At 56.4% G+C, this 57,671-nt stretch carries 46 protein-coding genes and 2 tRNA genes (2 of these 48 cut by a window edge); 18 read left to right on the forward strand and 30 right to left on the reverse strand.

The window, feature by feature from the left end:
* Positions 1 to 8: the final stretch of a sulfur oxidation c-type cytochrome SoxX gene (gene soxX, locus OIM99_RS10355; RefSeq protein WP_311850259.1), read on the forward strand. It extends 622 nt beyond the left edge of the window; the window shows 8 of its 630 coding nt (coding positions 623-630); its start codon lies off the left edge, out of view; the stop codon is at positions 6 to 8.
* A 55-nt stretch (positions 9 to 63) separates the two neighbouring features.
* Here the strand turns inward: soxX and OIM99_RS10360 are convergent, their stop codons facing one another.
* Positions 64 to 777 carry a substrate-binding domain-containing protein gene (locus OIM99_RS10360; protein ID WP_311850260.1) on the reverse strand — a complete coding sequence of 238 codons (714 nt, stop codon included), beginning with the start codon at positions 775 to 777 and terminating at the stop codon, positions 64 to 66.
* 175 nt (positions 778 to 952) lie between these two features.
* Here OIM99_RS10360 and OIM99_RS10365 point away from each other — a divergent pair, with 175 nt between their 5' ends.
* The gene (locus OIM99_RS10365) at positions 953 to 1,513 is read left to right on the forward strand and encodes a hypothetical protein (RefSeq protein WP_311850261.1); all 561 of its coding nucleotides are present in this window, start codon (positions 953 to 955) and stop codon (positions 1,511 to 1,513) included.
* Between the two features lie 2 nt (positions 1,514 to 1,515).
* Here OIM99_RS10365 and OIM99_RS10370 read toward each other — a convergent pair whose 3' ends face one another.
* Positions 1,516 to 2,226: a phenylalanine--tRNA ligase beta subunit-related protein gene (locus tag OIM99_RS10370; protein WP_311850262.1), complete on the reverse strand. Its 711-nt coding sequence runs from the start codon at positions 2,224 to 2,226 to the stop codon at positions 1,516 to 1,518.
* Between the two features lie 171 nt (positions 2,227 to 2,397).
* Here OIM99_RS10370 and OIM99_RS10375 point away from each other — a divergent pair, with 171 nt between their 5' ends.
* Together OIM99_RS10375 and OIM99_RS10380 are read left to right on the forward strand one after the other, a co-directional pair.
* Entirely contained in the window at positions 2,398 to 3,330 is a 933-nt protein-coding gene (locus tag OIM99_RS10375; RefSeq protein ID WP_311850263.1) for a fumarylacetoacetate hydrolase family protein, read from the forward strand.
* Positions 3,331 to 3,361: 31 nt separating this feature from the next.
* Positions 3,362 to 4,129, forward strand: coding sequence for a sulfite exporter TauE/SafE family protein (locus tag OIM99_RS10380; protein ID WP_311850264.1), 768 nt, complete (start codon positions 3,362 to 3,364; stop codon positions 4,127 to 4,129).
* An 8-nt stretch (positions 4,130 to 4,137) separates the two neighbouring features.
* On the opposite strand, the gene OIM99_RS10385 is transcribed toward OIM99_RS10380, so the two are convergent.
* From OIM99_RS10385 to OIM99_RS10400, 4 genes are read right to left on the reverse strand one after another with little or no spacing between them, the layout of a single operon-like run.
* Complete coding sequence (locus OIM99_RS10385) at positions 4,138 to 4,866, reverse strand: GntR family transcriptional regulator (protein WP_311850265.1); 729 nt, start codon at positions 4,864 to 4,866, stop codon at positions 4,138 to 4,140.
* A complete protein-coding gene (locus OIM99_RS10390) occupies positions 4,863 to 6,083 on the reverse strand; it encodes an amidase (RefSeq protein ID WP_311850266.1) in 1,221 nt (406 codons plus the stop codon). Before OIM99_RS10390 ends, OIM99_RS10385 begins: the two co-directional genes overlap by 4 nt.
* On the reverse strand, positions 6,080 to 7,036 hold the full coding sequence (locus OIM99_RS10395; protein WP_409371493.1) for a polysaccharide deacetylase family protein: 957 nt from the start codon (positions 7,034 to 7,036) through the stop codon (positions 6,080 to 6,082). The genes OIM99_RS10390 and OIM99_RS10395 overlap by 4 nt, the downstream gene beginning before the upstream one ends.
* Positions 7,000 to 7,434, reverse strand: a complete 435-nt coding sequence (locus OIM99_RS10400) for a nuclear transport factor 2 family protein (protein ID WP_409371494.1) — start codon at positions 7,432 to 7,434, stop codon at positions 7,000 to 7,002. Before OIM99_RS10400 ends, OIM99_RS10395 begins: the two co-directional genes overlap by 37 nt.
* A 200-nt stretch (positions 7,435 to 7,634) precedes the next feature.
* On the opposite strand from OIM99_RS10400, the gene OIM99_RS10405 reads away from it, so the two are divergent.
* The 3 genes from OIM99_RS10405 to OIM99_RS10415 all read left to right on the forward strand — a co-directional run bounded on the left by OIM99_RS10405 (position 7,635) and on the right by OIM99_RS10415 (position 12,316).
* Positions 7,635 to 8,831 (forward strand): ABC transporter substrate-binding protein, encoded by a 1,197-nt coding sequence (locus tag OIM99_RS10405; RefSeq protein ID WP_311850267.1) that lies wholly within the window; start codon positions 7,635 to 7,637, stop codon positions 8,829 to 8,831.
* A gap of 63 nt (positions 8,832 to 8,894) precedes the next feature.
* A complete protein-coding gene (locus tag OIM99_RS10410; protein WP_311850268.1) occupies positions 8,895 to 9,773 on the forward strand; it encodes a branched-chain amino acid ABC transporter permease in 879 nt (292 codons plus the stop codon).
* Positions 9,770 to 12,316, forward strand: coding sequence for a branched-chain amino acid ABC transporter ATP-binding protein/permease (locus OIM99_RS10415; RefSeq protein WP_311850269.1), 2,547 nt, complete (start codon positions 9,770 to 9,772; stop codon positions 12,314 to 12,316). The genes OIM99_RS10410 and OIM99_RS10415 overlap by 4 nt, the downstream gene beginning before the upstream one ends.
* A 101-nt stretch (positions 12,317 to 12,417) precedes the next feature.
* Here the strand turns inward: OIM99_RS10415 and OIM99_RS10420 are convergent.
* Positions 12,418 to 12,494, reverse strand: a tRNA-Pro gene (locus OIM99_RS10420).
* A 238-nt stretch (positions 12,495 to 12,732) separates the two neighbouring features.
* Between OIM99_RS10420 and OIM99_RS10425 the strand changes: the two genes are divergently transcribed.
* A tRNA-Gln gene (locus OIM99_RS10425) sits at positions 12,733 to 12,807 on the forward strand.
* Positions 12,808 to 13,186: 379 nt separating this feature from the next.
* Here the strand turns inward: OIM99_RS10425 and OIM99_RS10430 are convergent.
* The 8 genes from OIM99_RS10430 to OIM99_RS10465 form a co-directional block, all read right to left on the reverse strand.
* Positions 13,187 to 13,789, reverse strand: a complete 603-nt coding sequence (locus OIM99_RS10430) for a hypothetical protein (protein ID WP_311850270.1) — start codon at positions 13,787 to 13,789, stop codon at positions 13,187 to 13,189.
* A gap of 74 nt (positions 13,790 to 13,863) precedes the next feature.
* Positions 13,864 to 15,417 (reverse strand): recombinase family protein, encoded by a 1,554-nt coding sequence (locus tag OIM99_RS10435; protein WP_311850271.1) that lies wholly within the window; start codon positions 15,415 to 15,417, stop codon positions 13,864 to 13,866.
* Complete coding sequence (locus OIM99_RS10440) at positions 15,414 to 15,911, reverse strand: DUF2924 domain-containing protein (RefSeq protein ID WP_311850272.1); 498 nt, start codon at positions 15,909 to 15,911, stop codon at positions 15,414 to 15,416. Before OIM99_RS10440 ends, OIM99_RS10435 begins: the two co-directional genes overlap by 4 nt.
* Positions 15,908 to 16,285, reverse strand: a complete 378-nt coding sequence (locus tag OIM99_RS10445) for a hypothetical protein (RefSeq protein ID WP_311850273.1) — start codon at positions 16,283 to 16,285, stop codon at positions 15,908 to 15,910. The genes OIM99_RS10440 and OIM99_RS10445 overlap by 4 nt, the downstream gene beginning before the upstream one ends.
* A 4-nt stretch (positions 16,286 to 16,289) precedes the next feature.
* On the reverse strand, positions 16,290 to 16,931 hold the full coding sequence (locus tag OIM99_RS10450) for a DUF3489 domain-containing protein (RefSeq protein ID WP_311850274.1): 642 nt from the start codon (positions 16,929 to 16,931) through the stop codon (positions 16,290 to 16,292).
* A gap of 349 nt (positions 16,932 to 17,280) precedes the next feature.
* The gene (locus OIM99_RS10455; protein ID WP_311850275.1) at positions 17,281 to 21,414 is read right to left on the reverse strand and encodes a HigA family addiction module antitoxin; all 4,134 of its coding nucleotides are present in this window, start codon (positions 21,412 to 21,414) and stop codon (positions 17,281 to 17,283) included.
* 767 nt (positions 21,415 to 22,181) lie between these two features.
* Complete coding sequence (locus tag OIM99_RS10460; RefSeq protein ID WP_311850276.1) at positions 22,182 to 23,642, reverse strand: HlyD family type I secretion periplasmic adaptor subunit; 1,461 nt, start codon at positions 23,640 to 23,642, stop codon at positions 22,182 to 22,184.
* Positions 23,639 to 25,789 carry a type I secretion system permease/ATPase gene (locus OIM99_RS10465; RefSeq protein WP_311850391.1) on the reverse strand — a complete coding sequence of 717 codons (2,151 nt, stop codon included), beginning with the start codon at positions 25,787 to 25,789 and terminating at the stop codon, positions 23,639 to 23,641. Before OIM99_RS10465 ends, OIM99_RS10460 begins: the two co-directional genes overlap by 4 nt.
* Before the next feature lie 397 nt (positions 25,790 to 26,186).
* On the opposite strand from OIM99_RS10465, the gene OIM99_RS10470 reads away from it, so the two are divergent.
* The 5 genes from OIM99_RS10470 (at position 26,187) to OIM99_RS10490 (ending at position 33,414) form a co-directional block, all read left to right on the forward strand.
* Positions 26,187 to 26,612 (forward strand): hypothetical protein, encoded by a 426-nt coding sequence (locus OIM99_RS10470; protein WP_311850277.1) that lies wholly within the window; start codon positions 26,187 to 26,189, stop codon positions 26,610 to 26,612.
* A 72-nt stretch (positions 26,613 to 26,684) separates the two neighbouring features.
* Positions 26,685 to 27,383, forward strand: coding sequence for a hypothetical protein (locus tag OIM99_RS10475; RefSeq protein ID WP_311850278.1), 699 nt, complete (start codon positions 26,685 to 26,687; stop codon positions 27,381 to 27,383).
* On the forward strand, positions 27,383 to 31,972 hold the full coding sequence (locus OIM99_RS10480; protein WP_311850279.1) for a calcium-binding protein: 4,590 nt from the start codon (positions 27,383 to 27,385) through the stop codon (positions 31,970 to 31,972). The genes OIM99_RS10475 and OIM99_RS10480 overlap by 1 nt, the downstream gene beginning before the upstream one ends.
* Before the next feature lie 376 nt (positions 31,973 to 32,348).
* Positions 32,349 to 32,744: a hypothetical protein gene (locus OIM99_RS10485; protein WP_311850280.1), complete on the forward strand. Its 396-nt coding sequence runs from the start codon at positions 32,349 to 32,351 to the stop codon at positions 32,742 to 32,744.
* A 22-nt stretch (positions 32,745 to 32,766) separates the two neighbouring features.
* Positions 32,767 to 33,414 (forward strand): hypothetical protein, encoded by a 648-nt coding sequence (locus tag OIM99_RS10490; protein ID WP_311850281.1) that lies wholly within the window; start codon positions 32,767 to 32,769, stop codon positions 33,412 to 33,414.
* 63 nt (positions 33,415 to 33,477) lie between these two features.
* Here the strand turns inward: OIM99_RS10490 and OIM99_RS10495 are convergent, their stop codons facing one another.
* From OIM99_RS10495 to OIM99_RS10530, 8 genes are all read right to left on the reverse strand, one after another.
* A complete protein-coding gene (locus OIM99_RS10495; protein ID WP_311850282.1) occupies positions 33,478 to 33,834 on the reverse strand; it encodes a hypothetical protein in 357 nt (118 codons plus the stop codon).
* A 353-nt stretch (positions 33,835 to 34,187) separates the two neighbouring features.
* Positions 34,188 to 37,931 (reverse strand): autotransporter outer membrane beta-barrel domain-containing protein, encoded by a 3,744-nt coding sequence (locus OIM99_RS10500; RefSeq protein WP_311850283.1) that lies wholly within the window; start codon positions 37,929 to 37,931, stop codon positions 34,188 to 34,190.
* Positions 37,932 to 38,124: 193 nt separating this feature from the next.
* Positions 38,125 to 38,559 (reverse strand): MucR family transcriptional regulator, encoded by a 435-nt coding sequence (locus OIM99_RS10505; RefSeq protein ID WP_311850284.1) that lies wholly within the window; start codon positions 38,557 to 38,559, stop codon positions 38,125 to 38,127.
* 91 nt (positions 38,560 to 38,650) lie between these two features.
* Positions 38,651 to 39,475 (reverse strand): DUF6065 family protein, encoded by an 825-nt coding sequence (locus OIM99_RS10510; protein ID WP_311850285.1) that lies wholly within the window; start codon positions 39,473 to 39,475, stop codon positions 38,651 to 38,653.
* Positions 39,462 to 40,232, reverse strand: a complete 771-nt coding sequence (locus tag OIM99_RS10515) for a DUF6065 family protein (RefSeq protein WP_311850286.1) — start codon at positions 40,230 to 40,232, stop codon at positions 39,462 to 39,464. Before OIM99_RS10515 ends, OIM99_RS10510 begins: the two co-directional genes overlap by 14 nt.
* Before the next feature lie 270 nt (positions 40,233 to 40,502).
* Entirely contained in the window at positions 40,503 to 42,008 is a 1,506-nt protein-coding gene (locus tag OIM99_RS10520; RefSeq protein ID WP_311850287.1) for a collagen-like protein, read from the reverse strand.
* 110 nt (positions 42,009 to 42,118) lie between these two features.
* Entirely contained in the window at positions 42,119 to 42,874 is a 756-nt protein-coding gene (locus OIM99_RS10525) for a L,D-transpeptidase (protein WP_311850288.1), read from the reverse strand.
* Between the two features lie 392 nt (positions 42,875 to 43,266).
* Entirely contained in the window at positions 43,267 to 43,974 is a 708-nt protein-coding gene (locus tag OIM99_RS10530) for a response regulator transcription factor (protein WP_311850289.1), read from the reverse strand.
* Positions 43,975 to 43,994: 20 nt separating this feature from the next.
* Here OIM99_RS10530 and OIM99_RS10535 point away from each other — a divergent pair, with 20 nt between their 5' ends.
* Positions 43,995 to 46,076: a sensor histidine kinase gene (locus tag OIM99_RS10535; RefSeq protein WP_311850290.1), complete on the forward strand. Its 2,082-nt coding sequence runs from the start codon at positions 43,995 to 43,997 to the stop codon at positions 46,074 to 46,076.
* Between the two features lie 1,429 nt (positions 46,077 to 47,505).
* Here OIM99_RS10535 and groL read toward each other — a convergent pair.
* Together groL and groES are read right to left on the reverse strand one after the other, a co-directional pair.
* Entirely contained in the window at positions 47,506 to 49,131 is a 1,626-nt protein-coding gene (gene groL, locus OIM99_RS10540) for a chaperonin GroEL (protein ID WP_311850291.1), read from the reverse strand.
* Between the two features lie 38 nt (positions 49,132 to 49,169).
* Positions 49,170 to 49,484 carry a co-chaperone GroES gene (groES, locus tag OIM99_RS10545; protein WP_311850292.1) on the reverse strand — a complete coding sequence of 105 codons (315 nt, stop codon included), beginning with the start codon at positions 49,482 to 49,484 and terminating at the stop codon, positions 49,170 to 49,172.
* 257 nt (positions 49,485 to 49,741) lie between these two features.
* Between groES and OIM99_RS10550 the strand changes: the two genes are divergently transcribed.
* Positions 49,742 to 50,011 (forward strand): aspartate-semialdehyde dehydrogenase, encoded by a 270-nt coding sequence (locus OIM99_RS10550; protein ID WP_311850293.1) that lies wholly within the window; start codon positions 49,742 to 49,744, stop codon positions 50,009 to 50,011.
* Positions 50,012 to 50,876: 865 nt separating this feature from the next.
* Here OIM99_RS10550 and OIM99_RS10555 read toward each other — a convergent pair.
* Positions 50,877 to 51,197, reverse strand: a complete 321-nt coding sequence (locus OIM99_RS10555) for a hypothetical protein (protein WP_311850294.1) — start codon at positions 51,195 to 51,197, stop codon at positions 50,877 to 50,879.
* A 154-nt stretch (positions 51,198 to 51,351) separates the two neighbouring features.
* On the opposite strand from OIM99_RS10555, the gene OIM99_RS10560 reads away from it, so the two are divergent.
* The 3 genes from OIM99_RS10560 to OIM99_RS10570 all read left to right on the forward strand — a co-directional run bounded on the left by OIM99_RS10560 (position 51,352) and on the right by OIM99_RS10570 (position 53,477).
* Positions 51,352 to 51,909, forward strand: coding sequence for an SOS response-associated peptidase (locus OIM99_RS10560; protein WP_311850296.1), 558 nt, complete (start codon positions 51,352 to 51,354; stop codon positions 51,907 to 51,909).
* Positions 51,857 to 52,279, forward strand: a complete 423-nt coding sequence (locus tag OIM99_RS10565; RefSeq protein ID WP_311850297.1) for a tripartite tricarboxylate transporter substrate-binding protein — start codon at positions 51,857 to 51,859, stop codon at positions 52,277 to 52,279. The genes OIM99_RS10560 and OIM99_RS10565 overlap by 53 nt, the downstream gene beginning before the upstream one ends.
* 898 nt (positions 52,280 to 53,177) lie before the next feature.
* Positions 53,178 to 53,477: a helix-turn-helix transcriptional regulator gene (locus OIM99_RS10570; RefSeq protein WP_311850298.1), complete on the forward strand. Its 300-nt coding sequence runs from the start codon at positions 53,178 to 53,180 to the stop codon at positions 53,475 to 53,477.
* Between the two features lie 23 nt (positions 53,478 to 53,500).
* On the opposite strand, the gene OIM99_RS10575 is transcribed toward OIM99_RS10570, so the two are convergent.
* From OIM99_RS10575 to OIM99_RS10590, 4 genes are all read right to left on the reverse strand, one after another.
* Positions 53,501 to 54,937 (reverse strand): DNA modification methylase, encoded by a 1,437-nt coding sequence (locus OIM99_RS10575; RefSeq protein WP_311850299.1) that lies wholly within the window; start codon positions 54,935 to 54,937, stop codon positions 53,501 to 53,503.
* Between the two features lie 23 nt (positions 54,938 to 54,960).
* The gene (terL, locus tag OIM99_RS10580) at positions 54,961 to 56,454 is read right to left on the reverse strand and encodes a phage terminase large subunit (RefSeq protein ID WP_311850300.1); all 1,494 of its coding nucleotides are present in this window, start codon (positions 56,452 to 56,454) and stop codon (positions 54,961 to 54,963) included.
* Positions 56,451 to 56,894: a DUF5681 domain-containing protein gene (locus OIM99_RS10585; protein ID WP_311850301.1), complete on the reverse strand. Its 444-nt coding sequence runs from the start codon at positions 56,892 to 56,894 to the stop codon at positions 56,451 to 56,453. Before OIM99_RS10585 ends, terL begins: the two co-directional genes overlap by 4 nt.
* A 111-nt stretch (positions 56,895 to 57,005) precedes the next feature.
* On the reverse strand, positions 57,006 to 57,671 hold the 3' portion of the coding sequence (locus OIM99_RS10590) for a hypothetical protein (RefSeq protein ID WP_311850302.1). It continues 219 nt past the right edge of the window; the window shows 666 of its 885 coding nt (coding positions 220-885); its start codon lies off the right edge, out of view; it ends in the stop codon at positions 57,006 to 57,008.

Below are 57,671 nucleotides of genomic sequence, written 5' to 3' on the forward strand. Positions count from 1 at the left end.
ACAAATAGCTCTCACGCTTCGCCTGATCATGGATCATCCGGCCCGGTTCTCCGGGCCGGATTTTTATTGGGCGACCGGAAAGAAGCCGGCGCGGCGAAAGATGTCGTCGGAGCTTCCATCGATCAGCGTTGTAAAGAAGGCGCCGGCTTTACCAGAAGGGGCCACCGCGTAAGTGGTGGTCATTTGCAGCTCTTCCGGCAGCCAGGCCGCGATGTGCACGCCGTCGACGGCGACGATTTCGGTCGATTGGGTGAGGCCGAAATCGGCGCGGTCTTCGGCCACTTCCTTCATCACATTGTAGCCGCCGACCTTCAGCAGCGTTTTGTCTCGTGTCGGTTCGAACAGGCCGACGCGCTCCAGGGCGCGATGCAGATGGTTGCCGGCGGTGCCGCCGCCGGCGGGATCGCCGCGGGCGATGTTCTTGGCTGCGAGCATGACGGCGCGAAATTTTTCCAGGGTCGAGATATCAGGGGCGGGCGCTCCATCCTTGATCCCTAGCGCGATGCGGGAGGCGCCAATGGCGGCGGGGGCGCCGAGATGGCGGGCGTCGTGCAAGCCTTGCAGGGCGGCGAGCGAGGCGGCGACCACATCGAAGGTCTCACCGGCGCCGATCCGCTGCTCGACCGCGCCCGAGGTACCAAATTGCAGGTGGAGGGTCGCTCCGGTGCGATCATGGAAAGCTTGCGCCGCAGCGGTCATCGCCTGCCGCACGGCGCTGGCGCTGAGAATGCGGATCGCCTGTGGGGCTTGCGTCCCGATGAGGATTTCATCCGCCATGCTGCTTCTCTCCCGTCCCGGCTGTTTAGGTTAACAAAGGAATAACGTTGCGTAATCAGCCGATCGGCGTTGTTTAGCAAGGCGGTATTGATCTTGTGGGACATTCGAGGCCTGAGAGGGCGCACATATGAAGACGTATTTTTTCCCGCTTCCGGTGTTCGTGGCGGCTGCCACAATGGCCAGCTCAGCTTGGGCGGGTGGCTGTGCCGGTGGCCAGTGCTATCAGCGCGTCACCACGCCGCCGGTTTACGACACGGTGCAAGAGCAAGTGATGGTTTCACCGCCGCGCGCCGTCGCCCGTGAAATTCCGGCCGAATATGGCGAAGTGACCGAGCAGGTCATGACCCGTGCGCCGCGCACTTATGCGCGCCAGGTTCCGCCCGTGACGCAGACCGTCGCCGAACAGGTGATGGTGCAGCCGGCCCGCAAGGTCTGGTCGGTGACGCGCGATGCTTATGGCCGCGAGGTCGGTTGCTGGGTGATGCAACCGGCGACCTACGCCACGCAATATCGTCAGGTGGTCGTGCAGCCGGGCGGTGTGACGTATGAAACGCAGCCGGCGGAATATGCGACGGTGACGCGTCCGGTGCAGGTGCGTCCGGCACGGACCTATTACGAGTCCATTCCGGCGACCTATGCGACGCAGTCGCGCCAGGTGATGGTGCAGCCCGGTTATGATGGATGGCAGCCGATTGGCGGTGGCCATCATCGTCCCCGCAAATATCTCAACTGGTAGGCTCACGCCAGTTCGATCAAGGGCGTCTCGCGATCGGCGATCGCGAGACGGCTTGTCATGTCAAGTTCGGTTTGCGCGAGGGTCATCAACGCTTGCGCTGCCGCTTCCACCGATCCCTCGCCATGCGATTGCAAAGTGAGCACGATGCGTCGTGTCTGCGGCGTGACGATCGAACGTGCATCCTGGCGCCAGTTCCAGCGCCGGCATAAAACGGTGGAGCCCGAAGCATAGACCACTTCGCCCGGCTTCGGTGGTTGTTCGGCCGGCAGGCCCTCCCCCGGCGCCATGTCGATGAATGTGTCGTCGTCGCGGGCGAAGCGGAAGGCGAGGTCGGGCGTGATTCGATCGAGATCGTCGGCGCCCAGGCATAGCACATGCGCCAAAGACACCGCATTGTAGAGATCGACGAAGCCGTTGATCGCAGGCACACTGTCGCCGGCGAGAACACGCTTCACCAACCGCTCGACGGATGAGCGATAGCTCGTGCTCTTGATACCGAAGCCCTTATAGGCGCGCCGCCACGCAGCGATGCCGGGAATGGCCGAAAGCTCCATACCAGCCCAGCGCGTGCGGCACGTCGCTTCCGCCTCGGCGATATAAGCGGCGAGACCGGGCGTGCGCTGCGTCGCGATGCCGTCGGTTTCGATCAGCAGAACAGCGGTGCGAAAATCGGGAAAGGTCGACAGAAGATCGGTGATTGAAAGACGGAGCATGGTTCTGGCGGGCGTTGACGGGGCGAACCGCTAAGCTCAATATGGCCGGAAAGCAAGCGTGGAGGAAACGCAACCGCTGCCACAATGGCAGTTCACCCTCATTGCCGACACGGGGCTGGCCGCAAGGCCAGGCGCCGCCATTTGCTGGCCTGATCTCATGCGGGAAACACCATGAAAATTCTGTTCTTCAACGATTGGCGTCTGGGTGTCCTCAAAGGGACCGATACGGTCGTGGATGTCGGTGCCTATGTGACGGGGCTCATCACATCGGGCCCGCATGATCTGATCAATCAGGTGATCGCCCACTTCGATGCGTTTCGGCCGCAGTTCGAAAAGGCACTGACCCAGGATGTCGGGTTCCCGCTGTCGTCGGTGACGTTGCTGCCACCGTTGCCGCGCCCCATCAATATCGATTGCATGGCCGTCAACTATATGGAGGACGGCACGCGGGCGGAGCCGGCGGCGATCAACGCTTTTCATAAATCGCCTTTCGCGATCATCGGGCCAGGCGAAACCATGGTGTTGCCGGACATTCCGGCAACCGTTTTCGAAGGCGAGGCGGAGATCGCTTTGGTCATCGGCAAACGCGCGACGAATGTCCCAGCTTCGGAAGCCATGTCCTACATCTTTGGCTATGTGAATTTCATCGACGGTTCGGCGCGTGGCGTGCAGGCGGCCAACCAGTCCTTCTATCAGATGAAATCTCGCGACACGTTCGCGCCGATCGGGCCGTGGATCGTCACCGCCGATGAAATCGCCGATCCGCAGAACCTACAGGTCAAACTGTGGAACAACGGCGTGTTGAAGCAGGACTACAACACCAATGACATGGCCCATAAGATTCCGCGCTGTATCGAATTCGTCAGCTCGATCCATACGTTGGAGCCCGGCGACATTCTGGCGCTCGGCACCAATCATCGCGGCCTGCATGCCTTCCAGGACAACGATCAAGTGGAAATGGAGGTCGAGGGGCTTGGCCGGCTCGCCATCGTCGTGAAGGACGATTTGAAGCGCACCTGGCCGCGCGAAACCCGCTTGCAGCGGCAGAACAACGGGCTCGATCCGATGGCGCCGCAGCTTTCCGGCAAACACGCCAAAGCTTGATCATAAAGGTTGGTCTCGGGGGTTTGATCGTATGGCTGATTTTCTCGGCGTGCCGGATACGGGCGCTTTATTGTTTTTTGGCTTGAGTTTTGCGTCTTTCGCCACCGCTTTCATCGGCGTTTTCACGGGCACGGCGGGCGGTTTGATCCTGCTGGCATTGATGGCGATGGTGATGCCACCGGCGGCGCTGGTGCCTGTTCACACGGTGGTGCAATTGGGCGCCGGCGTCACGCGAACGATGATCATGTGGCGCTGGGTGATGCGGGCGACGTTGCTGCCTTTCATCGTCGGCGCGGCTATTGGCGCTGGGCTCGGCGCGAAAGCCTTCGTCTCCATGCCGACCTCGGCCACCATGGGTATTCTCGGCATCTTCATTCTGATCGTCACCTGGCTGCCGAAGCTCGGGCGCATGGGCGCGCAGAGCAGCCGTTTCGCCGCCGTTGGTTTCGTTGCCACCTTCGTTGGCGTGTTCGTCAGCGCCACCGGCACTTTGGTGGCGCCCTTCGTCGCCAGCGCGGCGCCGGACCGGCGCAATCACGCGGCCACGCTCGGCGCCTTGATGAGCTTCGTGCATATTCTGAAAATGGCCGCTTTCGCCATGATCGGCTTCGCCATCACCGCCTATATTCCCTTGATGGCGGCGATGATCGTCACGGGCGCCGCCGGCAATTGGCTGGGCGAAGTGGCGCTCAACCACACCAGCGAACAGCGCTTTCGCCTGATCTTGCAGGTCGGCCTGACGGTGCTGGCACTGAAACTGCTTTATGACGCCATTCGACAGTCGGGTTGGCTTGGATAAGCTCGTTACTATTTAAGCCCCAGTTTGTCCTTCAGGCTTAGTTTGTCGTTGTCGCGGTTGAAGGAAATGTGGCTCTCGAGTTCAAGCAGATGCTGTTCCATCAGTTCGATGGCGCGGCCGACTTCGCCTGATTCCATGCAGTTGGCGATGCTGGCGTGCTCGTCATGTTCGCAGGAGGCGTTGCCCCACGGCTGATACACCGCCACGATGAGGGAACAGCGCGAGACGATTTCCTGGAGATAGGTCTCCAGGATCGGATTCTTGGCTAAGGCCGCTACTTTCAGATGGAAGGCACTAGCGAGACGGGCCCAAGAGGGTTGGTCGAAGCGGTGCATCGCCTCATGTTCGTCGTGAAGCTGTTGGCGCAGTCTTGCATAGTCGTCGGCCGTGGCATTGCGCGCGGCGAGCTTCACCAGCGCGGCTTCAAGCGCGCGGCGTGCTTCGAAAATCTGCCGGGTTTCTTCCGGCGAAGGTGTTGCGACGATAGCACCGCGATTGGGGCGCAGTTCGACGATGTGATCATGGGCCAATTTCTGCAGGACGCGGCGCACGAGCGACCGGCTGGCGCCGAAAGCTTCGCAGAGTTCGTTTTCCGGCAGTTTCGTTCCCGGCGTCAGGCGCTGGTTCATGACGCTGTCGAAAATGGCTTTATAGATCGGCGTTTCATCCGCCGGCATGGCCCGCCGTATTCCAGGCCCCAGGGTGAACGGCTTGGTGTCCTCCGCTGCGGATGTCATGAAAGCTGCCCCGCGGTCATCAATTGGCATTCGAAAATTTCCTTCGCCATGCGAACGAGCGCGAGGTCCGATCCGGCCGGCCCCATAATGGATACACCGAGCGGTATGCCTTCGGAAGAACGGAAGGGTATGCTGATCTGCGGCAGGCCGGAGAGGCCGCCGATACAGGTGATGGCCATGGTGCGCAGGCGAATGGCATCCACGGCGGCAGGATCGGCGTTGCGCAGGGGCGCGAAGCTCGCGGCCGAGGGAAGGACCAGAAGATTGTCCTGGCCGAGCAGGCTCCGCACCTTGGCGCGAATCTCGGCTGCCTGCCGGCGGGCCTCTGCCGCCGCTTCCGCTGTCACCTTGCTGGCGGCCTGCCAGCGGCCGGCGATGGCGGGCGCGAATGTCGGGTTGTGGCCATTGATCCAGTCGCCATGAATCTGCCACCCTTCATAAGCGCCTGACGTCATGTAGATGCCGCGCCATGCGGCGAGCGTTTGCTCGCTCGCGACCGGTACGGGCTGTGCCGCCGTTTTCAGCATCGTCTCCAGCGTGGCGACCACCGCATTGATTGGTCGCGTGAAAATATCGTCGGCTAAAGCGCGGGCATCAGCGGCGATCAGCACACGCGAAGCGTGGAAATCGCTTTCCGGCAACAGCGTTTCGGCGACTTTCAAAAAGGTTGTTTGATCGTGAGCGAAGAAGGTCGGCGTATCGTAGCTTGGGTGCAGCGGTACCAGGCCGTCGGCCGAGAGCAAACCATGGGTGGGGCGCAGGCCGAAGAGCCCGCAATAGCTCGCTGGTACGCGGGTCGATCCGCCCGTGTCCGTGCCAAGGGCGAAGTCGACCAGTTTCGCCGCCACCACGGCGGCCGAGCCGCTCGACGAGCCACCCGTCACGCGATCGGGCGCGTTGGCGTTGAGGGGCGTGCCGTAGTGAATGTTGTCGCCGTGCAGGCTGTAGGCCAGTTCGTCGGTGATGGTTTTGCCGGCGCACGTGGCGCCAGCCGCCAGCAGCGCCGTGACCAAGGGGCTGCTGGTCGTCGGCACCGCATGGGTTGCAAGCCAGGTGGGATTTCCGGCGCTCGTTGGATGGCCGGCGACGTCGAAGAGGTCCTTCACCGCGAAACGCAATCCCGCCAGCGGGCCGGTCGGAGCGCCGGCCAGATTGAATTGTCCGTCGGGCATCCATCCGGCAACGGCATCGGCGGGCATTTCGGTCTTATCGGTCATAGGTCTATTCCAAGGCTTTCGTGGGTCATGTTCGAGACCTCGGCGCAAATGGCGCCGGGTGTGGTCATCCAGATGTCGCCGGCATCGCGCGCCTGCGCGATATGCTGGAGCGCGCGGCGCAGGTGCCGCAAGCGGTGCGGCTGCCCGACGATATAGGGATGGAGGGCAATCCCCATGACGAGCGGTTGTCGCCGCGCCTGTTCCAGCATTTCATCAAAATTGTCGACGATCATTCGGGCGAAGGCATCGCCTGTCATCAAGCGTCCGACTACCATTGGAATATCGTTGAGTTCCTGCGGGTAGGGGATCGACCACAGACCTTTGCCATCGCGCGTGCGCATCAATACGGGCTGATCGTCGTGGCACCAATTGAGTGTGTAGCGATAGCCTGTTTCGGCGAGCAGATCCGGGGTGACATGGCTTTCGGAAATCCATGGCGACAACCAGCCCGTGGGTGCGACGCCGCTGTGGCGCGTGATCTCCTGATGGCAATGGATCAGCAAAGCCCGTTCGTTGGCTTCGCTATAATCGGATTGCCGTTCGGCATTGGTGTGGCCATGGCCGACGATCTCATCGCCCCGGGCGACGCAAGCCGCGACCAGTTCGGGGCAATGCTGATAGAGCGCGGTGTTGATAAGGGCAGCGCTGGGAAGCGACAGATCGTCGAACACTTCGAGACAGCGCCAGGCGCCAACCCGATTGCCATATTCACGCCAGGCGAAATTGAGGACGTCGGGGTGTGGCGATGACGGGCCGATATTGGCGCCCAGGCCTTCGCCGAAAGCAAAGTGCTCGATATTGAAGCCGATATAGACGGCCAAGCCTGCGCCATTCGGCCAGCGATAGGCCTGCCGATCGGTGATCGGCCGATAGTCAAAGCGTTCATGGGTCCGCAAACTGTCGAAACGGGGCATGGTCAGGCCGTCTTTTCCAGGTTCTGCGTCAGCAGCCATTCGGCGCTGTCGTTCCAGACGTCCATTTCAACGATGAGGCCGTCGCGGAGCACATAGCGATCGACGTAGCGATTGCCTTCGAAGAGCCGCCCATCCGGCCACGCGCCGTACAATGTGCCTAAACTGTAGACAATCTGCTCATCCGATTGTCCATTATCGACAGTCTCGGTCTTTTCAATCCGCTTCTTCACCCAGGCGTATCTTTGTGCATTAAAGGCCGCGCATTCCGCCGGATCGCTCATTTGACGGCCGCCGGTGAAGCGAATCCGTAAATCCGACGACGTGTAGCGGCGGGCTGTGACAGGGTCCGGAATCATTAGCATCCGGAGGTATTCGTCAACGATTTCAGCGGCTGATAGCGTGTCCTGGTGGCTCTCTCGCGGCGATTGAGCGGTCATTTTCGCATCTCCGGTCCTCTTGTGCTTCGTGCGACGCCTTCAAGAGGCACCAGCAAGCTGCGTGCCACAATTGTAGACAATATTTTTCAAGATTGTTGCTTTTAAAATCCAAGATTGCTGACACTGGCACAGGGATTGCCAGGAAGGCTCCGCGCTGTTCATCGCGGCAGGCCTGCGCCTGCCGCTAGCCGGAGTGTCCCATGGCAAACAAGTTGTTGCGTCTTTCCCGACGGCATTTCGTTGGAGGTGTCGTGAGCACCGTTGCGGTTTTGGCCGCGACGGCTGGCTTCGCGGCCGAACCGATCAAGATCGGCCTCGTGACCGCTTTGTCCGGTCAATCGGCCCTGGCCGGAGAGGCCATTAGCCGTGGTCTCACCATTGCCATCGACGAGATCAATGCCAAGGGCGGTCTCTTGGGCGGCCGCATGATCGAACTGGTACGCCGGGATGACGAAGGCAATCCGGCCAAGGGCGTCACCGCCGCGCGCGAACTGATCTTCCGTGAGAAGGTCGCCGTTCTCTTCGGTGGTCTCGATACGCCGGTGTCCATGGCGATCGTGCCGATCATCAATCAGGAAAAGACGCCGTTCATGGGGCCTTGGGCCGCCGGCACCGGTATCACCAAGAATGGCGCCGATCCGAATTTCGCCTTCCGTGTTTCGGCGGTCGACGAGATCGTAGATGTCGGCATGCTCGATTATGCGCAGAAGACCTTTCAGGCGGCGAAGCCGGGCATGATCCTCGTCAACAATCCCTGGGGCGAATCCAACGAAGTCGGTCTCAAGGCGGCGCTCGATGCCAAGGGGATGAAAGCGGTCGGCGTCGAAAAATTCCAGGAGAATGATGTCGATCTCGTGCCGCAACTGACGCGGTTGAAATCGGCCGGTGCCGATGTCCTCTTCATGGTCGGTAATGTTGGTCCTTCCGCGCAGGTGGTGAAATCGCTCGATCGGATGGGCTGGAAAGTGCCGGTCGTTTCGCATTGGGGGCCCGCCGGCGGCCGCTTTACGGAACTCGCCGGACCCAATGGCAAGGACGTGCATTTTGTCCAGACCTACAGCTTCTATGGCAAGCAATCGCCTGTCGGCGAACGGTTGATTGCCGCGCTGAAAGCTAAATATCCGGCGATCAAATCGGTGGCCGACATCACGCCCGCCGTTGGCGTGGCCAATGCTTATGACGGCATGCATCTGGCGGCGCTTGCCATTGCGGCGGCTGGTTCGACCGATGGCGATGCGGTTCGTCAGGGGTTCTACAAGATCGGCAGCTATGAAGGGCTGATCAAAACCTACAAGGCGCCTTTCGCGCCCGGCCGCCATGATGCGATTCAGGCGAACGATTATGTCTGGGCGCAATTCATCGACAACCGCATCGTGCCGGTTGGTCTCAAGGATTGAACGTAACCGAGGATACGCGGCTGCGACGCCGCGTATCCCTCTCATGGAATCGGGAAAAGGATGATGCTCGTCACGTCGGCACTCATCAGCGGCATCGGGCTGGGGAGCATGTATGGGCTCATCGCCCTTGGCTTCTATGTCACCTATGCCGTTTCGAAGACGGTCAATTTCGCGCAGGGCAGTTCGATGATGCTCGGCGCGGTATTGACCTTCGCGCTGGCGAAATCCTCCGGCTGGCCGATGCCGCTGGCCATTCTGACCGCACTGATCTTATGCGCCGGCTATGGGCTGGTGGTCGAGCGGATCGCGGTGCGGCCGTTCGCTAGCCGGGGATCGGATGCCTGGCTGATGGCCACGGTGGCGCTTGGCATCGTCATCGACAACATCGTGATGTTCACCTTTGGCAAGGAGCCGCGCAGCCTGGCCTCGCCCTTGGCTCAGAGTTCGCTGGAGATCGGTGGCGTCAGTCTCGGGGTTTATCCCTTGCAGGTCGTCATCCCGATCGTGGGACACATCCTGGCGCTGCTGTTGCATCTGCTGGCGCAGAAAACCCGCTGGGGTTCGGCACTCCTCGCCGTATCGCAAAATCCCTCCGCCGCGCGTCTGATGGGCATTCCGATCAAGCGGGCAACCGCTTTGGCTTACGCGGTGTCGACATTGCTGGCGGGTATCGCCGGCATTCTCATCGCGCCGCTCTTCAACGTGCATTCCGACATGGGCACTTTGTTCGGGCTCAAGGCGTTCGCCGTGGCGATCCTCGGCGGCATCACCAGCCCCTGGGGCGTGATGATCGCCGGACTGATCTTCGGCCTTGTCGAAAGTCTGGTCACCACTTTGCTGGGGTCTGGTTACACGCAGATCATCACCTTTCTTCTTGTCATCGTGGCGTTGGCGCTACGTCCCAGCGGGCTCTTCGGGCGCGCGGAGGTCTATAAGGTATGAGCGAGATCATGACGGCGAGACGGCCGCTTGGAGCGCCGGCGGTCCTCAGTCATCAGGCCATCAAGCTGGCGTTCGCCGGCGCATTGTGTGTGGCGGCGGCCTGGATGGCGCTGTCGCTCAACGGCTATTACGTTTTCATTCTGGCCAATGTCGCGTTGCTGGCCATTGTTGGGTTCGGCATGAACGTTTTGATCGGGCTCAGCGGCCAGATCTCCTTCGGCCATGTCGGTTTCTATGCCATCGGCGCCTACACGGTGGCGATTTTGACGAAGAGCGGCGTCAGCTTTTGGCTCGCTTGGCCGGCGGCGGCGATCATCGCCGCATTTCTGGGCGCTTTGCTGGCGCTACCGACGCTGCGCGTCAAAGGCCCTTATCTCGCCATGGTGACAATCGCCTTCGGCTTTGTGGTCGAACACGGCATCGTCGAAATGCGCGGCCTCACCGGCGGTCAGAACGGCATCATGGGGATTGTCGCGCCGTCGCTGGGCTCCTTGGCGCGCGGCGAACGCGCCGTCGCCTTGCTGGCCATCGCCACCGCCGCCTTGACTCTCATCGGCTATATCCTTTTGGCGCGCGGCACCTGGGGCGCCGCCATGCGTGCCGTGCGCGACAGCGAAACTGCCTCAGCCTCGGTTGGTATTAATCCGCTCCTGGTCAAAACGGTTGCCTTCGCGGTGTCGGCAGGCTGCGCTGGTATCGCGGGTGGTCTGTTCGCGTCGCTCTCGAGCTTCGTCACGCCGCACACCTTTGCCTTTTCGCAGTCGATCCTGTTCGTCCTGGTGGTGATGATTGGCGGCGCAGGGTCGACGCTGGGTCCGCTGATCGGCGCCGTCATCGTCGGGCTGCTTCCGGAACTTCTCTCCAGCCTCGAAGATTTCAGACTGCTGTTCTTCGGCGCACTGCTACTGGTGGTGCAATGGGTGGCGCCTGGCGGCGTTGCAGGATTGTGGAGCGCGCTGGTCAACCTGCTTCCGCTCGGTGCCGGTGATTCCGACGTGACGCCCGTGCATGGTGGCGCAACGAGCCTGCCGTTGCCGCAACGTCCGCGTCAGGCGATTCAAGCCGACACTCTCGGCATCAGTTTTGGTGGCGTCCGCGCGGTCCACGCTTTGTCCTTCGGGGCAGAGGCGGGGCAGGTCACCAGTCTGATCGGCCCGAATGGCGCGGGTAAAACATCGGCGATGAATTTGCTCAGCGGTTTCTATCGTCCGCAGAGCGGCACCTTCCGGCTCGGTACCCGCGAACTGGGCGGGAAGGGCGCTTACATCGTCGCGCGAGCCGGCGTGGCGCGTACTTATCAAACCTCGCAATTGTTCGGTACGTTGAGCGTCATCGACAATATTCTGTTGGCGATGACCGGCGGGCGGCTCGGAGCCTTGCTGGGGCGACGGCGTTTAAGCGCGGACGACCTGCGCAACCATGCGCTGACCCTGTTGTCGTTTTGTGGTTATCGCGGTGATCCGTTGCGGCTTGCGGCCGATCTGCCCCATGTGGATCGCAGGATCGTCGAGATTGCACGTGCCCTCGCGCTCAATCCCGACGTGCTTCTGCTCGACGAGCCGGCGGCCGGTTTGTCCCGGGAGGATAAGGCCGATCTGTCGGTTCTTCTGCGACGCATAGCCGATGCCGGTCTCGGCGTTCTCGTCGTCGAACATGACATGACGCTGGTGATGAATATTTCCGATGTCATCGTCGTCCTTGATGCGGGTGAACGGCTGGCGATGGACACGCCGCAGCAGATCCAGGCCGATCCCAAGGTGCGCGAGGCCTATCTTGGCGATCAGGCGACGATTGCCCCTTCCGCCCGCGTCCGCTCGGCGGCGACGGTGGGCGAGGAATTGCTTGGCGTCGGTGCATTGATGGCGGGCTATGGCGCCGAGCCGGTTTTGGATGGAATCGATCTGCAGGTGCGGCGTGGCGAGGCGGTGGCCTTGCTCGGCGCCAACGGCGCCGGCAAGTCGACTTTGATGCGCGTGCTCTCGGGGCTGCATCGACCTGTCGTGTCGGGCGGTGTCACCCTCGAAGGGCACGACATCACGCAGGCACCCGCAGAGGATATCGTCGGGCTCGGCATGGTGTTGGTGCCGGAAGGGCGGCAGGTGTTTCCGGAATTGTCGGTGCTGGACAACATCCGCCTTGGCGCTTTCCTGACGCCACGCGATCGCGAGGCACGGGTCGAAGAGATGTTTCAACGCTTTCCGCGTCTGCGGGAGCGGGCGCATCAGCGCGCCGGCACGCTTTCGGGTGGCGAGCAGCAAATGCTGGCGATTGCCCGGGCATTGATGTCGCGTCCGCGCGTTCTCTTGCTCGATGAGCCCTCGCTCGGGCTAGCGCCCAAGGTGGTTGCCGAACTGTTCGGTGTTCTCGAGGAATTGCGCCGGGAAGGCGTGACGCTGCTGGTGGTGGACCAGATGGCGGCCCTGGCGCTGGCTCTGGCGGATCGGGCCTATGTGATCGAGCATGGGCGGATCGTCGCCCAGGGCGAGGCGGCCGCGATCGCCAATGATCCTCTCCTGGCGCGCGCCTATCTAGGGGCGGATTAGGGCTGAGACGATTCTGGCGGGCGGGCGATGGGCTGATGCCAACGGCGCGTGGTCTCCAGTTTGGAGGTGCCCTGACTGCCGATTTTAAGTGGCTGAAAGAATGGTCGGAGTGAGAGGATTCGAACCTCCGACCCCCTGCTCCCGAAGCAGGTGCGCTACCAGGCTGCGCTACACTCCGATCGGAAAATGCCCTGGAAATCTTCGCGCCGAAGCGCGAAGCAGCGGTCTTATAGCGACGCTGCGGGGCGGCGACAAGCACCTGTTGTGAAAATCGCAACAAACCGTCGTGCCGGCGGGCGGATGTGGGAAACTCTTTGAAATCGCGGTCCGAACCGGCGTCGGCGCTGGATAATCCACCGTTCCTGCGCAAAGACGATTCCCCTTTCCGCTGAAATGCGCTATTGCCCCGGCGCCGGTGGGGCGTAGCCAAGCGGTAAGGCAGCGGATTTTGATTCCGCCATTCGGAGGTTCGATCCCTCCCGCCCCAGCCAGGCATTTGCGAATGGGCAGATTTCAGCCGTTCCGGCGAAAATTCGACGCAATTTCAATAGCATGCTGGGTATAGTCGCCCAGCCCAGACGTAAGCCACGGTCCGAGCGGTCTCTAATTGGTTGTTTTCGGGCGAAAATCTGTAGTCGCGAATGCGAAATCTCCGGAATTTTCTGATGGAGGTGCTGCGCTCCGATGAGCCGATAGATTTGCCGTTCGCATTGAGAGGATGATCTGGGCCGAGGAGCATGCCGAAAGCGCCGTGACGAATGAGATGGCGCAGTCAGCTTGGCCCTCTCGCACTCAAGTCGGTTGGGACCGAGTTGCCACGTTACGCGGCCTAGACCTGGGGATGGTTTCCGGAGGGCATGCTAGCACGGATTATTTTCGCCAGACCGCTTTCGCCCGTAGATCGATCAGGCTTTCAACTTCGAACCAATCGTCCAGGTTTTCGATTTCACTTTCATTCGGCCTGTAACCGAAACGGGTGACGAGCAGCTCGAGATTCTCTGTTCGGCTGACGCCATGACAATAAAAGAAGTATTGGGCTTGGGCGTATTCCAGAGCTTTGCCGAAGGATATGCTGGTGAAAGAGAGTTGGACTGTTTGCCACTTGCCTTCTTTTGAAAAGGCAAACATCGGCGCCTTCCTGCTGCAAACGACCGCCTCTTGAGACACCTTGGGAGCACTGCATTGTGCTGCTCCGAGATAGTCGGACCGATATCGAATGTGGCAAGATGCGACCGGGACGGTCAAAATTTTGATTTCGCCATCACGATATATAGTCATGCTGCCGAGGGCTTTTACCCAATCACAGCCCCCCATCTGGCAGAAGCGTCGCGTGAAGATACCTGTCGCTGCCACTTCTGACCGCGCTTGAGTGCTGGCGATGACGGCCAGCAACACGAAGATCAGAACGAAGGGCCGTACAATCTTTGTCGATCTTAAGAATGCGCTGCTGGCTGGATGATCCGCGACGGGCATTTCGTTCGCCTTTGATTATGTAGAGAATACTCTACATATCGTCGGCGTGAAGTCCAGTGGAGGAATGGCCATTGTCATTGATTGAACCGCTTTTCCTGGTCAGCCCAGACCATCGGAAGGCCTCGTGCGAGCTGGGATACGGTGACATGGATTGAACCGTCGGCAATGGAGCTGATGATTTTGGGAGACAGAAACGCGAGAGGGGCCAGGAAGCGGACGTGGCGCTCGACGAGATTTTCACTCTGCGCAATCTGGGCGAAGGACATTGATCGACCGCTACGGAGGTCGTCGATCCAGCGCTGGGCACGGGCAATGGCATGCAACAGAGTCTGGCGATTGTGATCGCTTGTCTCGGTTGAACCGGCTTTATGCGTAACGCCTTTGCGCGGCAGTTGCTTGGGACGGAATGGTGCAGTCAGAATGACCGGCATGGCATCGGCATGTAGAGGGGTGACGGTAATATGGATTGAGGTCCTGCCAACTGTGACACGTTGGGCATGGGTCTGGATGAGGGCGGCCGGATCCGCATTGATTGCTCCGTCGTCAGCTGACAGATGCGCTTGCAAAGCCTCGGCAACAGTTCGCTCGACGTCGGGAGCCGAAACTCGGTGCAGGGATCCAGCCTTTTCTCGCAGCCCTTGAACCGCCGCCTGCGATACATAGAAACGATAGCGCACACCGTTCTTGGTGCTGTGCGTTGGGCTCATCCGATGGCCGCGGTCATCGAATATCCGGCCGGTGAGCTGCCAGGAGGAGGTTGCCTGTAGCCGGGTGCGTTCGATGGCCTGGGCTGCCAGCCGAGCCTGAACCGCTTCGAACAGGTCGTTGGCGAGAATCGGCTCATGTTCGCCGACATGGACTTGGCCTTTGTAAACCACCTCACCGATGTAGAATCGATTCCTGAGGAGATAATTGACCGGTCCGTTTCGATAGTGGGTTGGGGCAATGACCTGGCCGTTTGAAAGCTGGCGTGGCTTGGGCCGCAAACCTTCGTCGTTCAAACTCCGTACCAGAGCGGGTATGGAGCCAAGGCGCAGATAGTCCACAAATATCCTGCGCACGAGATCGGCCTCTTGCGGGACGACCTCCAGCTTCTTGTTGACGGAACGGTAGCCGACGGGGATGGGTCCGCCGACCCAAAGCCCTTTGCGCTTGGAGGCCGAGATTTTATCCCGAACACGTTCGCCAATGACCTCTCGTTCAAACTGGGCGAACGACAGCAAGACGTTCAGGGTCAATCGACCCATGCTGGATGTGGTGTTGAATGATTGCGTCACGGAAACGAAAGAGACATCATACTCGTCGAACAACTCCACCAGCTTGGCAAAATCTGCGAGCGATCGGGTCAGGCGGTCGACTTTATAGACGACGATAATATCGATCGTGCGAGACTTGACGATCTCGATGAGAGTTTTGAGGGCAGGGCGGTCGAGGGAAGCTCCTGAAAACGCTCCGTCATCGAACCGGCCCGGCAGAAGGGACCAGCCTTCGTGGGCTTGGCTCTTGATATAGGCCTCGCAGGCTTCCCGCTGCGCATCGAGAGAATTAAAAGTCAGGTCGAGATTATGATCGGTCGATTTGCGGGTATAGATGGCACAACGCTGTGGCTTTTGGACAACCGGCTTCACAGTGAAATCTCCCGGTGGCTCAGCTCATCGAGATCTTGGTCGCTTCCTTCATCCTTTCGGCCTTTTCCGTTGAGGCCGAAGAACCGAGGCCCGCTCCAGGTGGTGCCGGTGATCTTCTTGGCGATGGTGGAAAGACTGGAATAGGTCTTCCCCCGCCAGCAATAGCCATCCGGAACAATCATCACCTCGTGCATCTCGCCTAGATGTTCGCGCACGATGATGGAGCCAGCCTTCAAAGTTCGGGCGGGATTCGTCGGGCCGTTCTCATGAGCCTTAAGGAGCTTCTTCAGGCGATGGTTCAGGCGCCCGAGACGATGTTCCTGCAGCCTATAACACGCTGCACGAGCCAGAAGATCGCGAGAGAAGGCGGGCGGTGGTTCGCAGCTCTCAGCCTGCCGCCAATAGGCCCGCAGCTCGTCAACGGACATCGCCTGTATTCGAGCGAGCTCATCAGTTAATGTATCTCCCAGCGATGCTTGGAAGTGCGCGCTCATGACAACGCCCCATCCAACAGGTCGAGCATGATGGAGATGCCGATCATCTCCTGCGGGTCTTGGGAGCGGGCCGTGTGGTGTTCGATCGACCATCGCCGCATCTGGTCGAGATTTGACCAGCGGCTGGCGAAGACGCGCGCTTTGACCCTCAGGCCCATCAAGGTCTGGGCTGGCAATTGAGCGATCGCGAATTGGATGGCCAAGAGCGTCGTAAGCTCTTCATCGGTCGCCTGCTTCAGAAGCTCAATCTGTAGCAGATCACCCGCTTCTTCGGCTTTGTCGAAGGCCAAGGTCGTATCGGAATATCTGCGATGCGCGTCCTCGTGCTGCTGGCCATAGGCCAGCAGCACGTTGTCGAGATTATCGGGATCCATCGGACTAGGCCGCTGCTTCCGTCGCTGGCTGTTCAATGATCCTGTAAACCGTCGTGCCGTTGGATCGGCTTCGTTCGATGCTATATCCGCGCTTGCGCAGTCCCGTGAGTGCCGCTCGGGCGGTGTGGGGCAGCCAACTGGTTGCGCGGATCAACTCATCGAGAGAGGCACCGGTCTCCGCAGAGAGCATCCCGATTATCAGTTCCTGCTTCGATCCCGAGCGGGGAGTTTTACCGGATGGCAGCTTAATGACGGTGGGCGAGTTGGCATCTGTTGGTGAACGCGTGCCCTGGGCTGCTGCGGAAGCTGGTTCTTCAAGGGCATCTGCACCTTGAACGCTGCCTGGATCCAGTTCGACCGGCTGGTGGACGTTGTGTTCGCTCGCTTCAAGCTCTCGAACTGCATCAAGCCCTGCTTTCAGGATAACGAGGCTTACTGGGCGGCCGTCGATCTCCCGCCAGATCGGCTGTTCCGGTTTGCTTTTGACCTCTCGCATCAGTTTTCGGGCGACAAGGCTGGCTCCGACTTTCGCCGCAGCTGGTTTCGGCATTCCTTCCGGTACGATTGCGCTTCGGTCCTCACGCTGCGCGCTGGCAAGAAGGATCTTGGCCTGGGTGTCTGTAAGCTTGAGCATTTGCATCTCCATCAGCGCAGCTCCAATCGCTGCACTGATGCGACCCCGCAAATGGCTCCTGCCGGCGGGGTGATGCGGGGTTGGAACCCCGGTGGGGACAACGGCACTAGCGCTCTGTTGGCCAATGAAGTCGAGTACTATCTGCAAACAGGCGAAGATGAATTTTCCGGCGCAACTCGCTCACTAACCCCGGTTCGGGTAACTAGAGGCGCGCTCCGGGCACAGAAGGCGTCGGAGCGACAGCATTTGGCGGTGGAAAGTTCGAATCGTTTTGGTCGAATGATTGCCACAAGAATACGCTGTGGCCGGGTGTGGCGGGTAAGCCCTATGTCGGACGGGGCATCCATCCCATCAGCTTATCTCAACGCAAACGCCGCCTTATCCCGGCTTCCAAGTCCTCACGGGTTGCTTCCTTTTCGTATGTCTTCACCATGCCCATAAGCAGAGCAGACACAAATGGGTGAGAGTACAGAAGACCGACGGCCCAGCGGCGATACTTCTCCGCGAGTTCACGTTCCTGATCCCCACCTTCTCCACGCGAATGAACGCCACGTGAGTTGTACAGCCCCGTATGCGCGCCTTCGGAAATGCTTTCCGACTGGATGTCCTCCATCACTTGCCGAACAGCCTCACCGGGCCAAATGCCATCTTTTCCTTCAGATGTATTGGAAAAAAGCTTTCCCAAACAGACATCGCCAATGTCACCGCGACCGAGTTTTGTGCAAGCGTCACGAACTTTTGTCACCCATACAGTAAGAAAATCGATCTGACGTTCTTCTGGTTCATCTTGTCCTGGAATGCGTTTGATCGCTTCCAATAGCCGATATCCGCGCTCGGCGAACCGCTGAACATTCTCAGAAGCAACCCTATATTCCTCCGGGTCTTCCGCTCTATCTTTGCGCTTATAAGCCCATACAACGGCCTGCACGAACATTTCAGGATGTAGCTCGATATACTTCTCAAGATTTGGAATACCGTGGCCTTCGCTGCTGCGCCAAGAGCGTGCGAGAGCGTCGATATATGCAAATTCCAACACAGCCTTTTGTTCAAGCGTAATTTCAGGCGATTTTTCGAGGGCGTGGAAAGCCTGCTTTATGCTGTACTGATCCAATTGATACTGACCAGACTCCTCTTTTCCGCCTTTCGCGATTTCGCCTAGCAAACGATAGAGGGTTGTCGTTTCGATCTGCGCAAGATTCAAACGAGCACATGCGAATGCAGCGCGTGGCCGTTGGGCTGCCAACAAGCGCTCAACAGCTTCGCTGTTTTCTAGATCGGAGTCATGTATCCAATCCGGCACGATCTCGGCCCAGTAGGTAGTGCGTTCGGCTTCTTCCAACATATCTACCATCTTCCAGGTGTTGCGACGGAAGGGAGCCAAAAGCAGCAGCTTGGTAGTCTCTCGATCTGTGAGTTGCAGTGCCATTTTTTGAAGGATAGCACTGCGTTCATCGGGATCGGATATCGCGTGAAGCACACCGGAAACCAGATTTCGCTTAGACCAAGAGTCTGAATTGACAGTTGAGCGAAACGCCGTAAGGAGGGTATCTGAAAGGTCGTTCAGTGGTAGAATTTTGCTCGCAAGCAACCATCCAATCAGACGTGCAGCTTTGCCTTGTTCAGCTAACTCAAAAATACCTGGAACTCCGCGCTCGGAAAGTATTTCGCGCAACGCGGCCACACGAAGATTGTTGATCCGTTCCTCTCGTTTTCGATGGTCAAAATCTTCTTCTTCGATTTCATCCGCCGATTCCTCGACCCAGGTGTCCTTGAAAAGCCATCGATGGCGGCATAGCAGATCCGTGGGCTCCAAAGCCGCATAAGCCGCTTTTGCCTCTGAGTTCATGATGACTTGCCCTGACTCTTCGGCACGACGTACACCACGACGAGACTTGACTGTCACACGGACCTTTTCGCGGACGATTCCTTTGTCATCATCGGTCGCAATAGCAGCCCAAGACCTCACAATTTTCCAGATTTTCGCCCGCGCCTCATCATCAACAGCGTGGATACGTTCTATCAGATCGCACAGCTTTTCGCGCGAATAGTCCGGCCAGTTCAGGGCCATGCTTACCATCTCGTGCCTGAAAGAGATGATAGGCTCCCAAGTAGAAAATGGCTCACCAAAACCGTAACCATCTGGCCGCCAACGCGGCTTGTGACTGTAGTGTCCTACTTCCCTATACGCATCGAACTGCTCAACACATATTTTCCAGGCTACATCTGGGTGCTTTTCGGCCAGAGTCCTGATAAGTGCAACGCGCTCATCATGACCAGCAGCGGTTTGAGGCATCCATGCCCTGAATATTGCTCCCAGCGAATTGATGGGCTTGTTTACCCAATTGTCGTTGATCTCGACTTCCGAAAGACGCGCGAGAATGCGTGCGGTGCGTGGAAGTGTTGCTGGGTTCCATGAAAGGCCTTCCAACGCCCAAAGCAGCCCCGTTCGGCTCGGATGGCTTCCAAAGACTCCTGGATCGGCCGGACGCAGGAGACCAAGCACCGCGGGATCATTTGTTTTTAGATCACGTTCGATAATTGACAGGAAGGTGTCCGGAGCCGCTTCAGCATAGATGGGAAGATCGCGATCGTTCGCTTCCAGTTTGCGCGTCGTGAGAGGTGCTGGCAGCAGATCCGCGACAACACGCTCCGCCGCCTGCTCCAGATCCCAGGCAAGGCGGCCTTTCAGCAGGTTATTTCCGTGGATGGCGAGCAGTACCAACGTCTCAGAAATGCCATCCCTGAATGTGGATGAGAATTCGCGCGCTTTTCCATGGATGGAAGCGGCCCATCGTTCGCTTTCGGGAAGATCGAGTGTTGGGTCGTCCTCGCCAAGGACCATCCGTGCGATGGAAAAGTAGCGTTCTAGGTCATTAACCGTGATCGAACCAGCAATGGCGAACAGCAAATCTATTTTTGAGATGACCCCTCGATAGGTTCCAACAGACCAAAGCGGCGCATCGTCAAGCTGCGCTAACTGCTGACATTCCTTTTCTAACGTTTCGTACGAAAGATCACTGGCTAGCAAAGAAAGAGCTTCCCGGTCAGTTTGATTGGCCGAGTTCCAGGCGCCAACGAATAGGAATGGTACGAGGCGTGACGCTGTATTAGAGTCCGCTGCCCAAGTAGGGGTACGTACTGCTGGAACGGAAGAAAGCCGCCGTCGAAGCACGGTCAAGGACCGTCCCGACTCATTATCCAAACGGGATATATCGTCCCTGCCATGGTTCATCTCTTCCAATGCCACGCGGAAAGTTTCATAGCTTACTGGCTCCAGCACAATGTGCGGATCGACGGTCGCATTGCGCGGATAGACAACTATGGTTTGCAGCGTTTTGGCAAACGGGGCCAATTCCCGCTCAACATCGCGGCTGATGGCCGCCGCAATAAAATTCTGGGTACCCTGCGCCAGACGCGGCAGAACGCTTGGCTTATCGAACACCAGGACCCGATCACGCTGCGCGATCAATTCTTCGCCGCCACCTTCTCCAAATAACTGTGAAAGAAACGCCAACGCTTCCCCGGCGGAATCCGCCGTAATGATCGTGGGCTCATCCGGCTGTTTCGACAGCCGCGAAATCATCTTCCGCTTTGCCGCATCGATGCTTGACTTGAACAACGCCGGCGATAGCGCAGGGTTTGCTGCCTCAGCCCAGTCCGTCCAGCATTTGTCGAGCGTTCGAACGCCCTCCGACGGAAGATGGGTTTCATTCGCAAACCAAGTTTGACCGGCCAGAGACTGCTCTAGCCACTGCTCCAGGTTCTGCGCGTCATAAGCGCGGACATCTTTCCATTGTTCCCTGGATCGCGCATTAGCAGCCCAGGCATCCTTCCCTGACCACACCCGCGGTGTAACAAACACAAACGTTGTAGCCATACGCTCGGCTTTGCCGAGAGCTTTGACGCTCTTGGCAAAGTCTCCGTCGGCTTTTCCTTTGATGTCGGTGTTTACGCCAAACTCCCATCCGGACGTCCCGCTCGGAATCCAGGGGGTTCCCTCTGACGCTTCCACTAACCCGTCCCATCCTGGGCGTTCCGCGTCATCGTTGCCCGGAAAATCCACCTTGGTCAGGCCAATGCCCGTGGAATTGACGAGTGTCCGCAATAAGACCGCAAGACGGGTCCGCGCCGAGATGTTCTTGGATGCCCATTCCTCAATATCGTTGCGCTTTATGGCCAGAAAAGGCGGCACATAGGACTTTGTATTTGAAGGGACGCCTTTAGCCTTGGCCTGCGCAGCTTCATAGGCCGCCTGCATGTCCAGAAGCTTTTGCGCGGGAATCTTGAATGTCCGTTCGATTCTCGTCGCCATTTCTGCGGTTGCAGCAACTTTACCGTTCAAGAAATTCGAGACACCCGGCCGGCTGATCCCGATGAGCTTGGCGGCGTCGGTGACTGTCATTTTCTTCGGAAGCAGAACAATCTCGCGAATGTACTGCCCCGGATGCTGTGGCATTCCATGATCGGCGGCACGAGAAATAGGCTTTTTTGGCACACGCGCGCTCCATTTGCGCGGAGTAGATAAGATATGTAAGGTGTAATGCAATGCCTTACAATATGATGATGCTGAGTTTGCTGGCGCATGGTGCATTTCGGCAGTTGATCGCTCTAGGAGAGCTGACCGAACTGACGCTCTTGGCGAGCCGACGTCCGATTTAGCTAATGGGCAAGGCGATGGGGCGGCGGCGCGGCGCACAGAGGACTCGCACGCAAGCTTTGTGCTCGAAGCTGGAGGCGCTTTGAGGTGCGACGACGACGGTTGAGGGCGTCGGCTATCAATTTTTGGAACTGACGGATGGGGATGGTCTCCGGAACATCGTCCGGATTGGATCGATTCAGTGCATTTCGGACTCGGACGAGATGCACGACGAATGCTTTTTGACGGTAGCGAACAAGACCTTCCTCGTTCGGGTCCCTTTGGACGTTCTTCGTGAACTTCTCAGCGGATCAAAGGACGAGCAAACCGCTTTCAAAATTTTCACACGCAGTCCATTCGTTGGCACAACACAGATAGAAGCGGCCAGAAATCGATTTCATTTTGGCCCATCCTCTTTTCAATGGCTGGTATCGTTCGAAAAAATCCGACACACCATTAAAAATGTGAAACTTGCGGTTCCAGTAGAATATTTTCAATGAGTTAAGCAGTGTAAATTGACGATTACGCAGAAAACGAAAGCGCCTCTTTACTAGGCGCCCTCGCATAATGTCCAATATAAAGCATTATGATCGCGCTCAGGAAACGGCCTGCGCCTTTTTGAAACTCTATCGCTCACGCATAGATGTGGCCGCGACCTCAACGAGCGGAGAAAAGACGTATTCCAGGATGCGTCGCGAGCCGGTTTTGACTTCCACCGTCACCGTCATACCTGGTGCAACAGGTATTTTCTCGCCGTCTGCGTCGAGTTCGAAGGCACTTGGCTTGACCAAAATCGGGAAGACAAGATTCTGGACACGCTGTCCGCCCGAGTTGGTGATCGCTCGGCCATTCTGCCGTGCATTGCTCTCTAGGGCTTGAGCGTCTGGCTCTGGAATAGCGTCGCGAGAGATGCTGCTGACGACACCTGGCAAGCTGCCATATCGGATGAAGGGAAAAGAATCGACCTTGATGACGGCTTCCTGACCAATGGCAATAAAGCCGATGTCTTTGTTTTGGATATAGACCTCGATTTCCAAACCATTGCCTTCCGGGACCAGGCGCATGACCTCTTCGGCAGGGACGACAACTTGCCCAAGCGTTGTCACCGTCAGCGCATAGACAATGCCGTCAATGGGCGCCTTCAACGTGAAGCGCTCTAGTCGCGCATCCGCTTTAGCTAGGCGTTGCTCCAGATCGTCTCGCTGCCGTTCAGCTTCCGCCAGCTTCTGACTGTTTTCTGCATAGAAAGCGTCGTAGAGTTTTGCGATTTCCCTATTGAGGACTTCGATATTGGCGGAGATTTCCGACAGTTGGCCTTCCATGCCGGCCAGAGAGGTCTGCTGGTAGCGGTAGCTTTCAAGCGCGTCTATCAGCGAGGCTCTGGTTCCGGATGCGCGTTTGACGAGCTCTGAGCGCATGCCAACACGTTCGCCCATGATTTCGATCAATTGCCGTTGCGCGTTAATCGTCTCCGATACGCGCTTAGATTCGGCATTCTTTTGAACTCTCTGGGCAACGAGGGCCGCTACCGAGGATTTCAGCCGCTCGGTTTCGGTGTCGTAAACTCGTTCTTCCCGCAGACGAACAGCGCTGTCGACACTATCCAACCATGCGAGTTTAGGTGCATCCGGTAAATCGCTTTTGCGAGCGACTTTCGTTGCCGTCAACCGGCGCGTAATTTCACCACGGGTTGAGGCAAGAGCGCTGGCAAGAGAGTTTCTATCGGCGACTGCATCAGATGCATCAAGTTCAAGGAGAACATCTCCCTGTTGAACACGCGCGCCATTCTGAACCTTGATGCTCTGCACCTTAGCCGTCTCAAGGGGCTGAATGACTTTTACGCGGCCAGTCGGCTGAAACTTACCTTGCGCCATGGCGACAATGTCGAAACGCCCGAACCAGGACCACGTCAAGGCAATCACGACGAAACTGCAGATCGCGAAAATCAGCCACGTGCTTACGGGCGACGCTGGCGTTTCGAGAATTTCCAGCGCCGCAGGCAGAAACTCCTGATCGTCGCGGCGGCGCGTGGGCGCAGATGGCTTTTGTGCTGGCTTTGGCTTTTCTTCACCCGACTGCTCAGTCATTTGACGCTCTGCTCGTTCTGCAAGTTCCAGAGGTGGCGGTAGAGGCCCTTTTCCCGCACCAGGAGCTCATCATGCGTGCCGACCTCCACAATACGCCCATCAGCCATACCGATGATCCGATCGCAGGGGCGCACCGCGGCCAGGCGATGGGCGATAATGATTACAGTGCGGTTTCGTACGATCTGTCGCATGTTTTGTTGAATAATGCGCTCGCTTTCGTAATCGAGAGCGCTGGTCGCTTCGTCAAAAATCAGGATGGGCGGATTGGTCGCGAGCGCGCGTGCTATAGCAATACGCTGGCGTTGGCCGCCGGATAGGTTCGCGCCACGTTCTTCGATAATGGTGTCGTAGCCTTCTGGCATCTTCGAAATAAATTCGTCGGCGCCGGCCAGCTTGGCCAGGCTGATCACTTGCGCGCGCGGCATGGCCGGATTGGCAAGGGCGATGTTGTCGTGAATGGTTCGATTGAAGAGCAGGTTCTCTTGGAGCACGACGCCGATGTGACGACGTAGCCACGAAGGGTCGAGATTGCCGAGGTCCATTCCATCCAGCAGAACCTGCCCTTCGCTTGGTGTGTAAAGGCGTTGGATGAGCTTCGTCAGAGTTGACTTGCCAGAGCCCGAGGGGCCGACAATGCCAATCACTTCTCCTGGTCTAATCTTGAGAGAGACATCCTTGAGCACTTCCGGAGCGCCAGGCCGATAGCGGAACGTCACGTGGCTGAGAACGATATCTCCTTTGGGGGCCGGCAAAACAGCCTGTGGCGCTGTCGTGCGCTCCGGAGGGGAGTTTAGGATATCGCCGAGGCGATCGACCGAGATCTGGATCTGTTGAAAGTCTTGCCATAGTTGCGACAGGCGCAGGATAGGCTGCATCACCTGGCCGCTGATCATATTGAAGGCCACCAATTCACCAACGGTCATCTGTCCATTGATCACGGCATTGGCGCCAAAATACAAAATCATCGCGGTTGTGAATTTGCTGACATATTGAATGGCATTCTGGCCGCCAGCGCTGAGCATGGTCGCCTTGAAGGATGTCTTCACATAGGCGGCGAGACGTTCCTCCCATTGCACCTGCATAACGGGTTCGACCGCCGCGGCCTTTGCCGTCTGGATGCCAACAATGGTTTCGACCAGGAATTGCTGACTTATGGCGCCGCGGTTGAACTTCTCTTTGATCTGCTCGCGTAAAGCCGGACGGACCAGAGCCGCGATTAGAAGATAGACGGGTATAGAAGCCAGGACGATCAGCGTCAGCTGCCAGGAATACATCCAGAGGACGATGATGAAGATGATGGTGAATAGAAAATCGATCGCGGAAAAGAGACCTTGGCCTGTCAAAAAGGATCTGATCGTTTCAAGCTCGCGAACACGAGCTACAGTTTGGCCAGCCGGTCGGGTTTCGAAATAGGCCAATGGCAATCGCATCAAGTGGTAAAATAGTCGGCGACCAAGCTCAACGTCGATCCGATTGGTTGTGTGGGACAGCGCATAAGTGCGCAGATACTGCAGCCCAACATCAAACAGGCCGATCACCACCAAACCGATGATGATGATCAAAAGGGTAGAATAGCCACGGTGCGCCAGCACTTTGTCGATGACAATTTGGAAGAAGAGCGGCGTGACCAACGCGAAGATCTGGACGAACAAGGAGGCCACAAGAACATGTGCCAGTGGCCGCCGGTAGCGCCAGATCGACGGGAGGAACCAGCGGAAACTGAAGGCATCAGGCGCAATGCCGGCACCGCCGAACCGGCGCGCGACCATAATGACGACCGGCTCGACATTTGCCCACAAATCTTCGATGGGCACTTCGCGATGACTGCCGCTGATCGGCTCCACGATATGCAGCGCGCCGCTAGGCAGTTTGCCAACGAGAACCAGATATCGACCGTCATTTTGACGTAGGATTGCAGGGCAGGGCACGCTCAGCAACCGCTTTGTCGTAACCTTTGAAAGGATACGTGCTTTAAGGCCGATCAGGTTGGCCGCGCGCACAAGATCACCATCAACAGCCGCTCGTTCGCCAAGCGCCAATTCACGATGGAGCTGTCTTGGATCAGCGGCAATCCGATAATAGCTGGCGATGCCCGCCAAAGCGCGCAGACCTGAATCTACAATTGTTTGAAGTGTGCTTGCGTCAATTGTTTGAGTGTTCTCAGTGCTCACGAACTCGAATACCCCAGCCCCTGGGCATCGAAGCGGTCCAGACTTGATGACCGCGATGATGCTTGAAATCGTCTCACTCCATATCAGAGCCGTCGCCATTGAAAAGATGGATGGTGAGTTTCGCTTTGGCGTGTTGCAGTAACATCGCATGCGAAAATTCTGGGAGGCCTATACTCAAGTTTAAACAGAAAGCGCTTGCACAACGGGCTGCGATCTAGTCCAAGCTGTGCAGTAGTTTTTTAGGGCTGATTTGCGCGGACTTTGGGGGTCCCGCAGTCTCTTATGGTTTGTTTCCGACGATTGAACGGGCGGCGCTGGTGGGTGCCAAGCCGTAGGCTGACTATTGTCTCATTGTCATATGGCGGCGTGAACCATGGCATCGACTCCTTTGGGGCAATCGAACTCTTCAAGCTCGAAGAGCGCGTCGGTCGCTGAGCTCTTATTTCAAAAGCCGCTAGGCCTGCCTGAGTGGCTCGCCAATGCCAAAGAAGTGCAGGCCGAGGTCGCGGGCTTCTGGGATGATTTTCAGACAAGTTATGGTGAGACGACACGCCAGTGGGTGGAGCTGGTTTTCCAACCTTTTGCGCTTTCCGACATGGCGCAGATGGATGCAGTTTATGGGCTGCAATCTTGGGATCATTTGGGGCTGGCGAGCGCCAATTGGAGCTATCAGCAGGACAGCATGGTTACAGCCAGCTTGGTCGCAAAACACACTGATACGCCAAACCTTTTGGTGCCGGGGCTGGTAACGCAAGGGGCGCATTTGGCATCAGAGCCGACGACAATTTCAATGATTTAATATTTGTTTTTCAACCGCAACGCATGATGTGGCTAAAGATTTGCTGCCCTGCGAGCGTGAAGGAATTTGATGATGTCGCGGAAGACGTGGATCTGGCTCAACATCGTCGTCGCCTTTTGCCTTTTCTATGCATGGAGCTTTGCCTCTTACTCCTATCGTTTTCGTCTCACCGTCGAGGTCGACACCGCAGCCGGCATGAAAACCGGGTCCAGCGTGCTGGAAGTAATGACCGCAATGAATCCACCTTGGTTCTTTCTCGCTGCAAACGACTCCGTCACGACAGCACGCGGTGAGGCGATTTTTGTCGATCTTGGCAACGGGGGAAATCTCGTTTCCCTGCTGGCTTTGGGCCCACAAGCGTCCGATGGAGGCGTAATCACTTTAGCTGTGCGCACGTTTTTCAATTATCAGGGAGGGTCGTATGATCCTCGTTGGAGCAAGATATTGGTGAAAATGCCAACCGAGTATTCAGGTCGGCGTGCTTACACCAGCAAAAAGCCGACGTTGGCGACCTTTACCGACCTCAACGATCCAAGTTCGATCCGCGAGGTGTCGTACAATGAACCACAGAGCGTTTTAGGTTCCAATGTACACCAAGTGCGTTTCTGGATCGAATTAACCCGCGATCCGGTGACGTCCACATTGTCGCTTCGCTTACCATGGATCAGTGATCCCAAGTTAAGAGCCACGGCCTGGCGGCTTCTACGCAAAAACCATTTGGGAAGCGGCTCAGCACCCGACACGATATTTCAGCGTTCAGGAGAATACTAATGGCAATCAATGACGATGTGTTCCGCGCCATTCTGGCCATGGACTCTTACAACCGAGGCGGTCGAGGGATGGGGTTGGATGGTGCTGCAATCGGCGATGCAGCGATAATGGGAAACTCCGATGAACTCCAGGTCGCAGGCGCCAGCTTCTTCGCTCAATCCTACATATGGAAGGGGCAGATCGTTGTCTCATATCGAGGAACGGATGAGCCCCTGAGCGACGCCTGGAATGGGTGGGGCACTGGCCTCGGCGACTATTGGAGTACACAGGCGCAGAAAGCAGTCGAATTTTATGAGAAAATTCTGGACTACTATGGCCCGATTATCGGTCCCGTCGATCCGACCGCGGCCAATGTTGCATTTGTCGGCCACTCACTTGGCGGTGGATTGGCAGGGTTTGTCGCGAGCCTCTACGGCAAGAACGCCACGGTCTTCAATAATATGGCATATCAGCTCTCGGCGGAGCGTGCTTACTACTTTGCCACCGGGCAATTTCAGACGTCTCAGGAACTTCAGCATCAACAGGATGTCATCAGCCAATATTACTTCAATGGGTCATACAACAACGGGAACCCGATTACACCAAGCTGGTCGAATGTTACAGCTTTTGCAACGATAGGTGACCCGCTCGCCGTTAACCGAGGTGGGCAGCAAGGTGTTATGAACCCTGTTGGGACGGGTGTCGATTTGAGCGATTTGGGCGCGGTGACCGGCCTCCTGCTACGTCACAGTCAATCGTTCCAGGTCATTTTGCTGTTCGGCGAGAAGGAGGTCAGTAAGGTCGAGGTTCCTGGCAGCGACCGGTGGAAGTCGTTTAAGGAGCTTTTTTCATCGTTGGACGACGCGACGCTCGTCGAAGCCGCGAAAAAGGCCAGCACTGTCAACCCAGCACGCAATGCTGATGAGATGCGTACGATGATTGCATACTCCGCAGTCGACAGTGGTACGCGTCCGTTTGGCGACAAAGCTATCCGCGCGCTCTTTAATGACGCTAACGATATCGGTAGTTTGCTGACTGGCGGTCAATTAAACGCCTTCATTGGTACTGGCGCGAGGAGCCAACTTCTCAGGAAGGCATTGGCAGATATAGTCGTCCAATTCGCCGCTGACGTAGCCAATCAAAAAGCGACCGACGGCAAATTCCTGAATGGGGTTACAGCAAAATCGACTTCGCTCCTCTCAATTGATTTCGATAAGGAGTATTGGCAACAAAGCTCAAAGATTGTTGGCCTAGAAAGCTTGCTAAGAGATTACTTCAGTCCGGAAGTCCAGGCACCTAATCCCGGAGAAACCGCCTTTAGAGCTCTATATTATTCGAAGATTGGCGATCTGGCCGGTGGTATCTCACGCGCCGAGATCGGACTGGATGGACAGGCGGCGACTATCTCAGCAAACAATCTGCCAATGCCACTAGTTGCTCAGAATGGCGGGCTTCTCGCAATTGGAGCTGACCAAGGAGACACGATCAATGGAGGGAACGGGAGAGATGTTCTTTCTGGCGGCGGTGGCGATGACACTATTAATGGCGGAGAAGGCGATGACTTTCTCATTGGCGGCGATGGAGCAGATCGGCTTTTCGGCGGCGCGGGCAAGGATGTGCTTTTCGGAGGCAAAGGCAACGACAAACTCTACGGTGGCACCGAGAAAGATCGATTGATCGGGGGAGAAGGTGATGACGAATTCTACGTCAAATCCGGCGATGTCATCCTCGACGGCGATGCCGGTGACAAGCTCTTCGTTACTCGTGGCAATGAAGCAGACGAATTAGCCGTCTATGGGGATCTCAAACAATCGGATATTCAGACAGCATGGAGCAATTACGAGTCTTCAGTCTTTCCCGGAGGACAAGCGATTTTTCGAAACGAGCTCCTAGACTACTGGCTCGTCAACACTGGACAGTCGCTCGTTGTTTTTGACCTTCCATGGGATCTCGATGGCTTCAACCTTGTAATTTCGGATTATCAAGCGGGCGACTTTGGCTTGGATATCCAAGATCCAACAAGTTACATGGCATGGATAAGAGGGACTAGCGGGCCTGCCTCTCTTGCACCTTATCTGAGAAACCTCCAGACAGCATTAAGGTTTGAGGCAAGAGCGGCCACTGAAGAGGAGCCTGGTGACCAACAACGGTTCATGGCTCTGGCTGGAGAGGAGATTGTAGGGACATCAGGTATGGATTTCTTGCGCGGAACTAGCGGCGACGATGAGATTGTCGGCGACGGCGAAATGGATTTGTTAGTCGGCGGCGCGGGGAGCGACACCTACCAGTATCGCGCGGGTGATGGCGATGATTACATTATGGACTATGACGGCGCGACTGATGACATCGATGTCCTCGCCTTCGACGATCTTAATGCGGAAGATATCGAACTGAGCGGCAGAGGGAACGAACTGTACATCAAGATTCTGGGGGCGAGTCCCGCGCTCATCACAATCATTGATCAGCTTGTACAAGGAGGATCTGACGGAATTGAGGAGATTCGTTTTGCCGATGGCACCGTGTGGAGCCGGGAACAGATCGTCGAGGCGTTGTTCGTGGTTCGCGGCACAGATGGCGACGATAATCTGTACTGGAAATTCATCAATTATTCTTTGAGCCAGCCCACGACCTTCTATGGAGGACTTGGCAACGACGAACTCCATGGTGGAGAAGGGCGCGACATATATGTCTACGCTACTGGCGATGGTAACGATACGATCACGGACGACACCGATTCTACTGGTACCGTGCGTTTCTCTGATCTAAATCCAAGCGATATAGGCCTCACTCGATGGGGCGATAATCTCGCGATCAGGATCAATGCAACTGCCGAATGGATTACGGTAACCTCCAACGCAGGACAGGACTCTATCGACAGAATAGAGTTCGCTGACGGAACGGTGTGGGACCGAGATGACATCGTCACGTTTGCAAATGTGCCACTGACAACTGGAACCGATTTCAATGACTCATTGAGCGGTGGTTCTGGTGCCGATATCCTAAATGGCAAAGGCGGTGATGATACGCTTCAGGGCAACGGCGGCGACGATGTCTACCTCTATGCATCTGGCGATGGAAACGATGTCATATTTGATTGGAGTGGGACAACCGATATTCTGCGTCTGACCGATCTCAATGCGGATGATATCACCGTAAGCCGTTCCGGCTCCGACGTATTGATAACGGTCAATGCAACAGGACAGACGATCACGCTCAGTTACCAACTCCTATCTCAATACGAAACCGACGGCATCGAAAGAATAGAGTTCGCGGACGGCAGTAGTTGGGATCGAGCGATGATTGATGCGATCCGAGGTACAACAGGTAACGACACACTGTACGGCACTCAAGGGCGCCCAGATTCGTTTATCGGCGGTCTTGGAAACGATACCTTGGAGGGAATATCCGGTAGCGACACCTATATCTATTCATCTGGTGACGGATCCGATGTGATCAATGACAACTCCGGTTCGACTTCTGATGTCGATGTTCTCCGATTTACGAACTTAGATGCCGGCGACATAGCCTTGAAGCGTGTTGATGATCATCTCGAAATCAAGATTAAGGCTACCAACGAGATCATTCAGGTCAACAAGCAGTTCTATTCCGAGACCGAGAATTGGGGGATCGAGAAGATCCAATTTGCCAACGGAACAGAATGGGATCTGGCGACGATCAATGCTAACGCAAACACAGGTGGCACGAGTGGTGACGATGTTATCACCGGAACGGCTGGCGATGATATCTTGGATGGCGGCGCCGGTGATGACACCATAGATGGTGGCGATGGAAACGATGTTATTATTGGCGGTGAGGGTAATGATACGCTCTTTGGAGGCGCTGGCGACGATGTGATCTACGCCGACTATGGCGCTGATATCGTCGACGCTGGGGCTGGTAGTGATGTTGTTCATATATTCGAGCAGTCGATCGGATCTTCGTCCCAAATTGTAGGTGGCGACGGAGTGGACACGCTCGTGTTCGAAGCAACAGGAGCGACCTTCGTTTCGGCAAACTGGAGCATAGTTGAGGCCAGCTTTGAGCGCCTTCAATCCGCGCCCAACTATTGGTGGGCGGGGAGTGGAGATGGCAACGTCATCGACTTCGCCAATATTGAGCGGTTGGATAGCAACAACTTCTATATCTATGGCTTTGCTGGGAACGATACCATTATCGGCTCAAACGGTAGCGACATCATACTTGGCGGACTTGATGACGATGAGCTGCATGGTGCCGACGGGGATGACGAACTGCAAGGTGAGGAAGGGGCAGATAGGCTTTACGGCGGCAGTGGTGCTGATACGCTAGGTGGAGGAGACGGAAATGACTTTTTGAGTGGCGGTGTAGGCAACGACACCCTTGAAGGCGGCGCTGGCGACGATACCTTCTCCTTCCTTGGAACATTCGATCACGATCACATCTATGATTTTGGAGTTGGAAACGACATTATCGAGTTTGATAGCAGTCAGTTCCCTGACTTCAACGCTGTTTTAGCGGCAGCGAGTACGTCGGGAAATGACACCGTCATCACCCTTGACGCATCCAACTCAATCACGCTCCAAGGTGTTTCCTTAAGCACTCTCAACGCGAACAACTTCTCGTTTGTTTAGAAAGGAATTCGTGGATTGAAACGAGGTTGGGTTCCTTCACAAAGGAGCCCACGAACCGCATGTCGTATTGGTGCTATCGACATCTGTCTTGAGCTTAAACCGATCATCACAATGGAGTTCCTGTTCGGGACGTTACCAGGGCTTCGCGTTCACGAATTCTCAAAACCTATACTCAAGTTTAAACAGAAAGCGCTTGCACAAAACAACGGGCTGCGATCTAGTCCAAGCTGTGCAGTAGTAATTGGGGCTGATTTACGCGGACTTTGGGGGGCCCGCAGTCTCTTATAGTTTTGTTTCCGACGATTGAACGGGCGGCGCTGGTGGGTGTCGAGCCGCAGGCTGATTATTGTCTCTTTGTCATATGGCGGCGTGAACCATGGCATCGACTCCTTTGGGGCAATCGGTCGCTGAGCTCTTATTCCAAAAGCCGCTAGGGCTGCCCGACTGGCTCGCCAATGCCAAAGAAGTGCAGGCCGAGGTCGCGCGCTTCTGGGATGATTTTCAGGCGAGTTATGGTCAGACGACGCGCCAGTGGGTGGAATTGGCTCTCCAGCCTTTTGCGTTTTCCGACATGACGCAGATGGATGTGTCCTATGGGCTACAATCTTGGGACCATCTGGGGTTGGCGAGCACTAACTGGAGCTATCAGCAAGATGGTTCTGCAACAGCAAGTCTGCGGCTCGAGGGTGCGGAAGTTTTAAACGGGCCTTTACTCGGCACTGATTTTTCATCCCAGACCGAACCGGCGGTGATAGAAGTTCTGCACTTCTAACAAGCTCGGGGAGAAATAGCGCATGAATAGATCGACCAGCCGTGCTTCAATTGTAACGGCTTCGTTTGTTTTATTTATCGTCTTCTCCTCCTTCGCCAGCGAGTCGCAGTTCGGTCTGCACGCACTTGGAGGCGGAGTTATGTCAAGCGCCTTTGCTCGCACATCGCCAAAACTGAATCGTATATTTGCAGCAGGCCGGCTTCAAACTTTAGCAAGTCGAATCTTACTGACATTTTTTTTTGGGCGACCGGCAGTTGTTGGCATGAGCGGCGAGCTATGCAATTTCAACAATATTGAAACCCTCTTCGCAAGCGCATCAGATGAATTGGAGCTGATTAAACGGGCCGAGAACGCCACAGGAAAAAAGGCCTTGTGTCGGCCAATACATATTCGGCTGACTGAGACCTCTCTCATCATGGGCATTCCCAAGATAGTCGATCCCGATAAGGTCGTCGCTTATTTGCAAGACGCAAAAAATGACGTCGGACTACTCAACAAATTGGCTGTTGCAGACCTAGAGCGCATCGCTCCGCACAGAATGATGGTCCCTCTGGTAATAATCGATCTAGGACAGGCGGCACAATTAAGCAGTGATCTAGCGAGGCTCGGACCTATTCGCGAGCGGATCGAACACAATACTTTCGTCGAGTTTCGCGTTGACTTTCGGTAGGGGGCATTCGTTATGGCAACAATAACCTTCAACTATTTTCCACCTGACGAGATATCTTCAGTTTCAATTTTCGACACGGGACACCTGAATGTCACGTTCGAGAGAAACGGGTCGATAGTTACCTACGGTATGAATGCTGCTGACAACTCGTATCTGTTCACCCAACTCACGTCGGGCACTGGAATGGATGGGACGTTTCTGTCGCTCTGAGATCGCTTCGCTCGGCCCGTCCTGACCAGGTGGCGGATGCGGTACATCTGTGCCCTGCGCAACAAGGCCGGACCAGCGTGCTTCCAGCCAGTTGCGGAGCGCCTCTGTCGAGACGCAGTCATCCTGGTTGTAGCACTGGACGACGTCCCGGTGCGTGGCTGAGATTGAATGATGGTCAGCCAGTTCCAGGCCGATGGTCAATTCCGACATCCAAATGCTCGACCGTGAATATCTCCTGATCGGGTCGCAAGCATAGATGTGTCGTAACGCCAGCCGAGCTAGTCGAGTGCGATAATTAGAGTGGGTCGCGCGTTGGGCCGGGAGCTTCAGCGCGACCCTGGCCAAGAGCCGATGCTGGCGGTCCTGGTTGCACTCACAATACCGATTGACGACGAAAAGCCAAGCTTCGTATCTGTGACTGTATCGCCGTCACACGAGCAGTTTTGCAATCCAATTTTCGATAATCGGTACCACGACCACTCGAACCGAGATTAGAGCCCTCACTATACTTGGGCATCGAAGCTGTCTTTCTCGGACACTCGAAACCTCGATGAGCGCGATAGTCACCAGTTGATCCGAACGCCGAATGTGCCAAGCGTGGGACTTTGGCGGCTGCGGCCATCGAGCGACCAACGATAGCTGCCTTGGCCGTAGAAGCTCAAGTTCTTGTTGACCCGCACCGTGATGCCGCCACCGACCTCCAGCGAAGTACCGCCGAAGCGAGTTTCCATGATGGGTGAGGATGGACCGAAGAGTGCACCGTCATTACCGGCGAAGGAATGCCAAAGATTGATCCGCGCATAGGGCTGCCAAAGCCTGCCTTGCGCGTCTTGGTTGCTGTATTGCAGTCGGGCTCCGAGCCGTCCTGTCCAGGCATTGCCCGCTTTCCAATTCACAGTGGAATAAGCGTCGCCGGAGCGGTCCACTGACATCGTTTGAGAGATGATCTGCGCCTGCGGCTCGATCAGCCAGCGATTGCCGTCGCCGAAGCGGATCGGGTAGCCAGTCTCTAGCGAAGCGGTGAAGCCGGTTGCTTTGGTGGACAGACCAGTGCCGTAGTCTGAGCGCGCTTTGACATCATACCAGGTGTGTTGAAGGACCGCGTCGACATACCAGCCACTCGGCCCGAAATGGGTCCAGTAGGCGCCGAGCGAAGACCCCGTCATTGACAGCCGGCCGACGCGAAGATTCTGAACGCCGAGGGCGAAGCCGGACACTGACGGCGCGTTGTAGTCGGTATAGGCACCATAGATGCCGAGATGGTCACGATGGCCGCCCGCATAAGGATTTGTGCGGATGACATCGACGCCGCCCTGCAGACCGATGAGGTTTGCGGTGGCGCGGCTGTTGACGGTGCCGTTCCAATTGTTGGTGGTGCGTTCCCCGATGACACGAACCCAGCCGCCGTTGGCATAGCCGCGGCCGGTCAGGGCGCGGATGTTCTCTTGCTCGCCGACGCGCTCATGCAGAGTGCCGAGAGTCGCGAGCCCCATTTGCCGGCCGATCGCCGGGATTGGCGCATAGAGTGCCACTTCTGGGCGATACAGCGGGATCACTGGTCCACTCGGCGGCGAGGGCGGTTGACCTGGGTTCGAGGAGTCGGTGATCAAAGTGGAGCGCAGGAACCAATCGTTCGGATCGGTACTGCCGCCGCGGAAGAGTTGATATTCATATGCCCCGGCGGCTACGCGCTGGCTGAGCGTGAAGGCGCCGGCGGCGGTGGATCCGCCATTCGTCACCTGAACGAGCCGGATGCCATCGGCCACCGTCAACGCTCCTGGGCCTCCGGTATTGGCAATCAATAGCGCCGTGTTACCGGTTGCTGCGCCGCCATTGATGATCAGCAGATTGCTCGGCGAATTGTCGGAGCCCAGGTAGGTATTGAAGCCAATGCGGCCATTGTTGCCGATATAGTTGCCGGCGGTAAGCACCGTGTAGCCTTGGCTGCGCGATAGGAACTGGATTAGGCCGGCATTGGTCACGGCGCCGGTTGCGTTGGAATCTCCCGTTACGTTCCAGGCGCTGTTGGCATCGATCGCGACATTGGTCGCGTTTTGCGCCAAGCCAGTCCACAGGCTTCCCTTCGTCAGCGCCACGTCAGCGGTGTTGCTAGGGTCGGCCAGGAGGTCGCCGGTCCACTTCGAACCGTCCAGGGTCGCGGTTGCGGTATTGCCCGGCCCGGCCAAAACGAGGTTGCCGGTCCAATTGCTGTTGCTGAGGTTGTAGGCGAGTGTGGAGGGATCGACGACGACGTCGCCGGTGAGTGCCGGCATCCCGGCAATGTTCAATGTCAGATTGGCCGGGTTGCCTACGCCGTCTTCTGTCACCCGTGCCAGCAACAGCCGACCGTTGACGAGGGCAGGGGTGATACTGGTTCCCCCAGTAATCGACACTGTGCCGGTACCACCTTCGGCAAGGACGATCGCGTTGCTGGCGGCTCTCAGGCTGCCGCCGGTAATCGAAATGGTGCTGGGCGCGCTACCGGCGAGGTAGATCGCCGCCGATCCGGCGCCGTCCGCGGCGACTACAGTGCCGGAGGTCGTAAGCGTGCCGCCGTTGATTGCGGCGATACCATGTGCGGCGCTGCCAGTGGTGGCAACTGATCCACCGGTGACTTGCACGTTGCCACTGTTGTTGGCCTGGATGCCGGTGGCGGCGTCTCCAGCGGTGGTAATAGCGGCACGGGTCAGAGTGATGGTGCTACCGGCATCCTGCGCCTGGATGCCGAAAGAGTTCTGCCCCTGCGTGGCGACCGTGACATCCGTGGCCGCGATGGTGCCGCCCGCCAGCGCATGCAGGCCCATGGCATTGACGTTCGCAGTACTGACCGAGGTGCCGGTGAGGATGATGCTGCTACCGGCGTCTGCCGCCCGGGCACCGTCGGCGCCGCCCACGGTAGCGGTATCGGCGCCGTGGGTTACGATAGTGCCGCCGATAATTACGGCCGTGCCGCCCTGGCTGACCCTGACGCCGACGGCGCCGTCGCCATTCGTAGTGATGTTCGCGTTCTCGGCCTGTAGTCGACTGCCGGCCCCAATCACATCCGCGCCATGAGCCTCCAAGCCGATCTCTGCGTCCGGAAACTGGAGGACCGGTGGGGAACCTCCGGTCACCCGATATCCGCTGGTGATCTCGGTGCCCGTTACGATGATCGTGCTGCCCCCACGGACGAGGACGCCAGCACTAGAAGGGCCGGAGGTGCGCACTATCGTGTCGGTCAGAGTGACCGTGCTGCCTCCATCTGCCTGCGCGCCAGGTGAATTGGGCTGATAGGTGAAAATGCCGTAGCCTGAAAAGTCGATCCTGCCTCCGGCATCAGCCCATACGCCCGGACTGTTTGCTCCATAGGTGGCAGAAGTCGCGCCATTGCTGACCTGGATGGTGCTGCCGGTTCCCCTGGCGAGGATGCCCGGGGAGTTGGCGATGACGGTGCCCCCGTAATAATCGCCGGTAACGACGGCGCCGCCATTGAGATTGATCGTTCCTCCATCTGCAGCGAGCAGACCGACCGCGTCATTGCTGTAAACGTTAATGTAGCTGCTATTCAGCGTGAGACTGCTTTCGGCGCCCGATGCGATGGCGCCCGAGGCATTGTTCGCGCCCATGCTGAACGTGTTCACGTTGTTGAGGATGATCGAGCCTTTAGCGTCTACGAAGACAGCAGAAGCGCCCGCACCGTAGGTCTGGATATCGGTGCGGGTGAGGGTGATCATCCCACCGCTGGCCACGTAGGCACCATAGGAGCCGTCGCCGTAGGTGTTCACCGCGCTATCGGTCAACGTAACCTTGCTGCCCGTTCCCGTCGCTACAATGCCGTGGGCACCGCCATCGTTGGTGTAGATGGCTGTATTGTCGCCGATGATCACGCCTCCGCCATTGGCGAAAAGAGCGTGGCTGCCCGTGCCATAGGTCGTGATCTCGCTGAGCGTCGTGCTGTCGTTTGGGGTGCCGGTTAAAGTGATCGTCCCGCTGTCGCCCGCATATGCGCCGTAGCCGCTGCCGGTTACCAAAAGATGGGTCGAGGTGGCACTATAGCTCCCAGTGCCGAAGACTTCGACCACGGTGCCCGCGCTGGTCCGATCGGTGAAGGCGGGATCCACGCAATTGCCGGAGGAGATGCTAACCGCCGCTGGCGCGCCTGCGCATTGGGCGAGGGCTTGAGCGGAAGGCAGCAGCGCCATCGCCGCGGTGGCCAAGATGGTGCGGCGGCAGCCGACGGAGCCCAACAGCGTCCATTTCAGCGAGTTACCCAACCATAGATCCAAATCTGCAACGGCAATTGGCGATTCCATGCGATTTGTACGCATCGATGCAGCCCCCTTCCGCGAATCATCTGCAGCCAGAAACCCCAAGAAGCAATAACGGCCGATCTTATTAAGACTTTACAAGTGGGCAATCATCAAAGGTTTGGTTCGACGAAAGAGCCCGAAAGGACGGCTAAAACGATTCCCGTTCTATGACCTCATCACTCTGATCCTAAGCAAAAAACAGCCTAAGTAATTAGACCCGCTTAGCCACCCGACCGCGACGCTGTTGGCCAAGGTGGATTTCCTTGGCCAATTGCGAACGAATTTTGGCATAGTTGGGCGCGACCATCGGATAGTCCGACGGCAGGCGCCATTTCTCGCGATATTGCTCGGGGCTCATATTGTACTGCGAGCGCAAGTGGCGGCGCAGCGATTTAAAGCGCTTCCCGTCTTCCAAACAGATGATGAAATCGTCATGGACCGAGCGGCGCGCAGGAACTGCGGGTATGGGCGGCTCGATCATCTTAGCGGATTTCGATAAACCGCCTATTCGCGCCAGCGCAGAATGAACCTCTGAGATAAGCTTTGGCAGTGCAGTCGTCGGAACAGGATTGTTTCTAACGTAAGCGGACACAATATCAGCGGCGAGTACAATCAAATTAGCCCCATGGTCGTTCTGATCGCTCATGGCCCTACCTGCCTAATCCTCAAAAAACATCAAAATATAAATGCAAGAACTAGCTCTCAAAATCACGCTTGCTGAATTGCGGACTTAGCATTCAGTCGTCCTTGAATTGAACATGTTTATTTAGTTTTTGTTCGCTCCGTGATATCGGCGCTTTTAGAGACCGTTTCACACGATGGTTGCTATTCGCAACAGACTGCCCCGTCGGTGATTTGCCAAAAAAATAATTCTTCTGCCACTTCTGCTCTAAGGCGACAGGATCTCCAGCCCGTAAAGCAAAGTTAAACTTACTGCGCTCGCTCAGCCAGTTCTTGTATTCCCAATGTAGTTCACGATTTTCGTCGAGGCGACTGATGACGGGTTGGATGGTCTCAATCGGAAGGGCGGGCATCGGGGTAATGAAGCAGAACGGTTCATCTCTTTCGAAATGAATTGTCCCCGGTTCTGTGAATTTCCAGTTCATTGTGAAAGTGAAGGGCAGCCAATCGGTTTCAACCAATCCATCGAGAGCCTGTATCCCGTGCTTGAGCCGGTTCGGTGCTCCTCGTGCCCAGAGCATCCAACCCGGATCAGTTCGGAATAGATAACCTACGTGAAAGGTAAGGATCCCATGTCCAAAGCCAAGCGATACTTGCCGAAGCTCGTCGCCTCGATCGTCCGGCCGCAAGATAATATCACTTTCGCCGTTATAGCCTGTCCAAGTTGCGGAGAAACCGGAAGGATTGAGCAACTCCCAGCCAGAAGTGTTCGCAATCGTTAACGGTGTGCAACGATAGGCGAAGTGCTGGTTTGTATAGTCCATCCAATCACGCTCACTTACGCCTGGAACCAGCTTGGGTGCAGGATCGTGAATGGCATAGCATTCCAGTTTCAACGGTGGAGATGTGTCTCCTTCGTCAGGGCGGTCACTCTGGGGCATGCTTCACCGGACATCCCGAGACAGGAGGCTTGAGTTTACGTTTTACGCGATGGTTGTCATCCGCGACCGAACGCCCGCTCGGTGACTTGCCCATAAGATAATTTTTTTGCCATTTCTGTTCGAGGGCAAGAGCGTCGCCGAGCTTCTGGGCGGCTGCAAATTTAGTTCTCTCGCTCGTCCAGATTTTCAATTCTTTATGCAGATTGGGCTCGTCCTCGATCTGTCGGATGCATGGCTCTATGGATTCAATTGCGACGCTCGGAACGACGGTAATGAAACAGAACGGCTCGTCTTTCTCGAAATGCACGGTGCAGGGACGCGTGAATTTCCAATTCATGGTGAAGGTGAAGGGTAGCCAATTAGTCTCTACCAAGCCTTCAAGGGGATGAATGCCGTCCTTGATGCGGTTCGGCGCCCCCCGGGCCCAGACCACCCAGTCTGGATCGGTACGGAAGAGATAGCCTGGATGGAAGCTGATGATGCCGTGACCGAAGAAAAAGCCGGTTTGATGGAGACTTTGGCCTGGCTCATGAGGGCGCAGGATGATGTCATCCTTCCCATTACCTCCAGTCCAAGTGGCAGAAAAACCCGAAGGGTTTAAAAGCTCCCAGCCCGTTGCGTTCGCTATTGCCAGGGGGGTGCACCGATAAGCGAAATGATCGCTTGTTTTGTCCATCCACGATCGCTCCATGCCCGCGGGCACCAGCAAAGGCGGGGACTTGGAGAGAGCAAAACAATCTAGTTTTGGCGCGTTCATTCCTCGCACCCCAATAATCGATTAGACCTAACATTGCGGCGGGAAACCTCCCCGCCGCATGAAAACAGATGCTCAACCAATAGATCCCGCCAAGGCGCCAGGGCTCGCCAGAGAAAGCTCCGATGCTTTTGTCGTCGGGGAAACTCTCTACGGATGAAGCAGAGAAACAATTGGAAGGAGAATCGACCAATGGGTGCGCCCCGCTTCGGCATGCTTGGTCCTAGCCCTCTCAAGAACAGACCTGAGTTGTCGCACAAGGTATCTGATGCCTTAACCAGCCGGTCCCGGAGGTCCCGGAGGTCCCGGAGGTCCCATAGGCCCCTCCGGTCCGGCAGGTCCGGGAGCGCCAGGCGCTCCCGGATCGCCAGGAGTGCCAGGAGTGCCGGGTTCGCCAGGAGCGCCAGGAGCGCCAGGTTCTCCGGTGGCGCCAGGAGTACCAGGAGTGCCAGGCAGGCCATCTTTGCCGGGGGTCCCAGGAGTGCCAGGAGTGCCAGGAGTGCCAGGAGTGCCAGGAGTACCAGGAGTACCAGGAGTTCCCGTGCCAGGCGCCCCGGCGGGGCCCGGAGGACCGGGCGGTCCCGCGATCACTCTGACCGGCGTGCGCCTCGTACTGCTTGGCATATCGGCAGCATCGCGTCCGATATAGCTGGGCATGTAATCCTCGCGATCGCGCTGCATGAGCGTGCGCTCGCCCAAGGGTGTCGGAGCAGGCGCCGTGAAAGTACCGCCACGCTTTGCGCCGAAATCTGGACTGCCGTAAACAGCCATCGGCGTAGTCGAATTGCCACTTGTGCCGAAATAGACACGTAGGCCGGCCTTGAAGGTCAGGTCGCGGCTCTTCCAGTCCGCAAAGCCGGTGTAGTAATCCTTGCTTACCTTGCCATAGGCAACCTCGGCAAAGAGCGAGGCGGCGGTGCCAGTGCTGAAATTGGTCAGATATTCGGCGCCGCCAACGATCTGGTTGCGACCACCGGTGAAGCGGTGGCCAATGTTCAATTTCAAGTTATCTGTCGCGTACCAGGCCAACCGCATATCATCAAAGAAACGGGATCTGCCGTAGAGATTGTCATATTCGACGCCTGCTACCCCTTGCAGCGTAAATCGACCCCAATATAGCTGGGCCTCCAGGCCACCTTTAACGTTTTGACGACCGTTTACGATGTCGCCAAAGCGCGTTGTAAAATAGCCCGTCCCGTAGAGATAACTGCCGTAAAGGCCAATCGCACCTACAGAAGGATCGCGCCAAAATACGTGACCGGCGCCGCCAAAGAAGCCGCTATTGCGGGTAATGCCACCGACACCGTCGATCTGAGCACCGAACGACTGCCCGAGGGGCACCGCCAACGAGCCGCCAGCGTAGCCGAAAGCAGCCCGCCCAAGATTGCTGCCTCCGCCGAGTTCGAGTTTTCCGTTGATGGCTGCTACGGCTTGAGTGCCAGGCGGCGCCTGTGGAGGCAGGCCACCACCCGCGATGGCAGGGCCGGCGATAGGCGGACCCGCAATCGCAGGAATATGCTCCACATAATCCCGCCCAGACCGGGCTGCTGGTCTTGATCCACCAGCATTAAGCCTACGCAACTCCGCTTTCGCTTTAGCAGCCTCAGTGGTCGCCGTCTTTAACTCGCTCTCCAACGCTTTTTGCCGCGTTTGAAGATCAACAATCATCTTATAGAGCTGTTCATTCGTTGCCGTCTGGGCTGAGCCGGATGTAGCAGCCCAAAAGCAGGCCATAGCAAAAACGGAGCAACTGAGTGTGAGCTCTGTGCGCAAAGACATGATCTTCCCCACTATGATCGAAGGATATGATGACGCAGGCAATACGATCAGAATAAACGGATGCCTGAAGCTGCAAGGCGCTCGCCGTTAACGCAGCGAGGATGTTCAGATCAGGCGTGGACGACGATGACGCGCGTACCGTTCGGCACGCGGCTTGCGAGATCAATGATGTCGGCGTTACTCATGCGAATGCAGCCGGATGAGACCGGCATGCCGACGCTGAATGGATCGTTCGTACCGTGAATTCGATAGAGCGTGTCCGCGCCGTTGGCATAAAGATAGAGTGCTCGCGCACCAAGCGGGTTCTCCGCGCCGCCAGCCGTCCATCGGGCCATCGGATCGCGGCTGCGCATTTCCGGAGGCGGCGTCCAATCTGGCCAGTCGGCCTTTCGACCAACATAAACAGAACCGCGCCAAGCAAAACCGTCGCGACCGGTCGCGACAACATACCGAATAGCCTTCCTATCTGGCAGTGTCAGATAGAGTAGCCGCTGCTGTGCATCAACGACGATTGTGCCTGGAGGCGCTTGCGTCGGATTGTCGACAACCATCCGCGCATAAAGTGGGTTGGGTCGGACTTGCGGCATCAGCGACAGGAAATGAACATCGCGGTGCGAGAGCGCAGCGGGCGCCTGGGCCACAATCTGCGCTTCTGGCCGGGACGTTGCCGTTTCCGAAACACAGCCCCCAAGCGCCAACGCAGCCACGACAAAGGACACACGAGCCTGGAGGTCGCTGGCCTTGCTCTTCGATTGCGACAAGGAAGGATATTCGAGATCGCGGGAAGCCGAAACCGCCACGCTTCGCAGGCGGCCAGCCTGCTCCTCAGGCAACAACCTGAGCCTGTCTAAATTTTCGGGAATCATTTAACCCCCATAGAAGCCGGAGATTGAACGCTCCAGCCAAGCCAATTAGCGATCCTGTACTTAGAAAACTCGAATCGCTTAAGAATATGGAGGCTCAGATACACTCACAATGACAGTATATTACAGTATATCTCACATACTGTCTCATTCTGTCACTCAGCCTGTGCCGATGACATTTGGCGACGACGAGCAGCTGTGATCATGGCGTTTATGACCGCAGAGCCTGCACGGCTACGCGGTAAGGCGATGCGCCCGGCGTCATTTTAACTCTCGCCCTGATTGGAACAAAGACGGCGGCGCTGCTCGTTCCCCGCGTCTGCTGTCGGCGGCCTGCAAAATGCTCCCTGCTTGCTCTCTTCATGATCGAGCTCGCGCGCCGAAACGCAGTCACTCTAATCAGAGAAAGAGAAGCCAATCCCGCGAATCGAATGAAGAGGAAGAAGCATGTTGGACTTCTGGGCCCGTCGCCGCAGACGGCTCACGATGGTGTCTATTTGACCATAGTCAAAGTCATAAACGTTGCCGCCCATTGCTTCGACGAATGCGCGCCGCTCGACGGTTTTACCACGTTCTTTGAACAGGAGTTCCAAAAAGCTCCTCTCCGAGGTAGTCAAGCGAAGGCGGTGGCCTATTCCGTCGGTGAGTACCCATCCGCCTTCCACCAGCGCCCATTGAAGAGGAGGAGGCGGCACACCGTGTTTATTCAGACGTCCATTGAGCGCCCTGACCGTGGCAGCCAATTCCCGGGCATCAATCGGTTTGACAAGATAAGCATCTGCTCCTTTTTCAAGACCATTGACCCTGTCATCTATAGAGCCTCGGGCCGTCGCCATGATGATCCCGACCGGTTGCGATGCACGCAAGTGAGCGGCGATGGACAGGCCGTCCTCGCCATCCAAACCAATGTCGAGAATCACGATGTCGGCCGGCCTGGCAGCGTAAGCTCTGTAGAGTGCCGCTGCGTTGTTAAATTCCTGTACGTTTAAACCCAGCCTCGACAATCCAAAGACCATTTCCTCGCAAAAGTCCCTGTCGTCATCGACAAGATAAACGAGGGGGGATAGCGCAGCATCGCTCCGCCTCCAACCTTCTCCAGTCATCCATGGCCCCCATGCAGCGAATGTATCGTATTCGATTTCATTTTTTTGTTACATTGTCCATCTTGCTCGGGTGTCTTGCCCCGCAAATGGCCTGGGCTCTTGCCTTGAAATTAACGGATGGCATGGAGGCTTCCGTTTCGCTCGGCGGTCACCTCGCTGTCTTTTACGATCCAACCGGTGCGCTCACGATAGAGGAGGTTGCGTCCGGGCACTCCGACGTCCAGTTTCAGCCGATCCCGTCCATGCTCACGCAAGGCTATCGAAAGGGCGCGATCTGGGTCCGCTTCTCCCTGTCCGCGCCGGCGATCCCCAAACAATGGCTGCTACAGATTGAACGGCCCTTGATCGAACAGGTCACCCTATATGTTCCCGATGGAGGGGGACGCTTCACTGCCTCGCCTCCGGCTCGTGGCAATCTATACCGGGATAAAAGCGTCGATCCCGCTTATCCGGCGCTGTTTCCAATCCCCGTCCCACCTGCTGAAGCGGAATATTACCTTCGCCTTCAGTCGTCGACCTCAATAACGACTGCATTGAGAATCTGGCAGGAGGACGGATACGAGAAGTACCGTCGTACTGACTACTGGATCGTAGGCGTGGTGGCCGGCGCCGTTGGCGCCATGATATTCGCAAATCTTCTCTACGCTTACCTGCTCAGAGATTCGCTGTATCTTCTGTACGCTGCGGTGCTTGTGGAAGCCGCGTTGATATCGACATTCCACATGGGATATGCGGGCGATGCACTGAGCTGGTTAGAACCAGCGCAGATTCATCGCAGTTGGGGTGTGATCGTTTGTCTCTATAGCATAGTCCTCGTATGGTTCATGGGGCGACTGTTCGAGTTCCGCCAGCATTGGATTTGGGCCTGGCGCATTCTCCAAGGTGTTATGTTGCTCAACGGCATCGCCCTGATGTTCGCGATCTTGGGACGTTATGGCGATGTCGGCCACTTCGTGTCGCGGTTACAGCAAGTGTCTCATGTCTTCACTACCGTATTAGTTTTCTATCTGATTTTGGTGCGGCGACAATACCAGTATGTGTTGGGAGCACTGGCTTTTTCCGTTATGCTCGTCGCCCTTTTAATAATGCAGAACCAGTACACAGCAACCCCGCTCGTCAACATCGACAGTTCACTTGCCAGATTCCTAGCCGCTGGGACCTTGCTTCACTTGGTGCTGCTGAGCGCTGCCGTCGCGCAGCGCGCGCGGCTTGCGGAGCTCAGCTTAAGCGAGGAGAAGGATCGCATTATCGCGATCTCGCAGTTAGCCGAGCGCGAATTGACAATCAGGGTGAACCAGAGAATCATTGAGCTTGCGGAAAAGAATGCCGCTCTCAAACTAGAAGTGGATCGACGCCATCTGCTCGAGATCAAACTCAGACAGTCTCTGGACGCCGTCAATGAAGCTCTGGCTCAGCAGCGGGATTTTGTGGCTCTGATATCGCACGAGTTTCGCGGTCCTTTGGCTGTGATCGCCGCCACCGCAGACAATCTTTCGTCTTATGCGGCTGAAAGCATCGACACTCTCAAGTTGCGCGCGGCCAAGATACGCCAGACCGTCAGGCGGATGGCGTTGCTGCTCGAGAACGTCCTTGCCGATGACCGCGTCCATGCTGGGCAGAAACTGTCACACGCGATCCAGATGTTCGATTTGAATGAGGTTCTGCAAGCCATTCAGGCCGGTTTGGATGACGTTAGCGCTGCGCGCGTTAAGCTCCTGCCGGGCGATGAAGTGATGGTGAAGGGGGATCGCGGGCTCCTGGAGATTGTGTTGCAAAACCTGCTTCAGAACGCATTGCAATACTCGCCAGTGACAAGCTCTGTAACGGTTCGGCTTTGGGCTGATAATGGTGTGGCGCTTGTCAGTATTGTGGACCAGGGCAGGGGCGTGGCACCCGACGACCGTGAATTCATATTTATGAAGTACTTCCGTGCAGCGGGGCAACGGGTGAGGGGCTCTGGTTTAGGGCTCTATATTTCAAGGCAGATTGCCCGCCAGCACGGCGGTGATGTCATATTGGCTGCCACCGACGCCGGCGGATCGACTTTCTGCCTGACTTTGCCTATCGACGATAGCATCAAGGTGGCGAGGCGGAACGATTAGAAAGCTCGCCCTCCCAATTTCAATATCGATCAGGAGGCCAGTTTGTCGCCACTTGAAAGTCAGGGAGTGACGACCATGGGGATGCGAGTCGCGCCTATGTAGAATCTGGTACGGGCCTGGGGACGGGGAACGGCGCAGCCTATATCGAGGGAGGAGAGATTAGGGGCGGTGACGGTGGCCTTTTCTGTGCCGGCTCGTACACGGTGACGGGCGTGGGAGATATGTCCCGGTTCTCAGTGGCCTCTCGCGTGCAGCAGAGCAGGTACACGACAAGGAGCTACGCGCAGAGCTATAGGAAATCGCTTGCGAAGTTGAGACCTTCCTTTTCTTCACAGCGTTTCTCAAGTCTCCATTTCTGTGGCTAGCCGTGTTGCTTTTGATTGTGATCCTTCTGCTCATCGTTTGTTTTGATTTTGCTAAGGACGGTGTGAGAGCGTTGGCCAGACGTATTGGAGAGCGGTTTCAAATTCTTGCGGAGAGTACCTGGTCGTAACCAGCCCTCCCTCTACAACAAATCCCCGTCTCCGGTTCGCCGGAGGCGGGGCCTTTTTCATTTTATGATCTGACGCGGTTGAGCAGATCAACAATCACAGCAAGCGTCATAATTATCGCGAGCCAAGGAATGACTGCAATCACCAGCGGCATGCGGGCGACAGACGTTAAAGAAATAATCGTCATGAGCCGAACTCAGGCGGCGCCTTTTAAGTGAATTATGGCTTCTCGGCTTTTAGAGGGAAAAAAGTCCTGACCAATGAAGCAGATGGCGGCAGGGGTGTACGCCAATTTCTTCATTGGTTACCTGGGCAGGTATGCAATATTCGCGTACCTGTTGTAATCGCATTTCCCTGAATCGCAATCTTACAAACGCACACGCGTGAAGCTCCTAGCACCTTAACGTTCAGGATGAGCTATTATGAAAGTAAAATGTGGTGTGTACCTCCTCTCGCGGTATGTTTCGCTGTGGTAGGCCTACTTTCGCGCGCAATTCATCCATTTTATCGAGTGCCTGATTGCCAGCCGACCGAATGCTATGCCGTGTAGCCTCGTGCGAGGCAGCAAATTTGACGGCTCTGAGTCCGCACACAGGACATTGAACTTCGGGCTCTACGCCGGATGACTGGACTTCTTCGACCGGCACCTGACATTTGAAACATGACAACACAAGCCTGTTTAAGGCACTTCCCATCATCTCCTCCTGGTTCGCAGGTGCCGCCGTTTCTGCGTGCTAGCGCCAGGGTTCAATGAGCCATCCGTACGCCGTGAGCATCAGCAGCGCCGACGTGGCCAAGATAATTCCCCAAATGGCGAGATCACCAAAATGGTTCATCTTTCACATCCGCTACGATTTATCCTGCGGTCTGTTTAATGCTCGCTAACAAAAGGCACGGGGCGTACCCCATGCCTCGATCTAACGGACGTGTTTGACGTCTCAGTAGTCCATACCTCCAGCCGGTATCGGCGGAGCATTTTCCTTCTTAGGAATCTCGGCAACCATTGCCTCGGTTGTAATCAGGAGGCCGGCGACGGAGGCTGCGTCTTGGATAGCTGTACGTACCACTTTGGTAGGATCGATGATCCCCGACTTGACCAAATCGCAGTACTCTCCGCTCTGGGCGTCGTATCCTAAAGCGTAGTCATCCGCTTCGAGGATCTTACCGATAACCACCGAGCCATCGACGCCTGCATTTTCGACGATTTGCCGAGCTGGCGCAGCGATTGCTCTACGAACAATCTCAATACCGGTCTTTTGATCATCGTTCGCAGGTTTGAGCCCATCGAGCGCCTTGGCTGCGCGCAATAGCGCCACCCCTCCGCCAGGTAAGATACCTTCCTCGACGGCGGCTCGCGTGGCGTTGAGTGCATCGTCCACTCGATCTTTCTTCTCCTTGACTTCGACTTCAGTCGCACCGCCGACACGGATGACAGCGACGCCACCGGCAAGTTTTGCAAGGCGCTCCTGAAGTTTCTCGCGATCATAATCAGATGTCGTTTCCTCGATCTGAGCCTTGATCTGAGCAACTCGCGCGTCGATATCTTTGCGCGACCCCGCTCCATCCACGATCGTGGTATTCTCCTTTTCGATTCTGACCTTCTTGGCACGTCCGAGCATATTGATCGTAACGCTCTCGAGCTTGATGCCGAGATCTTCGCTGATTGCAGTGCCTCCGGTCAGAATAGCAATATCTTCCAACATTGCCTTCCGACGATCGCCGAAGCCGGGAGCTTTCACTGCCGCGATCTTAAGACCGCCGCGAAGCTTGTTCACGACGAGGGTCGCCAAAGCCTCGCCCTCGACGTCTTCAGCCACGATCAAAAGTGGCTTGCCGGTCTGAACGACTGCTTCCAATAGCGGAAGCATAGCTTGCAGGCCCGAAAGCTTCTTCTCATGGATAAGGATGTATGGATCTTCGAGCTCCGCGACCATTTTCTCGGAATTGGTGACGAAGTAAGGCGAGAGGTAACCGCGATCGAACTGCATGCCCTCAACGACATCGAGTTCCGTCTCTGCTGTCTTGGCTTCCTCGACAGTGATGACGCCTTCATTACCTACCTTTTGCATTGCTTCCGCGATCATGCGGCCGATCGTCTGATCGCCGTTTGCGGAAATGGTGCCGACCTGCGCGATCTCGTCGGAATTAGTGACCTTCTTCGATCGCTCTCGGAGCGACTCGGCAATCTTCTCGACTGCCAAATCGATGCCACGCTTCAGGTCCATCGGATTGATGCCAGCAACGACTGCTTTGGCACCCTCTCGAACGATCGCTTGAGCAAGCACGGTCGCAGTTGTGGTGCCATCGCCAGCCGCGTCATTCTGCTTTGAGGCGACTTCTCGCACCATCTGAGCGCCCATATTCTCGAACTTGTCCGCAAGCTCGATTTCCTTGGCGACCGTTACGCCGTCTTTGGTAATTCGCGGGGCGCCAAACGATTTGTCGATTACGACGTTGCGGCCTTTCGGGCCGAGTGTGACTTTTACAGCATTTGCAAGTGTATCGACGCCCCGCAGCATGCGCTCGCGTGCGTCTTGCGAAAACTTAACGTCTTTCGCTGCCATGATTCCTCACTCCTTCTTAGACTTGAGGGTTCACGATCTTAAGCGGCCTTCTTGAGCGTCGTAGTGGTTTCGATGACGCCCATGATGTCGCTTTCTTTCATGATTAGGAGATCGACTCCTTCCATCTTGACCTCCGTGCCACTCCATTTGCCGAATAACACTCGGTCTCCGACTTTTAGGTCGAGGGGGATCAACTTCCCTGCCTCATCACGCGCGCCAGGACCTACCGCGACGACCTCGCCCTCTTGCGGCTTTTCCTTTGCGGTGTCGGGAATGATAATCCCGCCCTTGGTTTTCTCCTCCGCATCGATACGTTTCACAAGCACACGATCATGTAGTGGCCGAAACTTCATGAGTTCCTCCAGGTTCAATGTCGGTCACAATGTTAAGCAGATGTCGGTCGGTGGCTTATCGGCCAGAGCCTCAAAGCTCCCTCGCGTGCATCCGCGCGAAAATTTGGGTTGCCTCTTTTTTGACGTCAAGGGGCTGTCAGCACTTTTTTATGGTGAGTGCTAAAGCGCTGATAGTTCAAATAAAAAAGTACTTTCTTCTTGCGCGTGACGAAAGAAATTCCTTAGAATTTTGATCGAAGCTCAAGGAGGTGAAAGGAATGTCGGAGCGAGAGTTTATGAGGCAATTGAACGGCTACGGACTGACCACCGCGGGCATCCTATATCGACTGCCCGATCATCCTTCGATTCTGCAAGAATACGTATGGCAGGATTACGATGTGGCTCCGCTCTTTCCTGAGCTCAATCGATTCCTTCAGTTTTGGCGGGCGAAGCTGGAAGGTACGCTATTTCGAATAACTGTCAGTCATCAGAATCTAATTCGACCTGCAGAACTTAAGGCCGTTTCGGGAGAGTTTCGATTGCATTGATTTTGGTTGATCTCCGCCACCTAGTCCAACGGTGTTCTTAGTATAGCTGTGCCGAAGCTGCAGACGCGGGGCCTCAAGGCCGACGTATCGAAATCAAAAATGACGGACTGACATTACAAATGGCCCCGGTTGCTTCTTACCAGCAACCGGACCTCACTAATCGAACGCGTGCTGCTTCTGCGTGATGCGTTTGAAGTGGGCCTCAGCGTCCTCGAAGCGCTGATAGCGGCACGCATATGTAGTCGTTCCCACCTTCGCGGTGACTCTGTAGTGCGCCTCGGTCCATTGGGAGGTAAGCCCAAATCTCGACCAACCCGCATGAACAGCTTCGAGTTGTACATGCAACGGTCCGTGCCGGAGTGGCGCGTCTGCGAGCACTTCGGATCGCGCCGCATCTTCGGACGACGAACAGCCTGTGGACGTGTCTTCGCCAGTTGTTATTCTGCAATCGTTGCAATGAATATCAGGAATTGGGCGGTGCATGCTTCTCGGCTACCGTGATGCTGTTCTTTCAATGCGCAGGCGGTATCCCCGCGCCATTTCGTTCAAGATCGTGTGTCTCGATAGACTACACGCATGTCGAAGCTGTTCGGTAATGGTCCATTGGACGGTTGGCCACGACCAGCCATGATCTTGTCATAGGCGGCACGTTGGGCGTTAATCCATGCGCTCGCCAATTGTCGCTGCACTTCCGTTAGTTCATGGAGCCGGCCATCTAGGCCGGCTCTTTCTGCTTGCTCGAAGGCCGCTGCTGCTTCCAACGGGGAAACGCCAGCAGACAATAGCGAGCTGTTCGCGGCAAGAGTCGCCAGGGCGTTCTCCGCAGCGCTTGCTCCGCAGAGTGAAACGATAAGTTTTGCGTCGTTCATGATCGGCAGGCTGGGCTCAGCTCAATCGACATGCGGCGAGCTTCCCGCGCGGCTTTACGCCCGACATCTGGAAATCGATCGAGCTTTCGCAATGCAGCGAGAATGTCGTCGATCGGGACGGGCTTTCGGTGCGGATCACTTCGTCTGAGCGCCGGCTGATCTTCCAAAGCCTGGGCATCGGAGGCCCACGCAGCCAGGAGGGATTTCTTTTCCCCCGTGGTCAGATCGGGATCGTTGACCACGTCCATTGGGTGGTCGAACGCGAGAGCTGGAATCAAAATATCATCAATACGTTCGTAGTCGTTTGCGTTTTCCATGGCCTTATCCTCAAGATGACACATGGCCAGACCAACTGGTCCGAGCGCCGGAAATTTTGGTGCGACTTGTCCGATTTTCAAGCCCCTTTTTCACCGATTTTTTCGCTGATAGTCGGACTTCTCGGCCGAAGCCGAAAGGGGTACTTTTGGAAGAATGTGCGGCCGCTTCAGCCAAGCCTACACCTGGGAAGAAGTCTACGCTTTCAGCTCGGGCTTGACGGACGCGCGCCCCGTCGGCGCCGGCAACCAGCAGCCGCGCTACAACATCGCCCCCACGACTGACGTCCAGATCATCCGCCGCAGCGCCGATGGCGGCCGCGAGTTGATAACGGCGCGATGGGGCCTAGTGCCGGGCTGGTGGAAGAAGCCCCTTAAGGGCATGCCGGCGACGTTCAACGCGCGTGTCGAGACGGTCGAAACGGCCGCGATGTTTCGCGAGGCCTTCAAAAAGCGTCGCTGCATCATCCCGGCGTCGGGCTTCTTCGAATGGACGGGACCGAAGGCCGATCGGACGCCGCATTACTTCACGGCGCGCGACAGACAGATACTCGCGTTCGCCGGCCTATGGGACCGCTGGAAAGACGAGAGTGGGAGCGAAATCATCTCCTGCACGATCATCGTGCGCGAGGCCGACGAGTGGAGCGCTTTCAACAGGACCGATGACGACTGCGCGCAATCTGCAAGATCTAAAGGCATGGCTTATCACGCATAAGCAGGATGCAGCCTTCGGTTCGCCAGCTAGTGGTTCGGTCCTGCATTTCTCTGGTATCCTGTTTGCCGACGCCGCGAAAATCGAGCTGCGTCATGTGCCTTATCGTGGATCGTCGCCATTGCTGAATGATCTTGTCGCAGGGCAGGTGCCACTTGCGTCAACCTCCTTGGCGGATGTTGTTCAGCTTCATAAGAGCGGCAGACTCAGAATTTTAGCGACGACAGGAGAGCAACGATCCCTGTTCACGCCCGATGTGTCGACATATCGAGAACAGGGCTATGATATTGCTGCCGAAGCCTGGTTCGCAATGTACGCGCCTGCCGGAACGCCTCAAGAGATGATTAGCAAAGTCGAATCTATCGTCATCTAGGCGGTCAAAAGTCCGGAAGGACAGAAGTTTTTCCAGGGACTGGGCTTGACGCCGACTGGGAAAACCGCTGCTGAGCTGGCTAATATCCAAAAACGTGACGCTCAATTCTGGGCCGAACCGATAAAACAATCGGGCTTTAAGGGCGTTGACTGAGGAAGTCGTGGCACGCCGCGTACCATTGATTCCGCCTTGGTGCCGATGGTCAAGGCTATTGGTATCAATGCGGTTCATTTCGGCGTCATGGTGACGGCAACCTGCGAATTGGCTGATCTAGCATTGCTACGCCTGTTCCGCGGAGAACAGGGGCTGGGCCGTTAGAGTTGGCTCGGTGGTGGCCAATCCAGTCTCCCGCCGCAGCCTGGGCAGAACCGTGAGCTAGGCGCTATTGTCGTGTCGCACTTTCCGCAAGCGTATTCGGGCGTGCTTATCCTCGTTTCGTTGCTACCTGCAGGGACTAGCGTCGGACGCGATCTCCTAGGTTGAAGTAAAATTTGAAATCGCGAGGGCGCTGTCTCTTGGGGGGACGATGCCATGGTTGTCGCTATGGCCTGCATCATTTGACGGTGTCGAGACGCATTGACAGAAACGATGCAAAGTAGAAGTGCGACGACAAATGAAAGAAAATAGCCCGGAAGCCCAAATAATCCGAAGGAGACAACTATAAGGAGGACGCTGCCGGCGGCTGCGGTGATTTTCCCGTTCCAAAGGGCATAAACGGCTGGGAAAAAGGATAACGTCAGGCCTAAGGCGAGAAGCAGGATTTCTTTGTCGGACATATTGAGGCGCCCATATATTGCTCCCGGCAGGTGGCCGGCTACGCCTCCATACCCGATTTCCGTGCAGAAATGTAGAGTATACTCCGTAGATCAATACCCATCGAAGCCATCTTCTGGCCAAGATGGAAATTCGGGAAGTTTTTGCCAAGAATCTGCGCCAATACCGGAAAGCCGCTGGCCTTTCCCAGGAGGAGCTTGCCTACAAGGCAGATATCGACCGTACCTACGTGAGCTCGCTCGAACGCTGCGTGTATTCGGCCGGAATTGATGTCGTCGACCGGTTGGCCAAGATTCTAGGCGTAGAGGCGGCCGATTTGCTTCGCCGATCTAGTTCGTCTGTATTTGCCGGGAAGCGGAAAGAGGGTAAGCCATCGGTTCAGAGCAGTGGCCGCAAAGCTGGATCATCTAGGTTGGCAAAATAGCTGAGCTCAAATGTACAGGAATCTTATTGGCCAGGTACGCCATCTTGCTTCTGACTTTGCTCTAGTTTCTCATTAGCGTTGTCGTGGTTGAGGCGAATAGCTGTCCTTCTAGTGGTCGCTTCAAATCTCCGAATAATGACATCGACATAAAGTGGATCAATCTCGACACCGAGGCAAATCCGCTTGGTGGATTGTGCTGCCATCAGGGTCGAACCGGACCCCAGGAACGGGTCGAGGATCACGTCCCCAGCATCGGTGAAGTCGAGAAGCCCCTCGGCTAGCATCTGAACCGGCTTGACGGTGGGATGATGGATAAGCCCCTTGCGAGCATCAGATCCAACGGAGGAGGCTCCAGCGTAGGCCCAAACGTTTGAGCGCCAACGACCTTTCTTACCGAGGTTGATGTTATTCAGATGAGGAGCGTTGCCCTTACGATAAATAGGTAGAAATTCGTGTTGAGAACGAAAGAGGCTGCCGAGCCCCGCGTTCGTCTTGGTCCAAACCACCAGATTAAGGGCAGTCAAAGATTCAGCCACAGCCGCGGCGTGCACAATTGGATAGCCGCGCCAGTCGATGAAAGCAGCAACGACACCTCCATTTATCAAGTAGGGGGTGGTGGCTGCTAACCAGTTTCGGTTGAAGGCGAGAAATTGCTCGTCAGACATTTCGCCAGACGCCATTGTGAACTCGCGGTGCGGCGTCTTGGTGACGTTGCCTGCAATTCGGACATTGTACGGTGGGTCAGTGAAGATCATTCGCGCCGGACGCTGTACGTTCGCCAATAGCCTCCCGAGAACTGCTGGATCGGTGGCATCTCCGCATATCAAAAAATGATCGCCTAACTGATACATGTCGCCGACACGGGCAATGGGCCCGCCGTTGGGCGAAGGCTCTAGCGCCGTCTTTTCGAGCTCTCCTTCTGGCGAGAACATCAATTGATCGAGCTCTGGAGGTTCAAAGCCGGTAATTTCGATCGATGCTTCAGCCAGGCTCAGATCTTCTAGCTCGATCTTTAATTCAGGGAGGCTCCACTGACCTTTTTCTCCTAGCCGATTGACTGCCAGTCGGAGAGTTCGTTGTTCAATATCCGATAGGTGGTCAATGCGAACGCATGGAATTTCTCTGAGCCCAAGAAGCTTCGCTGCCTCGATACGAGTCAGGCCGTCAACGACAAGGTTTTCCTTCCCGACTAAGGCCGGTACACAGAAGCCTAACGAAGACATCGCGTTCGCGAGCTCGCGAATGTGAGATTGGTTGAGAATTCGCACGTTACGGGTTGGGATGGTCAATTTCTCTATCGCGATTTGAACCAGTTCCAATCCAGGTAGGATGTCGTTGCGCGAAGGCGTAATGGGCAGATCAGCTAGTGCGCTGGTTCTGGAACGGTGATTTCGATCCTCGGTCTTGAGGCTATTCGTCAGTGACGTTTTAAGGTCGAGCGGCTTTTGTTGCTTTCGCATCTCTTGTTCCAGTCGAAGTGTGATTAGAACGGAAAGCGTAATGGATTTGTTAGACGGCCTGATTTTTCAAGAAACTCTCTTTCATTTTGCCCGATTTTTATGAGTAAGCTCAGCGTATCTGGCGTTTTCAGGACATCCAGCGCTTGGGTTGTCGAATCGACCTGATCATCATGAGATCCTCCCGGGAAACCCATGAGCTCATTGATATAAGCATCGAGCCAAGATGCTGATTGAGGCAAGTACACGCGACCAGATTCAAAGATATGGGAACAAGCATGCAGCCGCATAATCTTATCTGCCCCAGGAGGTGGAAGGTATGCCAGAACACCAGAGACCTCGCTCGAGATGTCCTGGATAAGCGATGAACCTGAAGCGCGATCTTCTATTCGGATAGAATGCGGACTGAATTTATCTGCCTGTTGCTTGATCGCCTTTCGGAGTGACGGATAATCAAGTCGTTGCCGAAGCACATCGATGAGATAGTAGTCATCGCCATATTGATGCCAAGTGGTACAAACGGAATAGTCACTTAGCTCAGACGCTTTATTCGCTGTGTCCCAGCTCTGTAATATATTGAGTGGTCGGCCGCTTGGCAGATCAGAGTAGTACTTGAGCCATTCCTTTTTGACGATATGGCCAGATTCTGGGGCCGGATTCTGCTGATACTGACTTGTGTAATTGTAGAAGGATATTTCTTTTCGAATGCGCTCAATGGCGGCACGATCTTCCCGTTCGGGGTGAAGGAGTTCCCCCTTCTTACGCACAAATTTGTAGTCGCCGTAGATCCCTCGGTAGGGTATCTCAATATCTTCTTCCGCGATTGCGGGAAAGCATAGGTGCTTCCATTTGCCTGTTCTGAGAAGATGTCCGCAAAGGTCGTCTTGGTGAAGGCGCTGCATAACGATAATAATGACGCCATCTTTCTTACTGTTTAGTCGGGAAACAACAGTGTTTTCATACCATTCGATGCGCGATTTTCGAACGGCTGGTGATAGAGCCTCGTCGGCCTTCATAATGTCGTCGATGATGAAGATGTTGCAACCTCGGCCGGTCAACGTGCCGTCAGGGGACGTCGACATTCGAAAGCCGCCCGCAGTAGTATAGAAATCATTCAGAGCCTTGCGGTGAGGCGATATTCTGGTCGTAGTGATGGCCTTGTAGAAGGGATGCTCCATTAAAGTGCGCGTTTCTCGCGCCAGGGTTTGCGCTAGATCCATGCTGTAGCTAGCCAAGATGAACTTAAGGGCTGGATTGTTAGCAAGCGCCCAGGCAACAAATGATACCGACACCGCGTGCGATTTGATGCCCCGTGGTGGTGCATTGATAATTAAACGCTTGATATTGCCGGTGAGACACTCCTTAAGAGTGCTCATAATTAGATCGTGATAGTCCGAGTACAGGTACTGCGTTGCATGCAGAGCATGAAAGCTTCTCTGCATAAAAGCCGTCGGATCACGTTTCAGCGCGGCCTTATATTCTTGAAATGTCAGGAGGCGTTGGCTGCTTCGGTTGGTCATCGTCCTTGCTCCCCCTTCACGGCTTGAGTTTGTGAAGAAGGAGCATCGGTTGGATCTTGTTTGTTACGCTGAAGCGTTCCTCGGATTCTGTTGATGACCTGCTCTATGACTAAATCGTCATCTGGTTCTGACAGGGCAGCGATTCGACTCTGTAGAGAATGGTCTTCGTGCGCAGCGACCATACTGCTGGCAAGCTTGAGTGAATGTATATCGCCCTTTGCCGCTTTATCGACCAGTTGTCTCGCGGCGATCTCCCCCTTGGTCATTCGCCGTTTTTGCCCGTTCTCGATTACGGAAACGGTTTTGCTCAGTTGGGCAACAATTCTCTGGGAAAAGTTTCGTGTTCCTTTCGGTCGACCTCGGGGATTGCCGGATCGGCCAGGCTGAAATCGCCCGGTTTTAAGTGAGCGTGAGCCGGTCTCGGAGTCGTCGTCGGACATGTCTGCCTCATAGAATCATCGGTTAGGAGCGATGGAGGCAGTGGAGCAGAGCGCGTTGCTATCTTAATAGCCGACATGATTTCGAATTAATCGGGTCGCGATTCTGTACCCCTATTTTACGCGAGGGAGTTCGGGGCAAATCTGCGACAGATCGATACGATTTGAAGAGGGTCGTCGGCCGGCTTTGCACCAGTTCGGTTGATGAACCGTCGCGTTTCCCCATAAACGGTCGAACTTTCTCCTAGAAATGGGCTTCTGAAGCCGTTGGTTTACTTCCTCAAAGACCGCCTTCTTCGAGGCAGGCCTGTCTGGGTGTTCCCTCATGAGGTCAGAGAGAAAAGTTTCGCATGTAGCTTCTATGGCTTGGTTCTGCTCAGGGGCGGATGCCGAATAGGCCTGTGGAGTTTCGGTGATGGGAATCTCGATCTTCGACGCAGCGCTATCGGTGGCGTCGGGTTGATGAGTTTGGCTGATTGAGCCATCTCCGGCGGCGTCAAAAGCCGCCTCAACCTCGGCACGGGCAATCTGCACGTCGTAGTATTTAATGGCTCCTGAGAGCTCGCAGACGTAGTCGGATTGACCAATTTGAGTGATGCGGAGGTCAATCCAATCGAGCTGGGGAATTTCCACACGCGTATCGTCTGGATACCGCTTCCCGAAGGCACGTAATGCCCCGCATCGGAAAGCTTCTTGAAGACGGGAGGCTGCGTCCGGCCAGCCGTCTGTTGATCTTTTTTCCGTCCAAAACCGATGTTCGCGCCACCGCCGAATTGCGGC

Origin of the sequence: Methylocella sp. CPCC 101449 (assembly GCF_031921685.1) — a bacterium.
Lineage (GTDB): Bacteria > Pseudomonadota > Alphaproteobacteria > Rhizobiales > Beijerinckiaceae > Terripilifer.

Bases quoted from the DNA above. Each gene is read 5' to 3' on its own strand.
- OIM99_RS10470 (WP_311850277.1), top strand. From the start codon at position 26,187: ATGGCATCGACTCCTTTGGGGCAATCGAACTCTTCAAGCTCGAAGAGC.
- OIM99_RS10460 (WP_311850276.1), bottom strand. From the start codon at position 23,642: ATGACTGAGCAGTCGGGTGAAGAAAAGCCAAAGCCAGCACAAAAGCCA.
- OIM99_RS10530 (WP_311850289.1), bottom strand. From the start codon at position 43,974: ATGACTGGAGAAGGTTGGAGGCGGAGCGATGCTGCGCTATCCCCCCTC.
- OIM99_RS10490 (WP_311850281.1), top strand. From the start codon at position 32,767: ATGAATAGATCGACCAGCCGTGCTTCAATTGTAACGGCTTCGTTTGTT.
- OIM99_RS10485 (WP_311850280.1), top strand. From the start codon at position 32,349: ATGGCATCGACTCCTTTGGGGCAATCGGTCGCTGAGCTCTTATTCCAA.
- OIM99_RS10405 (WP_311850267.1), top strand. From the start codon at position 7,635: ATGGCAAACAAGTTGTTGCGTCTTTCCCGACGGCATTTCGTTGGAGGT.
- groL (WP_311850291.1), bottom strand. From the start codon at position 49,131: ATGGCAGCGAAAGACGTTAAGTTTTCGCAAGACGCACGCGAGCGCATG.
- OIM99_RS10565 (WP_311850297.1), top strand. From the start codon at position 51,857: ATGACGACTGCGCGCAATCTGCAAGATCTAAAGGCATGGCTTATCACG.
- OIM99_RS10505 (WP_311850284.1), bottom strand. From the start codon at position 38,559: ATGAGCGATCAGAACGACCATGGGGCTAATTTGATTGTACTCGCCGCT.
- OIM99_RS10525 (WP_311850288.1), bottom strand. From the start codon at position 42,874: ATGATTCCCGAAAATTTAGACAGGCTCAGGTTGTTGCCTGAGGAGCAG.
- OIM99_RS10535 (WP_311850290.1), top strand. From the start codon at position 43,995: ATGTATCGTATTCGATTTCATTTTTTTGTTACATTGTCCATCTTGCTC.
- OIM99_RS10515 (WP_311850286.1), bottom strand. From the start codon at position 40,232: ATGAACGCGCCAAAACTAGATTGTTTTGCTCTCTCCAAGTCCCCGCCT.
- OIM99_RS10385 (WP_311850265.1), bottom strand. From the start codon at position 4,866: ATGACATCCGCAGCGGAGGACACCAAGCCGTTCACCCTGGGGCCTGGA.
- OIM99_RS10415 (WP_311850269.1), top strand. From the start codon at position 9,770: ATGAGCGAGATCATGACGGCGAGACGGCCGCTTGGAGCGCCGGCGGTC.
- OIM99_RS10495 (WP_311850282.1), bottom strand. From the start codon at position 33,834: ATGTCGGAATTGACCATCGGCCTGGAACTGGCTGACCATCATTCAATC.
- OIM99_RS10560 (WP_311850296.1), top strand. From the start codon at position 51,352: ATGTGCGGCCGCTTCAGCCAAGCCTACACCTGGGAAGAAGTCTACGCT.
- OIM99_RS10430 (WP_311850270.1), bottom strand. From the start codon at position 13,789: ATGCCCGTCGCGGATCATCCAGCCAGCAGCGCATTCTTAAGATCGACA.
- terL (WP_311850300.1), bottom strand. From the start codon at position 56,454: ATGACCAACCGAAGCAGCCAACGCCTCCTGACATTTCAAGAATATAAG.
- OIM99_RS10500 (WP_311850283.1), bottom strand. From the start codon at position 37,931: ATGCGTACAAATCGCATGGAATCGCCAATTGCCGTTGCAGATTTGGAT.
- OIM99_RS10475 (WP_311850278.1), top strand. From the start codon at position 26,685: ATGTCGCGGAAGACGTGGATCTGGCTCAACATCGTCGTCGCCTTTTGC.
- OIM99_RS10410 (WP_311850268.1), top strand. From the start codon at position 8,895: ATGCTCGTCACGTCGGCACTCATCAGCGGCATCGGGCTGGGGAGCATG.
- OIM99_RS10365 (WP_311850261.1), top strand. From the start codon at position 953: ATGGCCAGCTCAGCTTGGGCGGGTGGCTGTGCCGGTGGCCAGTGCTAT.
- OIM99_RS10555 (WP_311850294.1), bottom strand. From the start codon at position 51,197: ATGGAAAACGCAAACGACTACGAACGTATTGATGATATTTTGATTCCA.
- OIM99_RS10510 (WP_311850285.1), bottom strand. From the start codon at position 39,475: ATGCCCCAGAGTGACCGCCCTGACGAAGGAGACACATCTCCACCGTTG.
- OIM99_RS10520 (WP_311850287.1), bottom strand. From the start codon at position 42,008: ATGTCTTTGCGCACAGAGCTCACACTCAGTTGCTCCGTTTTTGCTATG.
- OIM99_RS10445 (WP_311850273.1), bottom strand. From the start codon at position 16,285: ATGGATCCCGATAATCTCGACAACGTGCTGCTGGCCTATGGCCAGCAG.
- OIM99_RS10550 (WP_311850293.1), top strand. From the start codon at position 49,742: ATGTCGGAGCGAGAGTTTATGAGGCAATTGAACGGCTACGGACTGACC.
- OIM99_RS10480 (WP_311850279.1), top strand. From the start codon at position 27,383: ATGGCAATCAATGACGATGTGTTCCGCGCCATTCTGGCCATGGACTCT.
- OIM99_RS10380 (WP_311850264.1), top strand. From the start codon at position 3,362: ATGGCTGATTTTCTCGGCGTGCCGGATACGGGCGCTTTATTGTTTTTT.
- OIM99_RS10360 (WP_311850260.1), bottom strand. From the start codon at position 777: ATGGCGGATGAAATCCTCATCGGGACGCAAGCCCCACAGGCGATCCGC.
- OIM99_RS10440 (WP_311850272.1), bottom strand. From the start codon at position 15,911: ATGAGCGCGCACTTCCAAGCATCGCTGGGAGATACATTAACTGATGAG.
- OIM99_RS10400 (WP_409371494.1), bottom strand. From the start codon at position 7,434: ATGACCGCTCAATCGCCGCGAGAGAGCCACCAGGACACGCTATCAGCC.
- OIM99_RS10390 (WP_311850266.1), bottom strand. From the start codon at position 6,083: ATGACCGATAAGACCGAAATGCCCGCCGATGCCGTTGCCGGATGGATG.
- OIM99_RS10570 (WP_311850298.1), top strand. From the start codon at position 53,178: ATGGAAATTCGGGAAGTTTTTGCCAAGAATCTGCGCCAATACCGGAAA.
- OIM99_RS10395 (WP_409371493.1), bottom strand. From the start codon at position 7,036: ATGGCTGCTGACGCAGAACCTGGAAAAGACGGCCTGACCATGCCCCGT.
- OIM99_RS10575 (WP_311850299.1), bottom strand. From the start codon at position 54,937: ATGCGAAAGCAACAAAAGCCGCTCGACCTTAAAACGTCACTGACGAAT.
- OIM99_RS10450 (WP_311850274.1), bottom strand. From the start codon at position 16,931: ATGGAGATGCAAATGCTCAAGCTTACAGACACCCAGGCCAAGATCCTT.
- groES (WP_311850292.1), bottom strand. From the start codon at position 49,484: ATGAAGTTTCGGCCACTACATGATCGTGTGCTTGTGAAACGTATCGAT.
- OIM99_RS10585 (WP_311850301.1), bottom strand. From the start codon at position 56,894: ATGTCCGACGACGACTCCGAGACCGGCTCACGCTCACTTAAAACCGGG.
- OIM99_RS10370 (WP_311850262.1), bottom strand. From the start codon at position 2,226: ATGCTCCGTCTTTCAATCACCGATCTTCTGTCGACCTTTCCCGATTTT.
- OIM99_RS10375 (WP_311850263.1), top strand. From the start codon at position 2,398: ATGAAAATTCTGTTCTTCAACGATTGGCGTCTGGGTGTCCTCAAAGGG.